This window comes from Arthrobacter sp. NPDC056493 (assembly GCF_042795115.1).
Classification (GTDB): domain Bacteria; phylum Actinomycetota; class Actinomycetes; order Actinomycetales; family Micrococcaceae; genus Arthrobacter.
This window is the reverse complement of sequence record NZ_JBHTSL010000008.1, coordinates 14,990-64,901: the sequence shown is the minus strand read 5'-3', so window position 1 is coordinate 64,901 and position 49,912 is coordinate 14,990. Positions and strand designations below refer to the sequence as shown.

42 protein-coding genes are annotated in these 49,912 nt (G+C 66.9%); 28 read left to right on the top strand and 14 right to left on the bottom strand.

What is annotated here, in order from left to right; all coding sequences use genetic code 11:
* Positions 1-103 precede the first annotated feature (103 nt).
* From ACFQ50_RS05500 to ACFQ50_RS05490, 3 genes are read left to right on the top strand one after another with little or no spacing between them, the layout of a single operon-like run.
* On the top strand, positions 104-1,237 hold the full coding sequence (locus ACFQ50_RS05500) for an ABC transporter substrate-binding protein (protein WP_377994512.1): 1,134 nt from the start codon (positions 104-106) through the stop codon (positions 1,235-1,237).
* Entirely contained in the window at positions 1,230-2,357 is a 1,128-nt protein-coding gene (locus ACFQ50_RS05495) for a FecCD family ABC transporter permease (protein WP_377994510.1), read from the top strand. The genes ACFQ50_RS05500 and ACFQ50_RS05495 overlap by 8 nt, the downstream gene beginning before the upstream one ends.
* Positions 2,350-3,162 (top strand): ABC transporter ATP-binding protein, encoded by an 813-nt coding sequence (locus ACFQ50_RS05490; protein WP_377994508.1) that lies wholly within the window; start codon positions 2,350-2,352, stop codon positions 3,160-3,162. The genes ACFQ50_RS05495 and ACFQ50_RS05490 overlap by 8 nt, the downstream gene beginning before the upstream one ends.
* A gap of 290 nt (positions 3,163-3,452) precedes the next feature.
* Here ACFQ50_RS05490 and ppc read toward each other — a convergent pair whose 3' ends face one another.
* Positions 3,453-6,263: a phosphoenolpyruvate carboxylase gene (gene ppc / locus ACFQ50_RS05485; RefSeq protein ID WP_377994507.1), complete on the bottom strand. Its 2,811-nt coding sequence runs from the start codon at positions 6,261-6,263 to the stop codon at positions 3,453-3,455.
* A 382-nt stretch (positions 6,264-6,645) separates the two neighbouring features.
* On the opposite strand from ppc, the gene ACFQ50_RS05480 reads away from it, so the two are divergent.
* A complete protein-coding gene (locus ACFQ50_RS05480; RefSeq protein WP_377994506.1) occupies positions 6,646-7,464 on the top strand; it encodes a DUF1684 domain-containing protein in 819 nt (272 codons plus the stop codon).
* Positions 7,465-7,564: 100 nt separating this feature from the next.
* Here the strand turns inward: ACFQ50_RS05480 and ACFQ50_RS05475 are convergent, their stop codons facing one another.
* Together ACFQ50_RS05475 and ACFQ50_RS05470 are read right to left on the bottom strand one after the other, a co-directional pair.
* Positions 7,565-8,773 (bottom strand): acyl-CoA dehydrogenase family protein, encoded by a 1,209-nt coding sequence (locus tag ACFQ50_RS05475; protein WP_377994576.1) that lies wholly within the window; start codon positions 8,771-8,773, stop codon positions 7,565-7,567.
* 110 nt (positions 8,774-8,883) lie between these two features.
* Entirely contained in the window at positions 8,884-9,702 is an 819-nt protein-coding gene (locus tag ACFQ50_RS05470) for an SDR family NAD(P)-dependent oxidoreductase (RefSeq protein ID WP_377994505.1), read from the bottom strand.
* Positions 9,703-9,843: 141 nt separating this feature from the next.
* Here ACFQ50_RS05470 and ACFQ50_RS05465 point away from each other — a divergent pair, with 141 nt between their 5' ends.
* From ACFQ50_RS05465 to ACFQ50_RS05450, 4 genes are all read left to right on the top strand, one after another.
* A complete protein-coding gene (locus tag ACFQ50_RS05465) occupies positions 9,844-11,091 on the top strand; it encodes a glycoside hydrolase family 76 protein (protein WP_377994504.1) in 1,248 nt (415 codons plus the stop codon).
* Positions 11,092-11,254: 163 nt separating this feature from the next.
* Positions 11,255-12,301 carry an iron ABC transporter substrate-binding protein gene (locus ACFQ50_RS05460; protein WP_377994503.1) on the top strand — a complete coding sequence of 349 codons (1,047 nt, stop codon included), beginning with the start codon at positions 11,255-11,257 and terminating at the stop codon, positions 12,299-12,301.
* A gap of 4 nt (positions 12,302-12,305) precedes the next feature.
* Entirely contained in the window at positions 12,306-13,898 is a 1,593-nt protein-coding gene (locus tag ACFQ50_RS05455) for an ABC transporter permease (RefSeq protein WP_377994501.1), read from the top strand.
* A complete protein-coding gene (locus tag ACFQ50_RS05450; RefSeq protein WP_377994499.1) occupies positions 13,895-15,058 on the top strand; it encodes an ABC transporter ATP-binding protein in 1,164 nt (387 codons plus the stop codon). Before ACFQ50_RS05455 ends, ACFQ50_RS05450 begins: the two co-directional genes overlap by 4 nt.
* 19 nt (positions 15,059-15,077) lie before the next feature.
* Here ACFQ50_RS05450 and ACFQ50_RS05445 read toward each other — a convergent pair whose 3' ends face one another.
* Entirely contained in the window at positions 15,078-16,787 is a 1,710-nt protein-coding gene (locus tag ACFQ50_RS05445) for a glycoside hydrolase family 32 protein (protein WP_377994497.1), read from the bottom strand.
* A 79-nt stretch (positions 16,788-16,866) separates the two neighbouring features.
* A complete protein-coding gene (locus ACFQ50_RS05440) occupies positions 16,867-17,475 on the bottom strand; it encodes a YdeI family protein (protein WP_377994495.1) in 609 nt (202 codons plus the stop codon).
* Between the two features lie 120 nt (positions 17,476-17,595).
* Between ACFQ50_RS05440 and ACFQ50_RS05435 the strand changes: the two genes are divergently transcribed.
* The 6 genes from ACFQ50_RS05435 (at position 17,596) to ACFQ50_RS05410 (ending at position 23,442) form a co-directional block, all read left to right on the top strand.
* Entirely contained in the window at positions 17,596-18,324 is a 729-nt protein-coding gene (locus ACFQ50_RS05435; RefSeq protein ID WP_377994494.1) for a VOC family protein, read from the top strand.
* A 100-nt stretch (positions 18,325-18,424) separates the two neighbouring features.
* Positions 18,425-18,964 carry an NUDIX hydrolase family protein gene (locus tag ACFQ50_RS05430; RefSeq protein ID WP_331571980.1) on the top strand — a complete coding sequence of 180 codons (540 nt, stop codon included), beginning with the start codon at positions 18,425-18,427 and terminating at the stop codon, positions 18,962-18,964.
* A gap of 85 nt (positions 18,965-19,049) precedes the next feature.
* Positions 19,050-20,168, top strand: coding sequence for a DUF6707 family protein (locus ACFQ50_RS05425; RefSeq protein WP_377994492.1), 1,119 nt, complete (start codon positions 19,050-19,052; stop codon positions 20,166-20,168).
* Positions 20,169-20,261: 93 nt separating this feature from the next.
* Positions 20,262-20,987 (top strand): SRPBCC domain-containing protein, encoded by a 726-nt coding sequence (locus ACFQ50_RS05420; RefSeq protein ID WP_377994490.1) that lies wholly within the window; start codon positions 20,262-20,264, stop codon positions 20,985-20,987.
* Positions 20,988-21,020: 33 nt separating this feature from the next.
* Positions 21,021-22,325 (top strand): tRNA guanosine(34) transglycosylase Tgt, encoded by a 1,305-nt coding sequence (gene tgt, locus ACFQ50_RS05415; protein WP_377994488.1) that lies wholly within the window; start codon positions 21,021-21,023, stop codon positions 22,323-22,325.
* Between the two features lie 151 nt (positions 22,326-22,476).
* The gene (locus tag ACFQ50_RS05410; protein WP_377994486.1) at positions 22,477-23,442 is read left to right on the top strand and encodes a type IV toxin-antitoxin system AbiEi family antitoxin domain-containing protein; all 966 of its coding nucleotides are present in this window, start codon (positions 22,477-22,479) and stop codon (positions 23,440-23,442) included.
* A gap of 233 nt (positions 23,443-23,675) precedes the next feature.
* On the opposite strand, the gene ACFQ50_RS05405 is transcribed toward ACFQ50_RS05410, so the two are convergent.
* Positions 23,676-25,082 carry an MFS transporter gene (locus ACFQ50_RS05405; RefSeq protein ID WP_377994485.1) on the bottom strand — a complete coding sequence of 469 codons (1,407 nt, stop codon included), beginning with the start codon at positions 25,080-25,082 and terminating at the stop codon, positions 23,676-23,678.
* Between the two features lie 159 nt (positions 25,083-25,241).
* On the opposite strand from ACFQ50_RS05405, the gene ACFQ50_RS05400 reads away from it, so the two are divergent.
* Positions 25,242-26,123: a hydroxymethylpyrimidine/phosphomethylpyrimidine kinase gene (locus ACFQ50_RS05400; RefSeq protein WP_377994484.1), complete on the top strand. Its 882-nt coding sequence runs from the start codon at positions 25,242-25,244 to the stop codon at positions 26,121-26,123.
* A gap of 109 nt (positions 26,124-26,232) precedes the next feature.
* Here ACFQ50_RS05400 and ACFQ50_RS05395 read toward each other — a convergent pair whose 3' ends face one another.
* Positions 26,233-27,024, bottom strand: coding sequence for a serpin family protein (locus ACFQ50_RS05395; RefSeq protein WP_377994482.1), 792 nt, complete (start codon positions 27,022-27,024; stop codon positions 26,233-26,235).
* Positions 26,975-27,541, bottom strand: a complete 567-nt coding sequence (locus tag ACFQ50_RS05390) for a serpin family protein (RefSeq protein ID WP_377994481.1) — start codon at positions 27,539-27,541, stop codon at positions 26,975-26,977. Before ACFQ50_RS05390 ends, ACFQ50_RS05395 begins: the two co-directional genes overlap by 50 nt.
* Before the next feature lie 209 nt (positions 27,542-27,750).
* Here ACFQ50_RS05390 and ACFQ50_RS05385 point away from each other — a divergent pair, with 209 nt between their 5' ends.
* Complete coding sequence (locus ACFQ50_RS05385) at positions 27,751-28,107, top strand: iron chaperone (RefSeq protein WP_377994480.1); 357 nt, start codon at positions 27,751-27,753, stop codon at positions 28,105-28,107.
* A gap of 115 nt (positions 28,108-28,222) precedes the next feature.
* Here ACFQ50_RS05385 and ACFQ50_RS05380 read toward each other — a convergent pair whose 3' ends face one another.
* The gene (locus ACFQ50_RS05380) at positions 28,223-29,971 is read right to left on the bottom strand and encodes a pyruvate dehydrogenase (protein ID WP_377994479.1); all 1,749 of its coding nucleotides are present in this window, start codon (positions 29,969-29,971) and stop codon (positions 28,223-28,225) included.
* 340 nt (positions 29,972-30,311) lie between these two features.
* Here ACFQ50_RS05380 and ACFQ50_RS05375 point away from each other — a divergent pair, with 340 nt between their 5' ends.
* A complete protein-coding gene (locus ACFQ50_RS05375; RefSeq protein WP_377994478.1) occupies positions 30,312-30,704 on the top strand; it encodes a hypothetical protein in 393 nt (130 codons plus the stop codon).
* A 41-nt stretch (positions 30,705-30,745) separates the two neighbouring features.
* Here the strand turns inward: ACFQ50_RS05375 and ACFQ50_RS05370 are convergent, their stop codons facing one another.
* Positions 30,746-32,260, bottom strand: coding sequence for a helix-turn-helix domain-containing protein (locus tag ACFQ50_RS05370; protein WP_377994477.1), 1,515 nt, complete (start codon positions 32,258-32,260; stop codon positions 30,746-30,748).
* Positions 32,261-32,423: 163 nt separating this feature from the next.
* On the opposite strand from ACFQ50_RS05370, the gene aceA reads away from it, so the two are divergent.
* The gene (gene aceA / locus ACFQ50_RS05365; protein WP_377994476.1) at positions 32,424-33,767 is read left to right on the top strand and encodes an isocitrate lyase; all 1,344 of its coding nucleotides are present in this window, start codon (positions 32,424-32,426) and stop codon (positions 33,765-33,767) included.
* 91 nt (positions 33,768-33,858) lie between these two features.
* Positions 33,859-35,538 (top strand): malate synthase A, encoded by a 1,680-nt coding sequence (gene aceB, locus ACFQ50_RS05360; RefSeq protein ID WP_377994475.1) that lies wholly within the window; start codon positions 33,859-33,861, stop codon positions 35,536-35,538.
* Positions 35,539-35,745: 207 nt separating this feature from the next.
* Here the strand turns inward: aceB and ACFQ50_RS05355 are convergent, their stop codons facing one another.
* The 4 genes from ACFQ50_RS05355 to ACFQ50_RS05340 form a co-directional block, all read right to left on the bottom strand.
* Positions 35,746-36,939: a CynX/NimT family MFS transporter gene (locus ACFQ50_RS05355; RefSeq protein ID WP_377994474.1), complete on the bottom strand. Its 1,194-nt coding sequence runs from the start codon at positions 36,937-36,939 to the stop codon at positions 35,746-35,748.
* Between the two features lie 167 nt (positions 36,940-37,106).
* Entirely contained in the window at positions 37,107-37,850 is a 744-nt protein-coding gene (locus tag ACFQ50_RS05350) for a ThuA domain-containing protein (RefSeq protein WP_377994473.1), read from the bottom strand.
* A 1-nt stretch (position 37,851) separates the two neighbouring features.
* A complete protein-coding gene (locus tag ACFQ50_RS05345) occupies positions 37,852-38,946 on the bottom strand; it encodes a Gfo/Idh/MocA family protein (protein WP_377994472.1) in 1,095 nt (364 codons plus the stop codon).
* A gap of 78 nt (positions 38,947-39,024) precedes the next feature.
* Complete coding sequence (locus ACFQ50_RS05340; protein WP_377994471.1) at positions 39,025-40,248, bottom strand: ROK family transcriptional regulator; 1,224 nt, start codon at positions 40,246-40,248, stop codon at positions 39,025-39,027.
* Between the two features lie 181 nt (positions 40,249-40,429).
* On the opposite strand from ACFQ50_RS05340, the gene ACFQ50_RS05335 reads away from it, so the two are divergent.
* The 9 genes from ACFQ50_RS05335 (at position 40,430) to ACFQ50_RS05295 (ending at position 49,804) form a co-directional block, all read left to right on the top strand.
* Positions 40,430-41,518, top strand: coding sequence for a Gfo/Idh/MocA family protein (locus tag ACFQ50_RS05335; protein WP_377994470.1), 1,089 nt, complete (start codon positions 40,430-40,432; stop codon positions 41,516-41,518).
* Positions 41,515-42,327, top strand: a complete 813-nt coding sequence (locus ACFQ50_RS05330; RefSeq protein WP_377994469.1) for a hypothetical protein — start codon at positions 41,515-41,517, stop codon at positions 42,325-42,327. Before ACFQ50_RS05335 ends, ACFQ50_RS05330 begins: the two co-directional genes overlap by 4 nt.
* Before the next feature lie 96 nt (positions 42,328-42,423).
* A complete protein-coding gene (locus tag ACFQ50_RS05325; RefSeq protein ID WP_377994468.1) occupies positions 42,424-43,743 on the top strand; it encodes an ABC transporter substrate-binding protein in 1,320 nt (439 codons plus the stop codon).
* A gap of 11 nt (positions 43,744-43,754) precedes the next feature.
* On the top strand, positions 43,755-44,735 hold the full coding sequence (locus ACFQ50_RS05320) for a carbohydrate ABC transporter permease (protein WP_377994467.1): 981 nt from the start codon (positions 43,755-43,757) through the stop codon (positions 44,733-44,735).
* A complete protein-coding gene (locus ACFQ50_RS05315; RefSeq protein ID WP_377994466.1) occupies positions 44,735-45,625 on the top strand; it encodes a carbohydrate ABC transporter permease in 891 nt (296 codons plus the stop codon). Before ACFQ50_RS05320 ends, ACFQ50_RS05315 begins: the two co-directional genes overlap by 1 nt.
* Positions 45,626-45,687: 62 nt before the next feature.
* Complete coding sequence (locus tag ACFQ50_RS05310) at positions 45,688-46,446, top strand: sugar phosphate isomerase/epimerase family protein (RefSeq protein ID WP_377994464.1); 759 nt, start codon at positions 45,688-45,690, stop codon at positions 46,444-46,446.
* Positions 46,443-47,570: a Gfo/Idh/MocA family protein gene (locus tag ACFQ50_RS05305; RefSeq protein WP_377994463.1), complete on the top strand. Its 1,128-nt coding sequence runs from the start codon at positions 46,443-46,445 to the stop codon at positions 47,568-47,570. The genes ACFQ50_RS05310 and ACFQ50_RS05305 overlap by 4 nt, the downstream gene beginning before the upstream one ends.
* Positions 47,571-47,579: 9 nt before the next feature.
* A complete protein-coding gene (locus tag ACFQ50_RS05300; RefSeq protein WP_377994462.1) occupies positions 47,580-48,800 on the top strand; it encodes a Gfo/Idh/MocA family protein in 1,221 nt (406 codons plus the stop codon).
* A gap of 2 nt (positions 48,801-48,802) precedes the next feature.
* Positions 48,803-49,804, top strand: coding sequence for a sugar phosphate isomerase/epimerase family protein (locus tag ACFQ50_RS05295; protein ID WP_377994461.1), 1,002 nt, complete (start codon positions 48,803-48,805; stop codon positions 49,802-49,804).
* Positions 49,805-49,912: the final 108 nt, after the last annotated feature.

The following is a 49,912-nucleotide window of genomic DNA, read 5'->3' as shown; positions in this document are numbered from 1 at the left end:
TAGGGACGGCCCGCCGTCGGCAATTCCCGGAACGCCGGCGAAGGCGTTGACAGCCCTGCCCGTGAAGCGGATGCTGTGAAGACCCACTCGCAGGGAGTCAACGATGACAGCTGCAGACCTAAACCGCCGCGCCGCCCTACAGGTGCTCATGGCAGGCGGCTCCGCCGCCCTGCTGGCCGGATGCGGCGCATCCGGCACCGCCCCGCCGTCGTCCTCTCCGGGCGGCACCAACAGCATCAGCCTCACAGACCAGCGCGGCAGGACCCTGACCTTCGCCCGGCCGGTGGCCCGGGTGGTGACCATTCCAATGCCGTCGGCGTCCCTGCTGGTGGCCGTCGACCGCAGCGCCGACCACCTCGCGGCCATGCACAACGCCTCCTGGGTGGCCATGCGCGACGGCATCATGGGCACCATGTTTCCCGCCGCCCTGGACCTGCCGCACGACATCGCCACCCAGGACTTCACCGCAAACGTTGAAAGCATCCGGGCCCTCAACCCGGATGTGGTGGTCCAATGGTCGGACGCGCAGCTCATCGAGCCCCTGGAGAAGGCGGGACTCCAGGTCCTGGGGTTGAAGAACTCCGGCACACAGGAGGACGTGGACGCGTGGGTGGCCATGTTCGCCGCCATGCTCGGCAAGCCAGAACGTGCCACCGAACTCAAAACCCGCAGCGACCGCGAGCTTGCCGAGGTCAAATCCCTGGCGGCCGGGCGCGCGTCCAAAGGGCCGAGCATCCTGTACTTCAACCGCTTCACCGGCGGACTCAAGGTTGCCGGCGCCAAGAGCTACAACGACTTCTACATCAAGCTGGTGGGCGGCTCCAACCCGCCCACCAGCAAGGATCCGCTGACCGGTACCGGCATGGTGGGCGTGGACATCGAGCAGGTCCTGCGCTGGGATCCCGAGGTGATCCTGCTGGGCAACTTCGACGCCGCAATGCCGCAGGACATCTACTCGGACCCGGTGTGGCAGAACGTGTCCGCGGTCCGCGCCAAGCGTGTCTACAAGGTCCCGCTGGGTGGCTACCGCTGGGATCCGCCCGGGCAGGAGTCGGCGCTCATGTGGCACTGGCTGGGCGACATCGCCTTTCCCCGGGAGAAGTCGGCGGTGCGGGACAAGGCTTCCGAATACTTCAGGTTCCTGTACAACCACGAGCTCACGGCCAAAGAACTGGACAAGATTCTCTGGACCGCGGAGAACGGGCAGTCCGCCAACTACCGGCAGTTCAATGCTTGATGAGGCCGGTTCCCCGCGCCTGGGCAGGCGGCTGCGGACCGCGCCGCCGGCACTGCCGCGGGCAGGCCCCGCTGCCGCCGCCGGAACGGGAGAACGACGGCGGGAACCCGCCGTCGTTCTCCCCATCGCCTTGACTGCCTGCTTCCTTGCCGCGGTGGCGGTGCTGGCCCTGGCCGTGGGCCGGTACAGCGTGCCCCTGGACCACGTGGTCCAGATCCTGGCCGGGCAACTCGCCCCGATCCCGGTCCAAGCCAGCGGGACCGAACAGAACGTGGTGCTGCTGGTCCGGCTGCCCCGGGTCCTGCTCGCCTTGCTGGTGGGCGGCGGCCTGGCAATCGGCGGCGCCGCGCTGCAGGCGATTTTCCGCAACCCCCTGGTCAGCCCAGAGATCATCGGGGTCTCCGCGGGTGCGTCGTTCGGCGGTGCCCTGGCCCTGCTGCTCGGCCTCGGTTCGTTTCTTCTGGTGGGCGGCTCCTTTGCCTGCGGGCTGCTGGCCCTCGGGACCCTGTTCCTGATCACATCCGGCCGCGCGGGGACGCCGATGCTTATGGTCGTGCTCGGCGGGGTGGTCACGGGATCCTTCTTTTCGGCTCTGGTCGCCCTCGTGACCTACATCGCGGACCCCAACACCACGCTGCCCGCCATCGTCTTCTGGCTGCTGGGCAGCGTCTCCTCAGCCACCTTCGCCAAAGTCGCGGTAGCCCTGGTCCCCGTGCTGGGCGGAGCCGCCGTCCTCGTGGCGCTGCGGTGGCGGATCAACGTGCTGTCCCTCGGCGACGAGGACGCGGCCGCCCTGGGGGTACGCCCCCGCCCGCTCCGGTGGGTGGTGCTGGTGGCCGTGGCACTGATCGTGGCCGGGGCCGTGGCGGTCAGCGGCGCCGTCAGCTGGGTGGGCCTGGTGATCCCGCACCTTGCCCGGATGTGGGTGGGACCGGACCACCGCGTCCTGCTGCCCGTTTCCTTCCTGCTCGGCGGGGCCTATATCGTCCTGGTGGACACCATCGCCCGCACCGCCACCGCCGGGGAGATCCCGCTCGGCGTCCTCACCGCCCTGATCGGCGCGCCGGTGTTCTTCCTGCTCCTGCGCCGGAACCGGGAGAAGGTCTGGGACAGTGCTTGAACTCGACGGCGTGGGCTTCGGTTACCCGTCCCGGGACTGGGTGTTCCGCGGCGTCAGCTTCCGCGTGCCGCCGGGAACGGCCACCGCCGTGCTGGGTCCCAACGGGAGCGGCAAGACCACGCTGGTGCGTTGCGCCGCCGGGTTGCTGGAACCGCAGGAGGGAACCGTCCGGCGGAGTGAAAGCGCGGGCTACGTGCCGCAGGCCCACGGCAGCGCCTTTGCCTACCGGGCGCTGGACATGGTCCTGATGGGGCGGGCACGGCACGTTGGCGTGTTCCGGACGCCCGGGCCCTCCGACCATGACGCAGCGCTCGAGGCGATGGAGCGGGTGGGCGCGGCCGGGCTGCGGGACCGGCGTTTTCCCACCCTCAGCGGCGGCGAGCAGCAGCTGATCCTGATCGCCCGGGCGATAGCCGCTGGCTCGCCCATCCTGGTGCTGGACGAGCCCGCCACCGGCCTGGACCTCAAGAACCAGGCCCGCGTCCTGACGCTGCTGCGTGAACTGATGGCCGGCGGCATGGCCCTGCTCCTGAGCACCCACCATCCCGACCACGCCCTGCACCTTGCCGACCGCGTGGTCCTGCTGGGCCGCTCGGGCGTGCGGACAGGCCCGGCCGCGGAGCTCCTGACCGACGCCCAGCTGTCAGCCCTCTACGGGGTGCGGGTGAGCACCGTGGCCTACTCCGACGGCGGCCCCGGCTCGCCCGTTCCCCCAGGCTCCGCTAAGTCCCCCGTCTCGGCCAATTCCCCCGACACCGCTAACAGGACGACCCGCCGGACCATCGTGGTGCACTACGGCAGTTGACGCTTCCTCACCTTTCGCACCCATTCCACCAACGATTCCTCACGTCCTGCAGGCTTTTCACCGATGCCCCCGCAGATCCTGCCGCCTCGAACCAGACGCTTCCGAAGATCCCGCCGCCCGAACCAGACGCTTCCGCAGATCCTGCCGCCCGAATCCACAAGCACTCCCGCACGGCGTCAGGAAGCGTCCGGGACGACCCAACCAAACGTGAGGAAGCGTCCGGAACAACCCAACCAAACGTGAGGAAGCGTCCGGGAAAAACCTGCGGGACATGAGGGAGCGTTGAGTGGTTACCCCGTGTTGCGGAGGCCGGCTGCCACACCGTTGACGGTGATGAGCATGGCACGCTGCAGGCGCTCGTCGATCTCGCCACCGGAAATGCTGGCACCTTCTGCCCGCACGCGGCGAAGCAATTCCACCTGGAGGTAGCTGATCGGGTCGAGGTACTGGTCGCGGATTTCCAGGGACCGTTTGAGCGTGGGCTGGGCGTCCAGGAGCACGATCTCGCCGGTGAGGTTCTGAATCTCGGCCACGGTAAGTTCGTATTCGTCCCGGATCGCACGGAAGAGGTGGTGCAGCTCCTCCGGGACCAGGGTGTCAACGTAGTATCCGGCAATCTCCATATCCGTCTTGGCGAGGGTCATCTCCACGTTGGACAGCACCGAGCGGAAGAAGTGCCAGCCGTGCATCATCTCCACGAGCTGGGCAGAGTTGCCTGCTTCCCGTGCCGCCTTCAGCCCGGAGCCGACGCCGAACCAGCCCGGCACGATCTGCCGCGACTGGGTCCAGCCGAACACCCACGGGATGGCGCGCAGGCCACCCAGCCCCGCACCGGAGTCCGGTCGCTTGGACGGGCGGGAGCCGATGTTCAGCGAACCAAGCTGCTCCACCGGCGTCGAGGCCAGGAAGTACGCCGGCAGGTCCGGGTGGTCGATGAGGCCGCGGTAGCGGGCAAACGCGGCGTCGGAGATGGTCTCCATGACGTGGCCGAACCGCTCGCGCTGGTCGTCCGAGGTGCGCGGCGTGCGGTGCAGCGCGGACCCCTGCAGCACGGCGGCGAGGGACAGCTCAAGGTTTTCGCGGGCCAGCTCCGGCAGGGAGTACTTGTCGGAGATGACCTCGCCCTGTTCGGTGAACTTGATTTCACCTTCGAGGACACCGTTCGGCTGCGCCATGATGGCGTCGTAGGTGGGTCCGCCGCCGCGGCCCACGGAACCGCCGCGGCCGTGGAACAGGCGCACTCGGACCCCGTGCTTGGTGGCGATATCGCGCAGCTTGCGCTGGGTTTTGTGGATTTCCCACTGGCTGGTCATCACGCCGGATTCCTTGTTGGAGTCTGAGTAGCCGAGCATGACTTCTTGGACGTCCCCGCGCAGCCGGACCAGCTCGCGGTAGGACGGATCGGACAGCAACTGGTCGACGATCTCCGCCGAGGCGCGCAGCTCCTCGACGGTTTCCAGCAGCGGCGCGAAGCCGATCTTGGCGTAGGGGGCATCTCCGAAAAGGCTGACCAGTCCGGCCTCGCGCGCCAGGACGGCGGCGGCCAGGACGTCGTCGGCGCCGCGGGTCATGGAGATGATGTAGGTTTCGATGACGTCCGGGCCGTAGGTGCGCAGGGCGCGGCGGATCTCCCGGAAGACGTCGTACGTGCCGTCAGCGGCGCCGTCGAGCCTGATCGGGTGTCCGGACAGCGGACGGCGGGAGGCGAGTTCGGCGCTCAGCACCTCGAGCCGCTCTTCCCGGGTCAGTTCGGCATACCGGATGCCAGGACCGCCGAGACGGTCCATGAGCTGTCCGACCGCGTCGTGGTGGTGGTCTGCGTGCTCGCGGATGTCGAGGGTGGCCAGGTGGAGGCCGAAGGACGCGATGGCGCGGCGGACCCGGGCCAGCGCGCCGTCGGCCACGAGGGACGCCGAGTGGTTGCGCAGGGACAGTTCCAGCAGCTCGAGTTCGCCGATGAGCTCCTCGGTGGAGGTGTAGTCGCGGCCCGGCTGGTGCTTGGATTCGGAGGCGACCCGCTTGCCGGTGTTGATGAGCTTGGCCTTGATGCAGGTCAGCTTCAGCCGGTAGGGCTCCTGGGCGTTAAGTTCCAGGATGCGGCGGTCCAGGCCGGGCAGTTTCGCGAGGTCGGCGTCGATCGAGTCGAGCAGTGCTTGGTCCGCGCCGGCGAGGGCCGTGGAGTTGGACAGGATCGAGATGAGCTCGTCGAGCATGGCGATGCTGATCCGCACCGCGTTCTGGTTCTGGAGCTGGAGGATCTCATGGGTCACGGCCGCGGTGACGTTGGGGTTGCCGTCGCGGTCACCGCCGATCCAGGAACCAAACCGGATCGGGGCGTTCTGGGCCGGCAGCGCAACGCCGTGCTCGCCGAGGAGTTCCGAGAATTCCGTGAGCATCTCCGGCAGTGCGTCCGTCAGGATGCTGTTGAGGTAGTAGATGGCGTTGCGGGCCTCGTCCACCGGAGTGGGCCGGACCTGGCGCAGTTCGTCCGTCTGCCACATCTGGTCGATCATTTCGGACAGCTGGCGGTCCTGCCGGCGCCGGGCGCTGGTGCCCTCCTCGGTGGGCTGGGCCAGCACGTCCGAGAGCTTGCGGATCTTGTCCAGCACGGAACGGCGGGAGGCCTCGGTGGGGTGCGCGGTGAAGATCGGGCGCACATCCAGTTCGTTGACGACCTCCTGCAGCACCGCCGGGCCGGCCTGCCCCGCGATGTCCTCGACAGCCTTGGCCAGCCAGCCGTCTTTCTCCTGCCGGGTGCGCAGCCGGCGGACCCGGTGGACCTGCTCGGCGGCGTTGGCGAGGTGGAAGTAGAAGGCGAAGGCGCGGACCAGGTCGGTCGCCTGCTCGAGCGGCAGGGAGGCGAGCAGTTCGCGGACCTGGGCGACGACGTCGTGCGCGCTCCACGGGCCGGTGGCATCCGCGCCGCCCCGGGCGGCTTCCTTGGATTCCTTCGTCAGCAGGCGCACCTGCTCCACGAGGTCAAGGAGTTCGGGGCCGTGCTGGCGGACCAGGGATTCGCCCAGCAGGGTGGAGACCCGGCGTACGTCGGCGCGGAGTTCGGCGGCGAGATCTGTTTCGGAATTCATTGCAGTGTCAGCCATGGAAACTATCTTTCGAGTGTTTGACTTTGGCTCGTACACTGCGCTGGATACTGTGAGCCGGGTTACTGTTCCTATGGGATGTTACCCGCAGCCGGCCGAACCCCGGGAATATGTCTCAGATACCGTCGGGCCCTTGAACCGGAGCGGCCGGTCGCTGTATTTAGGACGCTCCATCTGCGACATGGCCCCGGATCCGGCGGGAATAGGGCCCTTCACCTAGGCTACGCCGGCCGCGCGTCCGGCGGCAGTGCGCGGGTTCCGGCAACCTCCCGGCAACGCACTGGCGCCGGAATCCGGCGTCCGGAATGAAGCAGCACAGCCCGCAGTTGACCCCATGGCCGGCCACGCACCGGTTGCAACACACAGCACCGTTGGAGGACACATGAGCACCACTGCAGACGCCCAGCTCGAGCGCTGGCTCCGCTTCCGCAAAGGCCGCACCACCGCCCTCGCGGCCGAACATGGCTGGCTCACCCTCACATCGTTCCAGTGGCTGGAAACCGGGCCGGCCGCCGTCGACCTCGTCCCCGGACTCTGGTCAGCGGACGGTACGACGGCGGCAATCACCGCGTCAGCGTCCGACGGACTGACGCTCGTGGAGACCGGGGAACCGGTGGACGGGACTGTCACCGCACGGCTCGCGGACGAAGAGTCGCTGATGTGGGTGCAGTTCGGCGGCGCGGACGGCCGGCAGGTGGTGGTGGAACTGGCGATGCGCGCGGACAGGTATGCGGTCCGCACCCGGGATTCCCAGTCGCCGGTGTTCACCGAGTTCGACGGCGTGCCCACCTTCGATTTCCGGCCCGACCTCGCGGTGGAGGCCAGGTTCGAGGCCTACCGTGAGCCCGTGAATGTGCCCATTTCCACGGCAAACCCGCTGGTGGACGGGGTGCACCGCAGCGTCGGCGAACTGGTGTTCCGGCTGCCCGGCAAGGACCACGAGTACCGGCTCCAGGCCGAAGAGGAGAAGCTCGGCGCCCTGACCGTCACGTTCCACGACGAGACGAACGGCGACTCGACCGACGAGTGGCGCAAGGTGTCCACCGCACGCCCGCGGCCGGACGGCTCCGTGGTCCTGGACTTCAACCGTGCCATTAACTACCCCAGCGCCTTCACGCCATACGGCACCTGCCCCATGCCGGTGCGGAACAACAGCCTCGACGCCAGGATCGAGGCCGGGGAAAAACAGCCCGCCTCCTGAGCGCGAACGGTCAAGCGCGAACTGGCAGGTAATACCCTCAAAACGGAGATTTGCGGGTATTACCTGCCAGTTCGCGCTTCCCTCTGGCCGGGCAGGAGCGTCAGGCGATCGCGGACACGCCCGTGACCGCGCGGCCAACGATCAGCGTGTTGATCTCATACGAGCCCTCGTAGGTGTAGATGGCCTCGGCGTCGGCGAAAATCTTGGCCATGCGGTAGTCCGTGACGATGCCGTTGCCGCCCAGGATGGACCGGCCCATGGCCACGGTTTCGCGCATCCGCGCCGACGTGTAGGACTTGGCCAGTGCCACCTGCGCCATCCCGGCACCGTCCGCCGCAGCACCGTCCATCCCGGCACCATGCTCCTGCAGCTGCGCGATCCGGACCATCATGCCCATGCTCGCCACGGCGTTTCCCAGCATGGACACCAGCTGCTGCTGGATGAGCTGGAACCTCGCCAGCGGACGGCCGAACTGCCGGCGTTCGACGGCGTACTGCCGGGCGACGTCGAACGCCGCCAGCTGCTGCCCCACCGCCTGCCACGCCACCATGATGCGCGAACCGAGGAGCAGTTCATTGGTGTCCTCGAAACTGCCAATGCCGGCGAAGCGGTCGGCCTCGGCAACCCGGACGTCCTCGAAAACGATGTCGGCGTTCTGCACGGTGCGCAGGGCGATCTTGTTCTCGATCCGGCTGCGGCTCACCCCGGTCAGGCCGGCGTCCACGATGAAGCCGCGCACCGCGCCGTCGGCCTCGTCCCGCGCCCACACCAGCATGTAGTCGCAGAACGTCCCGTTGCCGATCCACCGCTTGGCGCCGTTCAGCACCCAGCAGTCCCCGGCGTCGTCGGCCTCTCCCGTAACGCCCGATATCCGGCGCGCCCGCGTCTCCATGCCGCCTGCCACGTCCGAACCGTGGTCCGGTTCGGTCAGGGCAAACGCGCCCGTCGTCGTGAGATCCGCGGCGTCGGCGAGATACCGGCGGCGCTGGTCCTCGGAGCCGAACCGGTAGAGCGACTCGACGAAGAGGTCGTGATGGACCAGGAAGAACGTGGCAATCGATGTGTCCACCCGCGTCATCTCCGCGATCACCAGCCCGGCGAACAGGTGGCTGTAGCCGCGCTGGGCCGGCGTGCTCAGCTCCAGGGCGGCCAGCTTGGGGAGGATGTGTGCCGGAAATTCGGCCTTGTTCCACCAGTCCCCCGCGAACGGCGCGATCTCCGCAGCCAGGAAATCCCGCAGCTCGCTCAGCTTGCGCTGCTCGGAGGTGCTGAGCAAGGACTCGTAGCCGAAAAAGTCGGCGGTGGGCAGGGTGTCGACGGCGGGCGTCGCCTGCGCTGTCCCCCCTGGTTCAGCCCTGCCCGACTTGGTGCCGCCCGCCGCCGCGCTGCCCAGGCCAGTGGCGCGAAGTCCGGTGCCGCTCACTTCGGGCCCATCCGGATGGCGCCATCGAGGCGGATGGTTTCGCCGTTGAGCATGGCGTTCTCCACGATGTGCGCAGCGAGGTTGGCGTACTCGGCGGGCCGGCCCAGGCGGGACGGGTGCGGCACCTGCCGGCCCAGTGACTCCTGCGCCTCCTGCGGCAGCCCGGCCATCATCGGGGTCTCGAAAATCCCGGGGGCGATGGTGACCACGCGGATCAGTGACCGGGCCAGTTCACGGGCCAGCGGCAGGGTCATCGCGGCCACTCCGCCCTTGGAGGCGGCGTAGGCAGGCTGGCCGATCTGCCCGTCGAACGCGGCCACCGAGGCGGTGTTGATGATGACGCCGCGCTCCTCCCCGCCGAGCTCGGTGTCTGCAGGTTCGGTGGCGGCCATCGCAGCGGCGGCCAGCCGGACCACGTTGAACGTCCCCACCAGGTTGATCTGGATGACGCGCTGGAAGTTCTCCAGCGGCAGCACGCCGTCGCGCCCCATAACCTTGCCCGGCGTGGCGATCCCGGCGCAGTTCACCACGATGCGCAGCGGGCCCAGCCCCACGGCGGCGTCGACGGCGGCCTGCACCTGATCCTCGCTGGTCACATCCGCGGGAACGAAAACCGCCTTGGGGGCTGCCGACTGCTGGTCCGCGAGGTTCTGCGGGCCGGCCGCATTCAGCTCATCGGCATACGCGGCACCCGCCGAGGAGGCGAGATCGGCGAGAACCACGGAAGCGCCGGCGTCGAACAGCCGGCGGGCCGTGGCGGCGCCCAGGCCGGATGCACCACCCGTGATGAGCGCGACGGAACCCTCGATTTCCATACATCCTCCTTGATGCGGAACCGGTCGATGCGGATCCGGATCCCGGCCGCGAACGTTAGTTAGTGAATGTTAACTGAAATGGGTGGCGGATGCACCCCCGGCCGGCGGCTCACCAGGCAGACCGTTCGGTAGGCTGGCCAGATGACCAAGCCGCATGCCGACGTCACCCCGGACGCCGCCGAGCCCGCCACCGCCTGGGCGGAACGGGCCGATGAGGCAGCACGGTCGGTCACGCACCTGTTCGGCCGGCGGCTGTTTTTCCTGCCCGGGACGCATATCGCGGCCACCGCGCGCCCCTCCGGCCGGATCGGGAACCTCCGCCGCCCGTGGCACTACTGGTGGCAGGCGCACTACCTGGACTGCCTCGTGGACGCGGGTTTTCGAGAACTCGGACGAGCCGGGCGCGGTCCGGAAAAGTTCGACGGCGCCTCCCGCCCCAGCGCCGGCCAGCTCGCTTCGCGGCTGGTCACCGGCATCCGGCTGCGGAATTTCCTGACGTACGTCAACCATTACTACGACGACATGGCCTGGCTGGCCCTGTCCACACTCCGGCTGGAGCGGCTGGCCGAAGAGAGCCGGCGGCCCAGCCCCCGGCGGCAGGAGAGAATCCGCAAGAGCCTGACGCTGCAGTTCGACTCGGCGTCCACCGACGACCTGGGCGGCGGCACTTTTTGGAGCACCCGGCGGGACTTCAAGAACACCCCCGCAACGGCCCCGGTGGCGCTTTACTATGCACGCACGGGCAACACCGCCAAGGCGCAGGCCCTGCTCGACTGGCTGGATTCGCGGCTGTTCGACCCCGCCCGAGGGCTCTACCTGGACGGGATCCGGGTCCGCAACACCGGGGAGACCGTGCTGGAGGATGCAATCTACACCTACAACCAGGGGCCAGTCCTGGGCGCCCTGCTGGAACTCGGCGGCACCGCCAACCTGGAACGCGCCGCAACCGTGGTGCGCGCAGTGGCGGAGCACCTCACCCTGCCGGCCGCCGTCACCAACGGGACAGTACCCCCGGAAAGCAAGGTTCTCCGCTGCGACGGAACGGGCGACGGCGGGCTCTTCACCGGCATCCTCACCAGATACCTGGCGCTGGCCGCCAACGACCGGCGGCTGCCGGCGGACGTCCGGACCACCGCCGCCGGCCTCGTTGCCGGCACGGCCGGCGCCCTCTGGGCCGGCCACCGACTGATCGCGGGGGGCGAACCGCTGGCCCGGCACGGACGGGCCGGGGAGCCGGTTTTCTCGTCAGACCCCCAGCGGCCGGCGAGCGACACATATCCGGCGGGCGCCGCCGTCGAACTTTCCACCCAGCTTCAGGCGTGGATGGCCCTGGAGGCAGCAGCGTCGGTGTCAGCAGCGTCAGCGGCAGCCGGCAAAGACGGCAATTAGGACACGCAACAGTTTCGTAATTGATGTGATCCTCATCACTTAATGCCCCTGTCGCTTGGTGCTTAGGTTTGGCTAACCTACAGTTTTTCGAGTGAGCTTTGCCTAACTTCCCCAGCTCACTAAGGGCCTCGCCCACGAGACTTTTGCAGAAAGAAGCACCCCGATGAAGATCCGCACCAACGCGCTGGCCGGCATCGCGATCGCCGCCACCGCAGCCCTTGGCCTCTCGGCCTGCGGCTCCAGCACCTCCCCCGCTGCCTCGTCCTCCGCTGACGCCTCCAAGGGCGAGATCACGGTCTACAACGCCCAGCATGAAAGCCTCACCAAGGAATGGGTGGACGCGTTCACCGCGGAAACCGGCATCAAGGTGACGCTCCGCCAGGGTGATGACACCGAGATGTCCAACCAGATTGTCCAGGAAGGCGCGGCTTCACCGGCGGACGTCTTCCTCACCGAAAACTCCCCCGCAATGGCGCAGGTGGAGAACGCCGGCCTGTTCGCCGACGTCAACAAGGACACGGTGGCCCAGGTTCCGGCGGAGTTCCGCCCCAGCACCAACAAGTGGACCGGCATCGCCGCGCGCTCCACCGTCCTGGTGTACGACAAGAACAAGATCTCCGAGGACAAGCTGCCCAAGTCCATGCTGGACCTGGCCAAGCCGGAGTGGAAGGGCAAGTGGGCCGCCTCCCCGAGCGGCGCCGACTTCCAGGCCATCGTCTCCGCCCTCGTTGAGCTCAAGGGCGAAGCCGCGGCCGAGGCGTGGCTGAAGGGCATGAAGGAAAACTTCACGGCCTACAAGGGCAACAGCACCGCCATGAAGGCAGTGAACGCCGGCGAGGTCGACGCCGCGCTGATCTACCACTACTACTACTACGGCGACCAGGCGAAGACGGGCGAGAACTCCAAGAACGTCACGCCCTACTACTTCAAGAACCAGGACCCGGGCGCGTTCCTGTCCGTCTCCGGCGGCGGCGTGCTGAAGTCCTCGAAGAACGCCGAGAACGCCCAGGCCTTCCTGAAGTTCATCACCGGCAAGAAGGGCCAGGAAGTCCTGCAGAAGGGCACGTCCTTCGAATACGCCATCGCTTCCGGCGTCCCCGCCAACGACAAGCTGGTTCCCATCAAGGAACTCGACGCTCCCACCGTGGACCCCGCCAAGCTGAACTCCGCGAAGGTCACCGAGCTGATGACCAAGGCAGGACTGCTCTAATTCTGTGACCACCCAAGTATCGGCGCCGGAAATATCCGGAAGCACGACGACGGCGGGCCGGGGCAAGCGCCCCCGCCCGCCTTTCGGCGTTTCCGCAGTAGGCGTCATGGCGGTGCTGATCGCCCTGTTTTCCCTCGTTCCCCTCGGCTACGTCGCGGTGATGACCGCGGCCACGGGCTGGGACACCGCCCTTGCACTGATCGTGCGCCCGCGCGTCGGTGAGCTGCTGCTCAACACCGTGCTCCTGATTCTGCTCACGGTGCCGCTCTGCCTCGTCCTGGGTGTGGGCGGCGCATGGCTCGTGGAACGGACCACGCTCCGCGGGAAGAAGGTCTGGGCCGTGCTGCTTGCGGCGCCGCTGGCCATCCCCGCGTTCGTCAACAGCTATGCGTGGGTTTCCGCGGTGCCCTCGCTGCACGGCCTGTTTTCGGGCGTGCTGATCGCCACGCTCTCCTACTTCCCGCTGGTCTACATTCCCGCCGCCGCGACGCTGAGCCGCCTGGATCCCGCCGTCGAGCAGTCTGCCGCGTCCCTGGGCCTCGGGGCCTGGCGGGCGTTTTTCCGGGTGGTACTGCCCCAGCTGCGGATCGCGATGACCGGCGGCGCGCTGCTGGTGGCGCTGCACCTGCTGGCCGAGTACGGCGCCTTCGCGATGATCCGGTTCGACACGTTCACCACCGCCATCATGGTGCAGTACCAGTCCACCTTCAACGGCACCGCAGGCACCATGCTGGCCAGTGTGCTGGTGTTCTTCTGCCTCCTGCTGCTGCTGGTCGAGGTGCGCAGCCGCGGCACGGCCCGGTACGCCCGCGTGGGATCCGGCGCGCAGGCCAGGGCCCTGCGCCTGCCCCTGCACGCCTACCAGGTGCCGGCCCAGCTGGCACTGCTCGGCCTGACCCTGCTGGCCTTCGGGCTGCCGCTGCTGTTCGTGCTCCGCTGGATCTTTGCCGGCGGAGCGGAAATCTGGGCAGCAGACGAATTCGTTCCGGCCCTGTGGCAGACCCTGCTGTACGGGCTGGCGGGCGCCGCGGCCACCACCGTTGTCGCTTTCCCGATGGCGTACCTTGCCGTCCGGCATGCCGGCTGGTTCAGCAAGGCACTGGAACTCTCCAACTACGTCACCAGCTCCATGCCGGGCATTGTGGTGGCCCTGGCCTTCGTCACCGTCAGCATCCGGCTGCTCCCGAATGTTTATCAGACGGCGGGCGTCCTGGTGGCCGCCTACATCCTCCTCTTCCTGCCGCGCGCGCTGGTGAACATCCGTGCTGGCCTGGCGCAGGCGCCCAAGGAACTGGACGAGGCAGCCCAGGCCCTGGGGACGCCCCCGCTGCTGTCCTTCATCCGCGTGACGCTCCGGCTCACCGCCCCCGCTGCCGCCGGCGGCGCGGCGCTGGTGTTCCTCGGCATCGCCAACGAACTGACGGCCACGCTGCTGCTCTCCCCCAACGGAACCCGGACCCTGGCCACCGAGTTCTGGAGCAAGAGCAGCGAAATCGACTACGCCGGGGCTGCGCCGTACGCCCTGCTCATGATCGTGATCTCGGCGCCCATGACCTATTTGCTCTTCCAGCAGTCCAAGAAAGTAGCGGGACAGTGACCGAACAATCCCCGTCCAGGCTTCCGGAACCACGGATTTCACGGTCCGTGGCGCCAAGCACCAACAGCCACCTGGAGATCGACGCCGTCACCAAGAACTTCGGCTCGCAGGCCGTCCTCAAGGGCGTCAACCTGTCCGTGGCTAAGGGCGGAACCACCGCGATCGTGGGCCCCTCGGGTTCTGGCAAGACCACCCTGCTCCGGCTGATCGCCGGCTTTGAACACCCGGGCACCGGCAGCATCTCGCTGAACGGTTCCCCGGTGGCGGGCGACGGCGTGTGGAAACCGGCGCACAAGCGCCACGTCGGCTACGTGGCGCAGGACGGTGCCCTGTTCCCGCACCTGACGGTGGGGCAGAACATCGCGTTCGGGCTCAGCGCGTCAAAGCTCGACGGCGGCCGGCGCGCGGTTAACGCGCGGGTCAACGACCTCCTCGAGATGGTGTCGCTGGACACGGCCATGGCCAAGCGCCGGCCGCACCAGCTCTCCGGCGGGCAGCAGCAGCGCGTCGCCCTGGCCCGCGCACTGGCCCGGGAACCCGAACTCATGCTGCTGGACGAGCCGTTCTCCGCCCTCGACGCCGGGCTGCGCGTCGCCACCCGGCGCGCGGTGGCCAAGGTCCTCAACGAGGCCGGGGTGACCACCATCCTCGTGACGCACGACCAGGCCGAGGCGCTCTCCTTCGCGGACCAGGTGGCTGTCATGCGGGGCGGCAAGCTGGCACAGATCGGCAACCCGTTCGTGGTGTACACCCGGCCGGCGGACCGCGCCACGGCCGAGTTCCTGGGCGACGCCGTGATCCTCGATGCCTGGATGGAAGGCTCTCTGGCCACCTGCTCGCTGGGCGGGATCCCCGTCCGGCGTCCGCCCGCGCAGGGCCGCGTCCAGCTCATGCTGCGTCCGGAGCAGATCCGGATCGCCGAGGACGGACCCATCCGCGGCGTGGTGGTGGACACCGACTACTTCGGCCCCGAAACCACCGTGCGGCTCAAGCTGGCCGTGCCGCCGAAACTGGCGGGCGCCATGCCCGACCACCGCTATCCCGGCGGCGGTGAAGTGATCACCATCCGGCACTGGAACGCGTCCATCGCCCAGCCCGGCACGGAGCTGTGCCTGCGCGTGGTGGGGGAAGCCGTGGCGTTCCCGCTCGAGTCCGACTGACCTTCGCCTGCGCCGGCCTTTAGCGTGCCGTCAGCACAGTGGCCAGCGGGGTGTACTTGAACGACTTCAGCGTCAGCGTCCCGCCGGCCGTGGCGGCGCTGACCGCCGGCTGCCCGGACTTCGGCAGCACCACCGACGTCAGGGTCTGCTCGCCGCCGTTCACGAAGACCTCCACCGAGGAATAGTCCACGAACACGGTCAGGTCCACGCTGCCCCTTTCCGGTGAGCTGCCCGGCGCGCTGCCGCCGCGGGGCGGGGCCTGCGCGCTCCTGCGGTCCGTGAAGAGCGGTCCGAGGGCTTCCGCGCCCGGGACCATGGCCGCACGGTCCACCCACGCGGTACCAGCCTCGAAGTTGTAACCCACCGTGGCATAGTCCGAACCGCCGTTGCCTAGCTTCAGCACGGCTTCCGTGCCGTCGTCGCCCGCTGCCCGTTCCAGCGTCACATCCAGCCGGTACGCTCCGCTTGAGGGCGCGGGAAGCTCGCCGGCGCCCGCCGGGGTGAGCGCCCTGGTGGCCGCGGTCCTGGCTTCACCGTCCAGCGCGGACAGGGCCGGCGTCGGAGTGGAGACGAGCGTTGGCCTGCCCTGCACGGTCTTCAGCCGGATGTCCCGGACGATCGAGTCGGCGCCGCCCTGCCAGTCGGTGGTGGGCAGTTGCCGGGCGTACGTCCAGTTGTTCATCCAGCCGATCGCGTGGCGGGACGCCATCCGTTCGTTTTCCGGGAGCCGGGGATCGTCCCAGGTGACGGCGGCATAGAAGTCGGAGCCGGCGTCGAGCCATTGGTGTTTGTCGTCTGCGGGGGTGAACGTGGTCCCGTCAAAGGTCCCGGTCCAGTAGGCAACCCCGGTGGTCCGGCCTTCCGCGGTGCCGTTCGCGCTGGCTGCCAGGACCCACGTGCGTTTGGCGGAGTCGCCGTCGACATCCAGCTGGAAGAGGTCAGGGCATTCGAGGATCCCCAGGCCCTTCCGTTCGAAGCCGGACACATAGCGCCAGTCCTTGAGGTTCTTCGAGGTGTACAGGCCGATCTTCTCCCCCTCGGCCAACGCCATGACCCACTGTCCGCGGGCCTCGTCACGGATGATTTTGGGATCTCGCCAGTGCTGCGCGCCGGGGTTGTCCATGACCGGATTCCCGTCGGCGGCCTTGAACGTGTAGCCCTTGTCCGTGGAGTAGAACAGCGACTGCCGCTGCACGCCCTTGTCCTGCTGGGTCATGACGGCGACGACGGCACCCTTGCCGAAGCCGGCGGAGTTGTCCTGGTCCACCACGGCGCTGCCGGTCTCAATGTCCCCGAGGCCGTTCTTGAACTTCTCGATGGCTACGCCTTCGTCCTTCCAGTGCACCAGATCCGTGCTGGTCACGTGGAACCATTCGGTGCCGTTCCCCTCGGGGTGGTCCGCGTTGTAGAGGTAGTAGTAGTGCCACACCCCGTCCAGCAGAAAGGGCCGCTGCGGATCGTTCATCCACTCCTTGGCAGGGGTGAGGTGGTAGGAGGGCCGGAACTGTGAGGCGCCCTCGGGCCTGCTGAACGATTTCGGGGCTGCACTCTGGGTGCCGCTGCCTTGCGTTCCGTCGCCCTGGGGTCCGGCGCCGCCCGGTGTTCCGCCGTCGTTTGAACGGCTGGCCAGGCCGATTATCGTAGCCGTGGACAGCACCAGAGCCAGGATCACCGCCAGCGCAATCCACCGCCCACGGGGGCCGAGCGTGCGTAGGGAATACCGCTGCATGTTCGCCGTTCGTATTGGAGAGTTGGCATCAATTTTAGCGCGGACGGCCTTTTGCCTACCGGCACCGTGTTCGGCAGGCTCAACCCGCGGAATTCGGCCCGGGGCGCTTCTTCTGCGGATACGGCGTCTCGCCGCGCGCCAGCATCCCGACAAATCCGGCGATCTTCCGCTCCCGGGTGGCTGCCTGCTTGACCGAGTTGGTGCGGTAGATCAGCGCGTACCGGTTCACCGAGGTCAGCACATCGAACATGGCCTGCGCCTCGGGCACGGCGGCGATGGCGGCGGCCAGATCAGCCGGGACCTCCGCCGTCGCCTGTCCCGAATAGGCGGCCTCCCAGCGGCCGTCGGCCTTGGCGGCGTCGACGGCGGCACGCCCCGGGACTGTCATTTTCCCTTCCGCTTCAAGGCGGGCCACGTGGCCCACGTTCCTTTCGGACCAGGGGCTCTTGGCGCCCCGGCGGGTCATGCGCTGGAGGTAGCTGTCGCCGTCGCGCTTCTTGACCTGGCCGTCGATCCAGCCGTAGCACAGCGCCTCGTCCAGGGCGGCGTCGTAATCGAGTTCGGTAACGTTGCCGCCTTTCTTGTGCAGGACGAGCCACACGCCGGGGCTGTCGCTGTGGTGGGATTCCAGCCACGTCCGCCAGGCGGCGGCATCGGGCACCAACAGTTCCTCGAGTTCAACGGCCATGCGCCCATTCTGCCCCGGCCGCCCCGTGATTCACCCCGGTGCCACGCGATTCAAGACGTGGCATCATGGCCATGTCGGCGCCTTTTCGGGATCCAGGTGTTTCGAGTTCGAGGAGAGAGCATGCTTCGTGTCCGCCCCATCCATTTCACGTCCCGGGTTGAACCCTGGGAGCGGCTCCTCACTGACCTGGGGATGATCAAGTCCACCGACGAGGGCTCCTGGCGGGAGTACGACGCCGGAGCGGGCCGGCTGGCGCTGCACCAGGCCGAGCCGGGCGCGGCGGAGGACGGCGTCACGCACTTTGGCGTGGAGGTCGGCGATCTCGAGGAGTTTGCCCGGCGCACCAACCAGTCCGGCGCGGAATCGGACACCTCCTCCGCCGAGCTCGTCCGGGCGGACCATGGCGACTCGTGCCGGATCACGGGCGCGGACGGCTTCAGCTTCTTCGCCGACAAGGCCGGCCACGGGGCCAACTGTGCGGATGCGGATCCGGCGCTGGCCGTGGTGGAGGTCTGGTTCAGCGAGGACGTGACAGCCGCCGCCCAGGCACTGCGGGACATCGGCGCCCGGTTCCGGCCGGTCCCGGACGACGACGAAACCGCCGATTTCACGGCCAAGAACGGCGGTGTGCTGATGGCGCGTCCAGGCACGGGCACCGCGCATGCGGGCCTGGGATTCGAGTACAGCGGGGATCTTGAGGCACTGCGGGACCGCCTCACGGTCGCGGGACACGACGTGACGCTGACCGAGGAGGCCTTCGGACGCACCCTGCATGTTGCGCACCCGGACAATGGCGGTGCGGCGGGACAGCGGGCACCCCTCTGGATCTCGGCCAGGCGCCCTTCGTAGCCCAAATCGAGTGGCGAGATCCCGTCGCTTTGACGGCCGCAAAGCGTCGGGATCTCACGCCTCGGCGGCCGGACCTGTGGCGATGGGGTAAAAATGATTCATGAACGTGCGCACCCCTGACCCCAACCCCGGCTGGCTCTCGGACGAAGATCTCTTCGAAGCCAGAGGCAGGCTCCCCATGGTCTACGTGGAGGCGGTGCCGGTCCGGCTGGATCCGCTCGGGTTCGTCAACGAGGTGGGCACGCTGCTGCAGGCGGACGAGGACGGCACTATGGTCCGGTCCCTCGTCTCCGGCCGGGTGCTCTACCGCGAGACCATCCGCGCCGCCCTCCTTCGCCACATGGAAAAGGACCTCGGCCCGCTGGCATTCCCCCAGCTCCCCATCAGCCCCGTGCCGTTCACCGTGGCCGAATACTTCCCGGCACCGTCCCACACCGGCTTCACCGACGACCGCCAGCACGCCGTCTCACTGGCGTACATCATCCCCGTGACCGGCGAATGCGACCCCCGCCAGGACGCGCTGGAGCTGACCTGGATGACTCCCCAGGAAGTGCTCAGCGACGGTGTGCAGCTGGAGTTCACCGGCGGCCGCGGCGCCCTGGTGCGGCAGGCTTTGGCCTACGCCGGGGTGGGCGCCTGACGCCCGGGAGCCCGCGCCTCCCCGACTTCGCACCCTCTCCTTTGTAGACTGTTGGGCGGACCGCAAGAGAACTTAAGGACTCCCGATGAACCACCCTGCAGCTGCCAAGACCTACCTCGAACAGCAGGCGGGCTCTCTGCGGGCGGGGGATCACCTTCTGCTGCCGGACGGTGAGCGGTCCGCGGAAATCCACTCCGTGGAGGTGGAAACCGATGATTTCGGCAGCCCCGCGATCGTCCTTGCGACCCTCACCGGCGGCGGCACGCTGCGCATCGCGGCAGGCTCGTCCGTCCGGATCCCTTCCCCGGAGACTGACGGCTTCCCCTCCCCGGAGGCCGCAGACACCGTAGCGCCCAAGACCGCTGCCGTCGTCGAAGATGGCGCAGTCGCAAACAGCGCAGCCGCAGACGGCGCCGGGACGGCGGACGGTGCCACCCAAACAGCGGACGCCCAGGCGGCCGACGCCGGCACTCCCCTTTCGGCTGTGGGGAACGAAGCAGCCGGGGGGCCCGCGCGGACGGCGCCTACCGCCGTCGTCGTACCTCCGCTGCCGTCCACCACCCCGGTGGTGATCGGTCCCGGCGCCGAAGACCTCGCACTGATCCCGGAGCCCGCCGGAACGCCCGAGTCGGTGGTGGAGGCCGTGGCGGAGGCCCATCCGGACTCCGTGGGGGTGCAACTGCTGGCCGACAAGCTGGTCAAGGGCATCAACACCAAGTCGGGCAGCTGCCTGAAGGACCTGAGCGACCTCGCGCATGAGCTGTTCATCATGCTCAAGGATGCCGAGGCGTCGCTGACGGTGGCCGACCTGCTGAATGTGCTGCCCTTCGACGGCAATCCGGGCCGCTGGGCGTCGGTGGAGGCGTCGCTCGCGCTGTCCAGCTACGTGTGCCGGCAGACGGGGCACAAGGACCGCGCCGCCGTATACGAGAAGCTGCTCCGGGCTCCGGAGAACCAGGAGACCGACCCGTTCAAGGCGCGGATGCAGGCCCGGGTCCGCCAGCGCTCACTGAACGAGCCGAACCTGTACGACAAAGAGATTTTCCGCTCCATCGACAACTCCAACCACGAGGCCGAGCGCGAGTGGCGGCAGCTGCGCCTGGAATCGCTGCTGTTCCTGCGCGCCCACGGCGGATCGCAGACCATCAGCGGGTCGGAGCTGGAGCGTCGGATTGCGAACGAGCTGGAATCTGTGCGGGGCTAAGCGGCTCTGCGTTTTTCCCCGGGGACGGCTGGCGCCGTTTTCCACCGGAAATTCCTCTAGCCCGGGTTGCGCCCCAAGTTGTAGATTCAGCCCATGACGAACAATCTCAGCGTTGTGATCAATTCGGACGCGCCACAGGTTTGGACGATGCTGCGTGAACCCTCAAAGGTCGCGCAATGGCATGGCTGGGAAGCCGACGAGCTGGCTGCGGAGATTAATGAGATCTACTTCAGCAAGAACGTGGTTGAAGGGCCGGACCACACCACGCTGACGGTCAACGGCGGCGACATCTTCGCGCTGAAGCCGGTGCCCACCGGGACCGAGGTCAGCGTCACGCGCGCCGCGATGGACCACAACTCCGAATGGGCTGCCTGGGATGAGGACATCACGCAGGGCTGGCTCACGTTCCTGCAACAGCTGAGGTTTGCGCTTGAACGGCACCCGCACGGAAAGCGCCGGACCTGCTATTTTTCCGTCCCGGGCACGGGTGGCTCCGCGATCGAGAAACTCGGGCTGAAGGATATCCCTGCCCCTGGTGAACAGTACTCGCTGACCTTGGGCACCGGCGAGGAGATCTCGGGCAGGGTCTGGTACAAAACCAACCACCAGGCGGGGCTCACCGTGGACAGCTACGCGGAGCACGGCGACGGCCTGCTGGTCGTGGCGGACCAGCCCGTGGTTCCCGAGCACAGGCCCGACGGCGGGTCGATAGTGATCCTGTCACTGTACGATCTGGGCGCCGGCAGCATGGAAACGATCCGCTCGCTGTGGGACGACTGGCGCTCTGAGAACTACCCCACATCAGAACCCATCCAGTGAAGGATCGCTACTGTTAGCTGGCACACTTGAACCGTGCCAGCCAATCCTGAACCGCCCTCCCCCTCGGCGCCGGCGCCTGCCGCCCGCCAGTCCGAGTTTTCCTTCCGCGTGGGCAAGCGGCTCCCGGAAACGTGCAGCCCCACTCCCGAACAGGAGGCCGCCAACGGAGGCGGGTTCCTCGGCCGGACGGGCACCATCACCACCCCGCACGGCGAGATCCAGACGCCGGCCTTCATCGCCGTCGGGACCAAAGCCACGGTGAAGTCCGTTCTCCCCGAGTCCATGGCCGAGCTCGGCGCCCAGGCCCTGCTGGCCAACGCCTACCATCTGTACCTGCAGCCCGGCCCGGAGATCCTCGACGAAGCGGGCGGCCTCGGCGCGTTCATGAACTGGCAGGGACCCACCTTCACCGATTCCGGCGGCTTCCAGGTGATGAGCCTCGGCTCGGGGTTCAAAAAGGTCATCGACATGAAATCGGTTGACTCCTCCGGCCCGGACGATGCGGTGGCGCCGGGCAAGGAACGCCTGGCGCACGTGGATGACGACGGCGTGTGGTTCAAGAGCCACCTCAACGGCGACCGCCACCGCTTCTCGCCCGAGATCTCCATGCAGGTCCAGCACCAGATCGGCGCGGACATCATGTTCGCGTTCGACGAGCTCACCACGCTGCAGAACTCGCGCGGCTACCAGGAGGAATCGCTCGAGCGCACGCGGCTCTGGGCTTTGCGGTGCCTGGACGAGCACTTCCGGCTCACCTCTTCCCGGGTGGGAAAGCCCTACCAGGCCCTGTTCGGAGTGATCCAGGGCGCCCAGTACGAGGACCTGCGCCGGAAGGCCTGCCGGGACCTTGGCGCCATGGACTTCGACGGCTACGGGATTGGCGGTGCCCTCGAGAAGGAGAACCTTGGCACCATCGTGCGCTGGTGCAACGAGGAGCTGCCCGAGAACAAGCCGCGGCACCTGCTGGGCATCTCGGAGCCGGACGACATCTTCACGGCCATCGAGAACGGCGCCGACACCTTCGACTGCGTCTCCCCCACGCGGGTGGCCCGGAACTCGGCGTTCTACACGCCCGATGGCCGCTTCAACCTCTCCGGCGCCACGTACAAGCGCGACTTCGGTCCGCTGCAGGACGGCTGCGACTGCTATGCGTGCCTGAACTATTCGCGGGCCTACATCCACCACCTGTTCAAAGCCAAGGAGATGCTCTCCGCCACGCTCATCTCCATCCACAACGAGCGCTTCGTAGTGAAGCTGGTGGACGACGCCCGGCTGGCGATCGACTCCGGCGACTTCTTCGAGTTCAAGGCCGAAACGCTGGGGCGGTACTACTCCTAGGGTCCCGCGCCGCGCCGCCGCCGTTTCGCCGGTTCCCTGCCCACTAGACGTCGCGGAACGTCTTGCGGGCACGGAATCGTCTAAACGGGCTGTTTCCACATAGCGGGGATAGTCTCTGGGCCTCCGATTCCAGAACGGCCATGGTGGAAACATGAACCAATCCTTAGCCGGGCTGCCCGCAGGCAAGAACCTCTGGCGCACCGAGCAACTCCTGCAGCGCGGGCTGAACTCGCGGGCGATCGCCAAACGGGTTCAGGACGGAACGCTGGTCCGGGTTCGCCGTGGCTGCTACGCACGCGGCGAATGGTGGACTGACCTGAGCTCCTCTGCCCGCCGCCGACAGCTGATCTACGCCCATGCCCATGGGACACGCACGACGTCGGCGGGAGGCTTCGTTTACAGCCACACCTCAGGTGCCAGTCTGCAGAGCCTCCACCTGTGGGGAGTCGACGATATGGTCCATCTGACCCAGGCTGGCTGCCCGTCGGGAGTTTCGCACGGGCGCGGCGTGGTGGCCCATACCCGGCGTCTGAGCAGCCGTGAGGTGACCTTTGTGAATAACCTGCCTTGCACCTCGTTGGAGCGGACTGTAGCGGACTGCTGCCTGATGTTTAACGTGCGCCAATCCGTGATTCTGATGGACCACGCCGCGCGTCTGGGGGCTGACCTACACCTGCTGCGGGACTACTGCACCGCGTCGGCGGGCCGTAACGGCGTCATGGCGTTGCGCCGGGCTCTGGAGTTGGTGGACGCCCGCTCCGAATCTGCCGGAGAGAGCCTGACCCGGGAACTCATTCACAGACTTAGGATCCCCGCGCCGGAGCTGCAATACGTGGTGCGGACGCCTTTGGGCGAACATCGGCTGGACTTTGCCTGGCCTGTACAAAGGGTGGCACTAGAGTTCGACGGTAAGACAAAGTACTTCGATTACCAGCCCACAAGCGAGGTCGTATACCAGGAGCGCCGACGAGAAAAAGCGCTCATGGAGCAGGGGTGGATTTTCGTCCGCGTCGAGTGGAAGGACCTGTTCCGGGAACAGGAGTTCAAGTACCGGCTGCTTCGGGCGTTGGATACCCCGCCCCGTTTCGACGGATCCCTGCCGGCTAGACGTTGCTGAACGTCGAACGTGCACGGTTCCGTCGAAATGGCGGCCGCCCCGCTGCAGGGACTACGCGTAGCTCGGTTAGCACCATCACCGGCCCCCGAAGTGCCGGACTCACCTGCGCGCAACTCTGGTAATGGACGACGGCGGGCTGCCGCCCCGGGGACCCAAAGGTCACCGCGGTGCCGGCCACCCGCCGTCGTGCGTTACCGCATTCATACGTAACTGAGGCAGTGCGTAACTGGAGGTCAGGCGTTGACGAAGTCGTCGTCGTCATCCTTGCGCGCGGCGCCCGTCGGGGCGCCGGACGGAGCCGTACTGGACCAGGCGTGGCCCTGCTCGCGGTCAAGGTGGCTGGTCTTCTTGTTCTTGAGCGCGAAGATGTACACCAGCAGGGACACACCGATCGCGATGGTGACGTACGTGAAGAACAGGTCCACCTGGTTCGACTTCTGCAGCGCGGCGCCGATCAGCGGAACCGTGCCGCCGAACAGCGAGTTGGCAATGGCGTAGCCAAGGCCCACGCCGAGCGCACGGATGGAGGCCGGGAAGAGCTCGGCCTTCACGAGGGCGTTGATGGAGGTGTAGCCGCCCACGATCAGGAGGCCGCCCATCATCAGCAGGAACGCGGTGAAGGGATCCTTGGTGCCGGCCAGGGAGGAGAGCAGCGGCCAGGTGAAGAGCACGCCGGTGATGCCGAACCAGAGGAGCAGCGGCTTGCGGCCCACCTTGTCGGAAATGATGCCGTAGACGGGCTGGAGCAGCATGAAGATGAACAGCGCCCAGAAGTTGATCACCGACGTGTCCGTCTTCGCGATGCCGGACGTATCGTTCATGAACTTCAGGATGAAGTTGGTGTAGGTGTAGAAGGCCACGGTGCCGCCCAGGGTCACACCGATGCAGGTCAGCAGCGGCTTCCAGTGCCGGGTAAAGAGCAGCCGCAGGGTACCGGGCTGGGCCTCGCCGGACACGGCAGGAGCCTTGGCGGCCCGGACCTGCTCCTCGGAAACGGTCTCCTCCATCGAGCGCCGCAGCCACAGCACCACCAGCGCCGCCACGCCGCCGATGGCGAACGGGATGCGCCAGCCCCACTCCTTCAGCAGGCCGTCGCCCAAGGAGTTCTGGAGGACCACCAGGACCAGAAGGGCCAGCATCTGTCCGCCCACCAGTGTCACGTACTGGAAACTGGAGAAGAAGCCGCGGCGCTTGGAGGTGGCGGCCTCGGACATGTAGGTGGCACTGGTGCCGTATTCGCCGCCCACGGAGAAGCCCTGCAGCACGCGGATGAGAATCAGCAGGACCAGGGCCCAGATCCCGATGACGTCCTGGGTGGGGAGGATGGCGATCGCGAACGAGCCCGCCGACATAAGGGTCACGCTCAGGGTCAGGGCGGCCTTGCGTCCGTTGCGGTCGGCGTAGCGTCCGAAGAACCAGCTGCCGATGGGGCGCATGAGGAACGACGTCGAGAAGACGGCCATCGCCTCAAGGCCGGCCTGCAGCTCGTCCTTTGAACTGAAGAAGTGCGACTGGAAGTACGCCGCGAAGACTGTGTAGACGTAGAGGTCGTACCACTCCACGAGGTTGCCGGCGGAGCCTTTGAGGATGTTGCCGACCGCCCGGCGGGTTTGTGCTGCTTCTGACAGTTGGGTGCTCATCAGTGAACCTTCCTGGATTCGGCGCGGCAAGTAAGCAACGCCGCCCGCCACCCTAGTGCCTGCGACCGGGGCCACCACCTGTTTTGGTCATACTGTTCATGGGCACGTCTGTTCATGGGCACAATGCGGGCGCCTCGTGGCCGGTGGCAGGATGGGGGCATGACTTCCACCGCGTTTGACTCTTCTGCCCTGGCGTCCGACGCCGCTTCCGGCACCACCGCCGCTCCCGCCGTCGTCCTGACCATCGCCGGTTCGGAGGCGACCGGCGGCGCCGGGGCCCAGGCCGACCTGAAAACGTTCCAGGAACTGGGGGTTTTCGGCATCGCCAACCTGACCTGCATCGTCTCGTTCGACCCGAAGGACAGCTGGAACCACCGGTTTGTCCCGGTGGACCAGCAGGTCATCGCGGACCAGTTGGAGGCGACGACGGCGGCGTACGGTGCCGCTTCCGGCGCACCTTCTGTGCTGGACACCGTGAAGATCGGCATGCTGGGCAGTCCGGCCACCATTTCGACGGTTGCGTCCGCGCTGGACTCGGGCTCATTCAGCAACGTTGTCCTGGACCCGGTCCTCATCTGCAAGGGCCAGGAGCCGGGCCACGCGCTGGACACGGACAAGGCACTCAAGTCGCAGATCCTGCCGCTGGCCACGTTCGTCACGCCCAACCACTTTGAGGCCGAGTCCCTGTCCGGGCTGGAGATCACCGACGTCGAATCCCTCAAGGCTGCGGCTGTCCGCATCCACGAGCTGAGCGGAGCCGCGGTCCTGGCCAAGGGCGGCGTGCGGCTGTCCGGGCCCGATGCCGTCGACGTCTTCTACGACGGCGAAACCCTTGAGGTCCTGAGCGCGCCGAAGGTCGGCGAGGTGGCCGTCTCCGGAGCCGGTTGCTCGCTCGCCGCGGCCGTGACGGCCGAGCTGGCCAAGGGTGCCTCGCCGCTGGAGGCTGCGCGGACTGCGAAGGACTTCGTGACCGCGGGCATCCGCAACCGGGTGGCCTCCGGCGCGCCGTTCGATGCCCTCTGGCAGGGCGGCCCGCGCTAAACCCGGTAGGAAACCCTTCCTCACCTTCCACACCAAAAACCGGAACCCTTCCTCAACGCGTGAGGAAGGGTTCCGGTTCTTGCTGCAGGACCTGAGGAAGGGTTGGGGGTCAGGAGCGGGGGTCGGCCACTGTTCCCATGAAGAGCGGCAGGCCGGTGTCAACGTGCACCACCTGGTAGTGGAACGGCCGGTCGAAATTGATGGCGTGGGCAGGCATCGGCGCGCCCGAAACCGCCCCGTTGAATTGCGTGGCGGCTGCCGCCACGGTTCCCTTTTCGGCCACCGTGATGTTTGCGGCCTGGGCAAGCTGGGTCAGTTGGAGTCCCGGTTGTATGGCGTTGAAGTCCTGGCTGGTGATCAGCATCTTGTCCAGTCCCAATGAGGCCAGGACCTCGCGGAGGTCGAAGCGGCTTTTGTGGTCCCAGCGCGGCAGCTGGATCTGCACCGTCTGCGGGCGAGCGCCGTCAAGGCCTTCGGCGATGTCGGCCAGTTCCGCTGCGGAGAAAGCCGGGACGCCGGGCTGCAGGTTGGAGTCCGGATTGGGTTCCGCGCCAGTTCCGGCGTCCGGCAGAACCAGGCGCATCACGAATCCTTCCGCGTACGGTAAATCGACGCCGCGCCAGCCTTTCCCCTCTGCGTAAGGCATCAAGAGCACGTTGTTCATCGTGGGCACCATGACCTGCTCGCCGCCGGCCTTGGTGAACAGGGTGTCCGACGTGTCGACGGGGTCGAACGGCTCCTGCCAGGCCGCGGCGAAGTACAGGACGTTGAGCAGGCTGAACGTGTTGCGGACGTCGTAGTCCGCCGGCGCCTGCGTGATCCGCCCACCCGTGTTCTTGCTCACCCAGGTGTCAATGGCGGGCTTCGTGGCCGCAGCGTTCGCGAAGTCCACGGGATACACACCCGTTCCGTAGTGCCTGGCCAGCGTGCTGAGAAACCCGGCCGGTGGGCACGTCCTTGTCCACGAACATTCCGTTGACGGCATGCATCACAGGCTTCCGCGGCGGGTTCTCCTCGTCCACGGTGCCGGGGTCTCCGTCGAACGTCGCGAGGGACGCGAGCAGCGCATTCATGGCCTCGTCGCGCCCGTTTTGCGGAAGACCGAGCACGCGGTCCATCTCGGCAGCCGTTTCCCCCGTTGCGCCGGCCCGAAGCATCGCCAGGGCAACCAGCACGCTTCCGGGCGAGGACACCACGTTCCCACCTGAACCGTTACCACCGTCGGCCAGCAGCGCCTCACCCAGGCCAAAAGCGGACTCCCGGAAAGCACGGAATTCAGACGCGTAAGCCCTTCCGTCCACCGAAACGCGCTCCACGCCGTCGGCCTTCAACATTTCCGGCACCGGCGCCGAACATGCCGTGGCAAGCGCCACAGCGGCCGAGGCCGCCACCATTTTGGCCATGCGAATCCTGTTCATTGCAGTCCTCGGCTCGTCCGGAGAACACCGTATGTCCACAGTCAAGCACCGGGCGCTGACAGTATCGATGCCTGCACGGTCACGGCTTGTTGACGTTTTGGTCTCACATTTCCGATGCTCTCTCACATTCCGCAACGTTTTCGGCAACGCTCTCTCACCCAGAGCGGCGTATTCTCGAGGCATTCCGATGGATCGTGGAGGAGCGCGGCGTGGCCCAGCATTTCGACAGCGTTGACGAGTACATCGGGCAGTTTCCCGCCGAAGTGCAGGATGTCCTACAGGAGATCCGGCGCAGATGCCGCCAGGCAGTGCCGGGTTCCGCCGAAATGATCAGTTACGGCATCCCCACTGTCACGCTCGGCGGCAAGTATGTGGTGTACTTCGCGGGCTGGGCGCACCATATTTCGGTGTACCCCGTGCCGTCCGGCGACGAGGCCTACCGTGCGGACATTGCGCCCTTCCGCGCGGCCAAGGGCACGCTCAAGTTCCCCCTCGGCAAGCCGATCCCCTACGCCCTCATCGAACGGACGGCGGCGCTTCTCGCCGCTGAGCGCCGGGGGCAGTAACCGCCGTTGGTACCTGCCGCCGTCGAACGCGTACGACGACGGATCTGACGACGGCGGGAGGGCCCGCCGTCGTCTTCGGTCACCTTCCGCCGGCGCATCTGCGGGTGAACGGCCGCTAACGCCGCGGAATGTTCCGGAGGTTGCTGCGCGCCATGCTCACTGCCTCGCCGGTGCCACGGTTCAGGACCACCTTCGACATGGCGGTGGCGAACCCGAGGACCTGAGAGCCTGTGCTTTTCGGCGGTATCGACAGGGCCTTCGGATCGGTGATGAGCTCCACCAGCGACGGCCCCGGATGGGCGAAAGCCTCGCGGTATGCCACTTCGATCCGTGCCGGATCCGTGACCCGGACGGCGTGGAAGCCGAGGGCCCTCGCAACGTCCGCATAATTGGCGTCCGGCACGTCGACGCCAAAATCGGGGAGCCCGTCCACCAGCATTTCCAGCTTGACCATGCCCAGGGTGGAGTTGTTGAAGACCACCACGTTGACCGGCAGCCGGTGTGCGGCAACGGTGATGAGCTCGCCCAGCAGCATGGACAGCCCGCCGTCGCCCGACACCGAAATAACCTGGCGTCCGGGGTACGCCAGTTGCGCGCCGATCGCGTGTGGCAGCGCGTTGGCCATGGAGCCGTGCAGGTACGATCCGATCAGCCGGCGGGTGCCCAGCGGGTTGATGTAGCGGGCGGTCCACACGTTGCACATGCCGGTGTCCGCAGTGAACACGGCATCCTCGGCCGCCACCTGGTCCAGAAGGGACGCGGCGTATTCCGGGTGGATCGGCTGTTTCTTTTCCACCTTGCGGGTGTAGGCGCCCACGGCCTTGTTCATGAGCCGGTCATGCTTCTTGAGCATCTGGTTTAGGAAGCGGCGGCTCTTCTTCGGAGCCAGCAGGGGCATCAGCGCCGCGAGTGTGGGCAGCAAGTCGCCGTGAACGGCTATGTCGACGTCGGTCCGCCGGCCCAACTTGTGGGCGGCGCGGTCCACCTGGGCGGTGCGGGTGCCGGGCAGGAACTGGTCATAGGGAAAATCGGTCCCGAGCAGGAGCAGCAGGTCCGCGTCCTCGATCCCCTCAGCCGCGGCGCCGTAGCCGAGCAGGCCGGTCATGCCGATGTCGTACGGGTTGTCGTATTGCAGGAAGTCCTTGCCCCGCAGAGTGTGGCCGATAGGGGCGCCGATCAGGTCCGCGAGCGCAATCACCTCGTCATGGGCTCCCTGCGTGCCCGCCCCGGCGAAGATGGCCACCTTGTCCGCCGCGTTGATGGCATCGGCGAGCTCCCGGACGCTTTCCGGTGCCGGTGTGAGCGTGGCCGGGCGGAACTTTGCGGGCAGCGGCGTTTCGCCTGTCGCCTCCAGACCGGCAATGTCGCCGGGCAGGGTGACGACGGCGACCCCGCCCAAAGCGACGGCGTGTTGAATGGCGCTGTGCATCACCCGCGGCGCCTGTTCCGCCGTGCTGATGAGCTCAGAATAGACAGAGCACTCGTTAAAGATCCGGTCCGGGTGGGTTTCCTGGAAGAAGCCACTGCCGATCTGCTTGCTCGGGATGTGCGAGGCGATGGCCAGGACGGGCGCGCCGGAACGGTTGGCGTCGTAGAGTCCGTTGATCAGGTGCAGGTTGCCGGGGCCACAGGAGCCGGCGCACACGGCAAGCTGTCCGGTCAGCTGGGCTTCGGCCGCGGCGGCGAAGGCTGCGGCCTCTTCGTGCCGGACGTGGATCCAGTCGATTCCGCCCTGCTGCGAGCCGCCGGTCTGGCGGACGGCGTCGACAATCGGATTGAGGCTGTCCCCGACGATTCCGTAGATCCGCCGGACGCCGGCAGCCTGGAGTTGTTCGATGAGTTGGGTGGCAAGTTCCTTGGCCATGGGTGCACGCTCCCGCAATCAGATGGGTGGGCTGACAAGGGCCAATATAGTCCGGTCACCTTGGGGCGAGGTTCAGGGTTCCCGGCTGTGGGGCGATCCGAGGTGGACCGAGGCTGGCCGTTTTCCACATACGGATTCGACCCCATGGAGTCGCAGTGTCCCAGCTCGTAGCGTTGCTGGAAAGGTAATTCACCTGTCTCGATATCCACAGTGAGGATCGATTTTGGCCAATAAATGACGCCGTCGCCGGCTGAGAAAACGGAACTCCCGCAGCACGCACGCAGCAGGGAAACGCGCCCCCAGGCCAGTTTCTTGTGCGTGGCACCAGCGCGATCAGGAAATGGGTTCCCTGCTCGCATTCATGGCTTGGCACAAGGAGCACGGGACAACTTCAGACCCCGTTCCGGTCCTGGCGGACATGATGGCGTTCTTTCCGGTTTACGCCGACATTTCTGGCGGCACCGCACTAACCGCAATGGACCCCGTACTCATCGCTCAAAAGCTGGATTCGCTCGAAGAGCGTGATCCCGAATTCTCAGCCTCTTTCAGTAGCTCACTACACGAGTACGTGCATTTTCTAGGGCAAACCGGCCGCTGGTCCGGCACTCTGGAAAGCCTTGGAGTTTTGCACGGTGTCCTTTATCACGGGATGTTCAACGAAAAATTTTCCTCCGCTGGGTGGCCTCGCACGCGAGCCGGAAGCAGTCAGGCGGCGTCCGGAAAGAGTGCGTGAGCGTCCAGGGAAAGCCTGCAGGATCTGCAGGCGCGTCCGGGTCAGCTCCCCGAGTGGGCCTGCAGGAACGTGTACACCTCGGTCTCGTCCACGCCGGGGAAGGCACCCGGGGGCATGGCCGCGAGCAGGTGGGAGTGGGCGCGGGCCGAGGGCCATGCGTTGCCGGCCCACTCGGATGTCAGCGCGGCCGGCGGGCGCTTGCAGCAGTTGGGATCCGGGCAGTTGGACGTTGCCCGGGCCGTCGTCTCGCGTCCACGGAACCACTTCACGTGCTGGTACGGGACCCCGATGCTCAGCGAGAACTGCCCCGTGGCCGACCTGTCCGTGCGTGCCGTGCACCAGTACGTGCCGGACGGAGTGTCCGTGTACTGGCTGTAGGCGCTGAACTTGTCCGGCACATCGAACACGGCGCGGGACGTCCACGCCTTGCAGGACGGCTGCCCCTCGATCGCCCCCGTATGGTCCTGCGGGAAGTTCACGCCGTCGTTCTCGTAAGCCTTGTAGATGATCCCGCTCTGGTGGGTCTTCTGAAAATGGGTGGTGATGCCCAGGTGCCTGGTGGCCAGGTTGGTGAAGCGGTGGGCCGCGGTTTCGTAGGACACAGCGAACGCGTCCCGGATGTCCTCCACCGCGATCTCCTTCGCTGCCTTGGCTTTTTGCAGAAATTCCACGGTGGCCTGCTCCGGCAGCAGGAGCGCCGCCGCAAAATAGTTCGTGGCCACCCGCTGGGCCAGGAAATCGCCGTAGTTGCGGGGCGTTTCATGCCCCAGGACGTAGTGGCCCAGTGCCTGCAGCAGCACGGAGCGGGGGTCGTGGTCCTGCCGCTCGCTCTGCGTCAGATAAATTTTGCGGTTCTTCAAATCGGTCACCGAACGCGTGGAATGCGGCAGGTCGCCCACGTGATGGAGGGTGAATCCGAGGTGCTCTGCGATGTCTGCGATCACGTGCTGGCTCAACGGCCCGGCGGTGTAACCCACCTCCTTGAGAACCTTCTGCGCCTCGGCCTCGTACTCCGGAAAATAGTTGCCGCGTTCACGCATCATGGCCCGCAGTTCACCGTTCGCGCGGCGGGCTTCCTCCGGCGTTGCCACCTGCTCGTTCATCTTCCGTTCGAGCTCCTGCAGCAGCCCCACCTGGGCCTCCAGCACATCTATCGGCAACCGCGAGCTGATGCGGATTTTGGGCAGGTTCAGTGACTCATAGAGTGGTCCGCGCTGGTAGCGTTCGAGCTCGATTTCCAGGCCCGCCCGGCGGCTGGGCGGCTCGGCCCCCAGCAGCTGGTCAAGGCCGACGCCGAGCACCCCGGCAAGGTGCTGCAGCAGCCCGAGTTTTGGTTCCCGCTTGCCGTTCTCAATGAGGCTCAGCTGGCTCGGTGCGGTCCCGACGGCGGCGCTCAGGTCATCGAGCGTCAGGCCGGCCTGCTTGCGCAGGTGGCGCACCCGGCGGCCCAGCGCAATCACGTCCAGTTCCGCCGACGGCGAGGACGACGGCGGCTGCGAAACTTCCCTGTTCCAGCTTGAAGGCGACATTTCTGAAGAATACGTGAAGAAATGCATTTCTTTCCAGCTTTTTCCTCTAGAAAGCGCTTTGGAAGTGCAGAAAAGTAGGTGTCACGAAGGAAAACCCCTCCGGAAACTGGCCGGACCTGCAAAGGCGCAGGAACGGCCGGCCCGGAACCAGAACCCCCGGAATGGCCCGGGAGCTAACAAGGAGACAATGATGACTGCAGCATTTGAGCCCACCCAGCAGCCGTCCGGCCAGGACACAACAGCGCAGGCCGCCGCACTGGAGCTCGAGTGGGCTGCCAACCCGCGCTGGGAAGGCGTCACTCGGGACTACTCAGCCGCCGACGTCGTCCGCCTCCGCGGCCGTGTCTCCGAAGAGCACACCTTGGCCAAGCGCGGCTCCGAGAAGCTGTGGAAGCAGCTCACCGAGGAGCACAAGACCGGCAAGTACACCAACGCCCTGGGCGCGCTGACCGGCAACCAGGCCGTGCAGCAGGTCAAGGCGGGCCTGCGCGCCATCTACCTTTCCGGCTGGCAGGTCGCCGCGGACGCCAACAACTCCGGCCACACCTACCCGGACCAGTCGCTGTACCCGGCCAACTCGGTTCCCACCGTGGTCCGCCGCATCAACAACGCACTGCTCCGCGCGGACCAGATCGAGTTCTCCGAGGGCATCCAGACTGTTGAGGACTGGCTGGTCCCGATCGTCGCCGACGCCGAGGCCGGCTTCGGCGGTCCGCTGAACGCGTACGAGCTCATGAAGTCCATGATCCAGGCCGGCGCCTCAGGTGTTCACTGGGAGGACCAGCTCGCCTCCGAGAAGAAGTGCGGCCACCTCGGCGGCAAGGTCCTGATCCCCACCCAGCAGCATGTCCGGACCCTGAACGCGGCCCGCCTGGCCGCCGACGTCGCCGGCACCCCGTCCGTCGTCATCGCCCGCACCGACGCCGAGGCAGCCACCCTGATTACCTCCGACGTCGACGAACGCGACCAGGAATTCATCCTCCGCGAAGGCGGACAGCCGGTCCGCACCCCGGAGGGCTTCTACAAGGTCCGCAACGGCATCGAACCCTGCATCGCCCGCGCCAAGGCCTACGCCCCGTACTCCGACCTCATCTGGATGGAGACCGGAACTCCGGACCTGGAACTGGCACGCAAGTTCGCCGAAGCCGTCAAGGCCGAGTTCCCGGACCAGATGCTCTCCTACAACTGCTCGCCGTCGTTCAACTGGCGCAAGCACCTGGACGACGCCACCATCGCCAAGTTCCAGCGCGAACTCGGCGCCATGGGCTTCACGTTCCAGTTCATCACCCTGGCCGGCTTCCACGCCCTGAACTACTCGATGTTCGACCTCGCCCACGGCTACGCCCGTGAAGGCATGAGCGCCTACGTCGAGCTCCAGGAGAGGGAATTCGCCTCCGAGTCCCGCGGCTACACCGCAACCAAGCACCAGCGCGAAGTCGGCACCGGCTACTTCGACGACATCGCAACTGCGCTCAACCCGAACGCATCCACATTGGCTCTCGTGGGATCCACAGAAGAAGGCCAGTTCCACTAATACTTTCCCAACTAGATCGCAGTAGATGTCGTTTTGAGCCCTCAAAACGACATCTACTGCCAGTCAGTTGGGGCTTCCAAGGAGATCTGACATGAACAGCTTCACTGACAACTTCACTATCAACGGGATCACGTTGACCGCTCAGCCCATCTGCCGGCAGGGCGAGGTCCTGACCCCCGACGCACTCGCCTTCGTTGCAAAGCTGCACAAGGCAACCGCCGGGCGGCGCGAGGAACTGCTGCGGGCCCGGCGGGCGCGGCGGGAGGACATCGCCAGGGGCCAGGATCCGCGCTTCCTGCGGGAGACCGAGTCCGTGCGCAATGATCCGCACTGGCGCGTCGCTCCCCCGGCACCGGGCCTGGAGGACCGCCGGGTCGAGATCACCGGGCCGGTGGATAAGAAGATGACCATCAACGCCCTGAACTCCGGCGCCAAGGTGTGGCTCGCGGACATGGAGGACTCCTCCACGCCGTCGTGGCGCAACGTCATCCAGGGCCAGCTGAACCTCACGGACGCGCTGGAGCGCCGGATCGACTTCACTTCAACCGACGGACATAACAGCAAGGCCTACAAGCTCCGCCCGGCAGAGGAGCTGCCCACCATCGTGGTGCGGCCCCGTGGCTGGCACCTGCCGGAGAAGCACATGCTGATCAACGGCGAACCAATCGCCGGCGGCATCGTGGACTTCGGCCTGTACTTCTTCCACAACGCCCGCCGCCTCCTGGCGCAGGGCAAGGGCCCGTACTTCTACCTGCCCAAGATCGAGAACCACCTCGAAGCCCGCCTCTGGAACGACATCTTCATCCTGGCCCAGGACCTGCTCGGCATCTCGCAGGGCACCATCCGCGCCACGGTTCTGATCGAAACCATCACGGCCTCGTTCGAGATGGAGGAGATCCTGTTTGAGCTGCGGGACCACGCCGCCGGCCTGAACGCCGGCCGCTGGGACTACATCTTCTCCCTCATCAAGAACTTCCGCACCCGCGGCCCGCGTTTCGTCCTGCCGGACCGCGGCCAGGTGACCATGACCGCTCCGTTCATGCGGGCCTACACCGAACAGCTGGTGCGCGCCTGCCACAAGCGCGGCGCCATGGCCATCGGCGGCATGGCCGCCGCCGTTCCCAACCGCAAGGACGAGGCCGCCAACGCCAACGCCTTCGAAAAGGTCCGCGCGGACAAGACCCGCGAGGCAGCCGACGGCTTCGACGGTTCCTGGGTGGCACACCCGGACCTGGTCCCCGTGTGCCGCGAGGTGTTCGACGGCGTCCTCGGTGACCGTCCCAACCAGCTGGACCGACTGCGGGAAGACGTTACCCCGGACGACCGCGCCCTCATCAACGTGGCTGCCACACAGGGAACCATCACCGAGCAGGGCATCCGGAACAACATCGAGGTGGGCATCCGCTACATCGAGTCCTGGCTGCGCGGCAACGGCGCAGTCGCCATCCACAACCTGATGGAGGACGCCGCCACCGCGGAAATCTCCCGCTCACAGTTGTGGCAGTGGATCTACTCCCGCGCCATCACGGACCACGGCGAAATCATCAGCCGGGAATGGGTGGAGGAGATGCTGGACGAGGAGTTCGCCCGGCTGGAGCGCTTCGACGGCGACCGCTTTGCCGATGCGCGTGACATCTTCGAGGAGGTCACGCTGAGCGACAAGTTCCCCAGCTTCCTGACGGTTCCCGCCTACGCCCGGTACCTGCACGAAGCCCGGGAGGGCATCGACGCCACGGCCGAGGCCATCGAGGACGAGCTCGTCGCCGCCTAGGCGCCGCAGCCAGAGCCAGCACAAATTTCCGCCCGCCGGGCTGTCACGCCTTCGCAACAGCACCCCCGAAATCCGGGGAGGCAGCCCGGCAGCGGAACCCACCTTGAAGCGCGAACTGGCAGATAATGACCCGAAAATGCAGGTTTGAGGGCGTTAGCTGCCAGTTCGCGCTTGGGGTTTAGGGAATGTACGACGGCGGGACCGCGCCTAGCGCTGGCGGGGCACCTTCCGCACGGAGAGAGTCGTTGAGATGGAGAACGCCAGCACCGAGCCGAGGATCACCAGGAGGGGGACGGACCAGGTGCCCGAGGCGCTGTGGACGTAGCCCACCACGGTCGGAGCCAGCGCCGCGACGCCGTAGCCCACGCCCTGGACGACCCCCGACATCCGGCCCGCGGAGGCCTGGTCCCGGGCGAGCTTGATGATGGCGATGAAGATGAGCGTGATGCCGCCGCCCTGCGCCACTCCCCCGAGCGAAGACCACAGCCACCACAGCTGGGGAACGAACAGCAGCCCCAGCGGAACGGTCAGCCACAGGGCACCCAGGGTGACCGCCACCGCCGTCGTACTCATGAAACGGGCCACAAGCGGCACCCCCAGGCCACCGGCGATGGCCATGATCTGGAACAGGGAGGAGCCCGCCCCTGCGGCTGCCGGCGTCATGCCGAGCTCATCGGAAAGCAAGGTGGGCAGCCAGGCGGTCACGCCGTAATAGGAAATGGCCTGGCCGGCGAAACCGACCGTCAGCCCCACAGTGATCCAGCGCGACGCCGGGCGGCCGGCTGCCGGCGGGCCGCCCGCACCGTCTTCGGCCGCGGGAAGGAAGGCCCGGCGGCCGGACGCGAAAACCCAGAAGCCGACGGCTGCGATGGCGAAGGCGGCAGAGGCCGCAATGGCAGCCCGCCAGCCGGCCAGCTCGGCCAGCGGCGCCGTGACCACGGACGTAACGAACGAGCCGACGTTCAGGGCAGCAGTGTAGATGCCCATGGCCGTTCCCTGGCGCCGCGGCGAGAAGTCCCGGCGGATGATCAGCGGCACCGCGATGTTGCCCACGGTGATGGCCAGGCCCAGGATGACCGTCCCCGCCATCACCATCGCGCCGCCGCCGGCCGAACGGACCGCCACGCCGGCCAGGACGCCCGCGAGCGTGAGGGTGATGGCCAGTTCCGCGCCGAGCCGGCGCCCGGCAAGCGAGGCAAGGGGCGCCGCGAGCGAGAAGCAAAGCACCGGAATCCCGGTCAGCAGGCCCAGCTCAACGGGCGAGAACCCCAGTTCCTGCTGCATCGGGCCCAGTACCGGTGCCACCGCCACAAAGGGGCCCCGCATGTTCAGCGCAATGAGGCCGATGCACGCGAGCAGGATCCAGCTGCGGGGAACCCTCGTTCCGATCGTGTCCCTCATAGGGCGCGGACTTCAGGCTGCTGGAAGCGGGCAAGGGGTTTCATCACCTTCATTGCTATCACGCGGGGCCTAAAACGTTGGAAAAACGGCGCCCGCAGGGCCCCAAGTGTCCGTTCGCGCTCAGTGAAGGGGCCGCAAGTGTACGTTCGCGCTGAGGGAAGGGCCGGTCAGCTCACGAACCAGTCGCGGGGAGCGTTGCTGACGCCCGGTGCCTCGCGGAACCGGCCCGGCTGCGCCACCCAGCCCACACCGTTGGCGATCACCTGCTGGATCTGCGGCTGGTGGTACACGGGGTATTCCTGGTCGCCCGGGCTGAAGTAGAAGATCCGGCCCTTCCCGCGCGTGAAGGTCACGCCGGAGCGGAACACCTCGCCGCCCTCGAAGGAGCTGATGAAGATGAGGTCGTCCGGCTCGGGGATGTCGAAGAGCTCGCCGTACATCTCCTGCTTCGGGATCACGATGGGGCTTTCGACGCCGGCCGCAATCGGGTGCGAGGGCTTCACAGTCCACACGAGTTCCCGTTCGCCCTCGTTCCGCCACTTCAGCGAGCACGTCGTGCCCAGCAGTTTGGTGAAGATCTTGGCGAAGTGCCCGGAGTGCAGGACGATCAGGCCCATCCCGCCCAGGACGTGGCGCTGTACCCTCTCCACCACCTCGTCGCTGACATCGCCGTGGGCCACGTGCCCCCACCAGAGGAGCACGTCGGTGGCGGCGAGGGTTTCCTCGGAGAGCCCGTGTTCCGGATCCGCCAGCGTGGCCGTGGTGATGCCGGACTCCGGGTAGAAGCCCCTCAGTCCGTCCGCGACGGCGCCGTGAATGCCGGTGGGGTACATTCCGGCCATGGTCTCCGGCTGGTTGTTCGCCTCATGGACGCCTTCGTTCCAGACCAGGATGTTGAGTTTTTCGGTCATGTCAGAGCCTCACTTCGCGCTGTTCGAGGGCGGATTTGTAGCAGGCGTCGAGCACCAGGGCACGGGTCAGGGCGAGCGAGCCGTCATGGGCTCCCCACACTGTTTCGCCGCCGCGGACGGCGTCCACGAAGTCCTCCACCACGGCCTGGTGCGCCCGGCCCGGCTCCGCCACCACCACGTAGTCGGCGTTCTCGCCGTCCTTCTCCTTGAAGATCCGGACATCGGCCACGGGGACGTTGGAGGCGCCGACGGCGCGGAGTTCCGCTCCGCCGTCGGTGCCGTAGACGGTGAAGTCCATCAGGTCCTCCTCGTCGCGGTAGGCTGCCCAGCCGGCTTCGAGGATCAGCGTGCCGCCGCCTTCAAGCCGGATGAACGCCGAGGCGAAGTCCTCCACCTCAAATTTGTGGGAGGACTTCATGGCGGTGTAACGGGCGTTGCCGCCCAGGCCACGGGGGCCCAGCTCGGAATGGGTCGACGCCGAGACGGAGAGGACCCGGGGTTCTCCCAGCAGGTGCAGGGCATAGTCCAGGACGTGAACGCCGATGTCGGCTAGCGGTCCACCGCCTGCCAGCGCGGGGTTGGTGAACCAGCTGCCCAGCATGGGGATCCCCTGCCGGCGGAGCCAGGACGCCTTGGCGTAGTACGGCCGGCCAAGTTCGCCGGCGTCGATGATGCCTTTCAGCTTTTGGATGTCGCCGCGGCGGCGGTGGTTGAAGGCCACGTCCAGGACGCGGCCGGCCTTCCGCGCGGCCTCCACCATCTGGAGGCCTTCCTCGCCGTTGCGCGCCAGCGGCTTTTCGCTAAGGACGTGCAGGCCGCGGTCCAGGGCGGCGACGGCGATGGGGGCGTGCAGGAAGGTCGGCACGGCAACGCTGACGGCGTCGAGCCCGTCCAATTCGATCAGGTCCTCCCAGCGGGCAAACGTGTGGGGGACGCTGTACTCAGCCTTGATTTTCCCAAGCAGGTCCTCTTCCATCGCGGCGACCGCGACGAGTTCCACGCCGTCGATCTTCTTGTAGGCCTCGATGTGCTGCTGGCCGGCCCAGCCGATCCCCGCGACGCCAACCCTCAGGGGCGTATTTTTCTGCGTGCTCAATGTTCAAGACTCCGTTTTCGCTTGGATGTGAAAGCTGGTCTTCCGTGGGCGGCGCGGCTCCCCCGTGGCCGGCGGCGGCTAGCCCGTAGCCTGCAGCGTGGCTTCGAGGACCGTCGGGGACAGCACGTGCTGGGTGACCATTTGGCTCGCTCCCAGCACGGCCGCCTTGTCACCGGCCATGGACAGGCCAATGCGCAGGTGGGTGGTGGCGAGCGGCAGCGACCTGCGGTAGACCACTTCGCGCACGCCCGCCATGAGGTGCTCGCCGGCCTGGCCCAGGCTTCCGCCAATGACAATGACGGAGGGATTGAGGAGGTTCACCACCGTGGCGAGCACATCGCCCACATCACGGCCGGCCTGGCGGAGCGCCTGGATGGCTTGCAGGTTGCCCCCGGCCACCAGTCGAAGGACGTCCGTCCCGCTCTCTGCCTCAACACCCTGCACCGCCAGTGCCCGCGCCACGGCAGGACCGGACGCGAGCGCTTCAAGGCAGCCGTAGTTGCCGCACCTGCAAAGGACGTCGTCGCCCCTGGGCACGCGGACGTGGCCCAGGTCGCCGGCGGTGCCGTTGGCGCCGCGCTGCAGTTCCCCGTTGCTGATGATGCCGGCACCGATGCCCGTGGCCACCTTGATGAACAGGAAGTTGTCGTGCTCCGGCCAGTGCGCCGTGCGTTCACCCAGCGCCATGATGTTCACGTCGTTGTCCACCAGCACCGGGACGGGGAACGAGCGCTGGACGTAGCTGACCACGTCGAAGCCGTCCCAGCCCGGCATGATGGGCGGCTTCACCGGCATGCCGGTGGCATGCTCCACGGGGCCCGGCAGGCCGATTCCGACGCCGGCCAGGTCTTCCGTGGTCCGTCCGGTCTCCGCCAGCAGAGACGTCGCCTCGGTGGCGATCCGCCCCAGCACTGCCTCTGGCCCCTCGGCAACATCCTGGGCCAGTCGCCGCTCGCTGAGGATGTTTCCGCCCAGGTCAGTGACTGCGATGATCACGTGGGTGGCTCCGACGTCCACGGCCAGCACTGCCCGGGCGGCCGGCTTGAAGGCAAAGCGCGACGGCGGCCTGCCGCCGCTCGATGTCGCCTCACCTGCGGGGCCCACCAGTCCGGAGGCAATCAGCGCATCAATGCGGGACGCCACCGTGGAGCGGGCGAGTCCCGTGGTCAGCGCCAGTTCAGCCCGGGTGCGTGCCTTGCCGTCGCGGAGCAGCTGAAAGAGGTCGCCGGCGCGGGACAGGCTGCCTGCACCCTCGGCGGAAACCGGCTCCGCCGTCTGGCCATTATCCGTTCGTGGACTCATGGCTTCAGTGATAGCACGAATGCTTCTGAGTGTCACAGGACAAAAAGAATGTCGATAACTTTCTAACTTTTGCTTGACGGTCGGCAAAAGTGGTTCTAGGTTGGGCTGTGAGACGCATCACGTGCTAGCACCGGGTGCGGCGGGCAGAGCTTTTTCCGGCGATTACAAAGAGGTAAAGACCTTGTCGAGCCAGTACCAATCAGGGGCGCCCCTTGGCGTCGGCATCCTGGGCGCGGGGCCTGTCACCCAGGCGATCCATCTTCCGTCCCTGGCCAGACTCACCGACATCCTGGAGGTGCGCCACATCATGGACGTGGATCCGGCCGTTGCCGAATCCGTGGCGGGCAGGGTCGGCGCACGCTTCAGCACCAGCATGGAGGAACTGCTGGCCGATCCCGGCGTGGACATTGTCGCCATCTGCAGCCCGCACCAGTTCCATGCCGCCCAGGTCATCGCATGCTGCCGCGCGGGCAAGAAGGCGGTGCTGTGCGAGAAACCCTTCGCGATGACCGGCGAGGAGGCAGCCGGCATCTCCGCCGTCTCGGCCGAAACCGGCGTTCCCATCATCGTTGGCGCGATGCACACCTTCGACCCGGGCTGGCTCGCGGCCGAGGCGGCCTGGGAGGATCTGCCGGAGCAGGTGCACACCATCCGTTCCTCCATCGTCCTGCCGCCCAACCCCCGCTTTGAGGACTTCGCCACCGAGATCGTGGGCCGGGTTCCCATGCCGGAGCGGGACGCCACGGACCCCGAGGTCATCAAGGCCATGCTCCAGGGCGGTGTGATGGGCCTGGCCATCCATGATCTTCCCCTCGTCCGGCGCTTCACCCCCGACTTTGCGTCCGTGGAGGTTCTGCACGCCGAAATCGCGCAACCTTTCGGCTATGTCATCTCGCTGCGTGCGGGGGCCGTGAGCATCGAGCTGCGCGCGGCCATGAATGGCACATGGGAGCCGTCCTGGGTGTTCGAAGCCATCGGCAACGACGCCGCCCTGAAGATCGACTTCACGCCGTCGTATGTGCACGCGGGCTCCGCGGCAGCGCAGATCCGAAGGGGCGGGCAGACCCTGGTCCTTGGCCCTTACGGCCACAACGGCTACGAAGGCGAATGGCGCAAACTCGCCGAGCTGGCCCGCGGAACGGGACAGCCGCCGTCGGCCGAAACACTGATCCACGACCTGGAATTCGCCCTGTCAATTGCCGACGCTGCCGTCAGCCTCGTTGACGACGGCGACGGCAGGGTCGCCGCAGGCAAGGAGGTCAACGCATGAGCACCCAACTGTCCCTGTACGCCGACCCGGAGGCCCAAACGGCAGGGTCCGTGGCCGGCGTCGCCGCCTCCCTTCCCCTGTCCTTCGCTCCTGCCCAGGCCGGTTCCTCCGACGTCGTCGCCGTCGCCGGCCATTCAGGCTGGACCGGACGGGCAGCCAACGCGATCCGCAGCGGCGCCAGGGGCGTCGTCGTCTCCTCGCCGGTGCCCGAGGATGTGGACCTGCTGGCCGGCGTCGCGTCCGATTCAGGCGCGGCAGTGGTGCTCGACCAGCGCTGGGCCGGAAATGCAGTGCTCACCGGACCCCGCGCAAACGTGCAGGGCGTCATTGCCGATGCACTGGCCAACGCCGTGCTGATGGACTCGGTTGCCGTGGCACCGCCCGGCACGGACCCCCTGCAACTGCTGGCAGAACAGCTCTCCGCCGTCCTGCAGTCCGGAATCGAACTGCGCAACGCGCGGATGATCCAGCGCAGCGGCAACGGCTACACCGTGGCCGCCGTCCTTCCCGGAGGAGCCCCCGCGGCGCTGCAGGGCATCATCACGTCGTCGTTGCCGGCCACCGCAAGCATCACCGTTCTCACCTCCACTGGCCGTGCCGACGTCGTGCTGCCGGACCCGGCAGCCGCGTGGCCGGCCGAGGTCCGCGCTGTCATGGCAGAAGGGGCGACGACGCTCCCCACCATCTACGAATCGGCCCACCGGACCAGCTGGTCCAGGATCCACACGCACATCACCTCGGGGGACCCCGCCTACGACCTGGAACGGTTCACCGCGGTTACCTCACTCATCAGCCAGCTCACCAGTTAGACAACAGCCTCACCGCATTTCCGCTACACCTGCACAATCCACTCATCGTCGAGAAGGGACCGGGCGTTCAGCAGCCCGGGCCTGAAAGGAAACACCGTGTCTGCTAAATCCTCCGTCGCTTCTTCCGCCTTTTCCCGCCGGGGATTCCTCGGCTTCGCCGCAGCCGCAGCCTCCGTCCCGCTTCTGGCCGCGTGCGGCGGCGGCTCGGCCTCCCAGGGCGGCGGCGCCGGCGGCGCGATCAAGTTCTGGGACATGCCGTGGGCAACGCCGGCCTACAACGACGCCGCCAAGAAGATCACCGAGGGGTTCTCCGGAGCCAACAGCAAGGCCAGCTACCAGCTCATCCAGTGGAACAACTTCTACCAGACGTTCTCCTCCGCCGTAGCGTCCAAGACCGGGCCGGCGGTCTCCACCGGCGGCGGCTTCCAGGCATTCCAGTTCGAGCAGCAGGGCCAGATCGCCTACGCGGACAAGGTGGTTGACGCGCTGAAGAAGAACGGCCAGTTCGATGATTTCCTGCCGGGAGTGCTCGAACCGTTCAAGACTGACAAGGGCTACGTGGCAGTTCCGTGGCAGCTGGACATCCGCCCGCTCTGGTACCGCAAGTCCCTGTTCGAGAAGGCCGGCGTGGATGTGCCGAAGGACTGGGCTTCGCTCCTTGAGGCCGGCAAGGCGATGAAGAACATCGGTGCCGTGGGATTCGCTACCGGCTCCGGCGCCGGCAACAACATCGGCAACCACCTGATGATCATGATGATGCTCAACAACGGCGGCGGCGTCTTCACCAAGGACGGCCAGCTGGATGTCATGAACGACCGCAACGTCGAGGCCATCGAATTCCTGCTGGAGCTCGTCTCCAACGGCGTCATCGACCCCGCTGCCGTCAGCTACACCACGGACAACCTCAACGCCCAGTGGAAGGACAAGAAGGCCGCGTTCGGCATGCTGACGCTGGGTGTTCCCGAGCGAGTGGGCGACACGTCCGGCGATATCGTGGTGGCCAGCCCCATGGCCGGACCGCACGGCGACAAGGCCGCGCTGATCTTCCCCAACAACATCATGATGTACACCAACACCCCGTCGCAGGAGGCCTCGGAGGCGTTCCTGGTGTACTACCTGGGCCAGATCAAGGAACTGTGGCAGAAGAAGCTGATGAACGCACTTCCGGTGTTCAAGTCCATCACCGAACTGCCGGAGTTCACGCAGGACCCGAACAACGTCAAGATTGTCAAGGAATACCAGCCCATCGGAAAGACCTTCGCGGCGCAGGGCAGCACGCTCAGCGCCGATCTGGCGGTCCTTGACGGCGGCCAGGCCCTGAACCAGCTCACGCAGACCATCCTCACGGGCAAGACCGACGCCAAGACAGCACTGCAGGCGTTCGAGTCCGGGCTTAAGTCCACCATCAAGAAGTAGGCCCTGCCGCCATGACTTCCACTACTGCACAGTCCGGCCTGGCCCGGGCCCGCCGGGGCCTTGCGCCCGGCGGGTCCGGGGGCGGGTCCCGCAGCACCGGCGCCAACCGCAACCGCAAGAGCAAGCTTTCGGCTCAAACCACCAGGACGTTCTTCTGGCTCCTGATCCCCTCCGTGGTCCTGCTCGTCCTGATCCACGGCTACCCGCTGGTCTACGCCGGCGTCCAGGCCACCCACGACGGCAACCTCATCCAGACCGGCAACTTCGTCGGCGCCGACAACTTCGCCACCGTCCTGTCCTCCCCCGCGTTCTGGAAGGCCGCGCAGTTCACCCTGTGGTTCACCATCGTCGGCGTCTTCGGCTCCTGGCTCGTCGGCCTCGGCCTGGCCCTGCTGCTGCGCACCAAGATTCCGGCCGGCGGCACCTTCAAGGTCCTCCTGCTCCTGCCCTGGGTGGTCCCTATCGTGGTGTCCTCCACCGCCTGGAACTGGCTGGTCGCCACCCCGGACAGCCTCATCCCGTCCCTGTTCCGCAACCTCGGCCTGGGCACCCCGCTCTTCCTCGCCGACCCCAACCTGGCCGCCGTCATGGTCATGATCTTCAAGGTTTGGGTGTCCTTCCCCTTCATGATGATGATGATCTCCGCCGCCCTGGCTTCCGTGGACGGCACTGTCTACGAAGCGGCCAGCATGGACGGCGCCACCCCCTTCCAGCAGTTCACCCAGATCACCCTGCCGCTGATCGCCCGCTCCACCTACATCAGCTGGATCCTGATGACGATCTTCTGCGTCAACGACTTCCCCACCATCTATCTGCTGACCGGCGGCGGCCCCGTGGACGCCACCACCTCCCTCGTCGTCCTCGCCTACCGCACCGTCTTCCAGGACTTCGCCACCGGCCCCGGCGTCGCCATCGCCTTCCTCATGACCCTCACCCTCGTGGTCGTCTCCGTTCTCCTCTACCGCCAGATCCGAAAGTCGAGCGTCGAATAATGAGCGCAGTACTCCACGCCCACCCCGAAACCGGCCCTGCCCTCGGCGTCGACGCCGGCAAACCCCGCCGCGCTCTCTCCGAAGCCGGCATGCGCGGACGCTGGTGGCGCTTCACCGCGATCCTGGCCATCACCGCCGTCGTCCTCGTGCCCATCCTGGTCACGGTGCTCCTGGCCTTCACCCCGGGACCCAACAGCACCGCCACGGGACTGACGTTTGAGAACCTCGCCAACGTCTTCTCCAAGACCCTGGCGGCAACGTGGCTGCAAAACAGCCTGATCACCACACTCTCCACCGTGGTGGTCTCCGTCGCCGTCGCAGCCCCGGCCGGGTACGTCCTTTCCCGCGGGCGCAGCAAGGCCGTCTCCGGTTACTCCCTGCTGCTGTTCGTCATGCAGTCCCTGCCGATCATCACCTCGGTGGTGCCGCTGTTCATCCTGTTCGCCGGCATGGGACTCGTGGACAACCTCATGGGCCTGACCATCATCTACGTCGGCTCCACCATGACCGTGGCCACCTGGATGATGGCCGCCTACTTCGATTCCATCCCCATCAGCCTCGAGGAAGCCTCCTGGATCGACGGCTGCTCCGTCTTCGGCTCCTTCACCAAAGTGGTGCTCCGCAACTCCCTGCCGGGCGTGCTCTCCACCGCGATCTTCGCCTTCCTGCTGGCCTGGAACGACTACCTCGTCGCGATCGTGTTCCTGCGCTCCAACGAGATCTTCACCCTGCCCATGGGCGTGCAGTCCTTCTTCCAGCAAAACAACACCGACTGGTCCGGCGTCATGGCCCTCGCCGTCGTCATGATGCTCCCGCCCGTCATCGTCTTCGCCGCCCTGAACAAATACTTCAGCGTCGGCGGCATCGGCGGATCCCTCGCCGGCCGCTAGCCGCCTCCGTTCACCGAACCCAACCGTTTTTCGAACCCATACAGAACCCGCAAAGGAACGAAATGTCTTACTCACTCCAGCTGTACACCCTGCGCAACGCCATCCAGGAGGACCTGCCCGGCACCATCAAGAAGGTGGCGGAGATCGGGTTCACGCAGGTGGAGCCCTACAACTTCGTGGCCACGGCCAAGGAGCTGGGTGCCGCGCTGAAGGAGAACGGCCTCACTGCCCCGTCCGGCCACGCACCGCTGCTCAGCCAGGACCAGGACGAAATCTTCGCCGCCGCGAAGGAACTCGGCATCAGCACCGTCATCGATCCGTACCTCCCCGCCGAGCACTGGCAGAAGGCCGAGGACATCCAGGCCACCGCGGCCAAGCTCAACGCGGCCGCCAAGAAGGGCGCCGAGTACGGGATCCGCGTCGGCTACCACAACCACGCCTGGGAGCTGGAGTCCACCGTCGAGGGCCAGACGGCGCTGGAGTACTTCGAAGGGCTGCTTGACCCGGAACTGGTCCTGGAAGTGGACACCTACTGGGTTGCCGTGGGCGGCCAGGATCCGGTGGAGATCCTGACCAAACTGGGTGACCGGGTGAAGTTCATCCACATCAAGGACGGCCCGCTGAACACCGATACCAAGGCCCAGCAGCCGGCCGGCCAGGGCAAGATCGCGGTGTGGGACGTCATCGGTGCGGCAAAGTCGCTGGAAGTCGGCGTGGTCGAATTCGACGACTACTCCGGGGACATCTTCGAGGGCATCACCCAGTCGCTCAGCTTCCTGAACTCCGACTCCGCCCAGGCCACCGAAGGGGCAAAGGCATGAGCGCTGTCCAGACTCCGGCAAGCGGCCGCGGGCCCGTCGGCGTCGGCGTCATCGGCGCCGGCAACATCAGCAAGCAGTACCTGGACAACCTGACCATCTTCCCGGACCTGAAGGTCCTCGTCATCGCTGACCTCTTCGAAGAGGCCGCCGAGGCACGCGCGAAGGAATACGGCATCCCGGAGTGGGGCGGCGTGGACGCCGCGCTGAACCATCCCGACGTCGAAATCATCGTCAATCTGACCATCCCGGCCGCGCACGTGGAGGTGGCCACCGCCGCCGTCAACGCCGGCAAGCACGTCTGGACCGAGAAGCCGTTCTCGCTGGACCGCGAATCAGGCCTGGGGCTGCTGAAGACGGCCGACGCCGCGGGCATCCGCCTCGGCACCGCCCCGGACACGTTCCTCGGCGCCGGGCTCCAAACCGCACGCCGGCTCATCGAACGCGGCGACATCGGCACGCCGCTCACCGCCATGACCACGTTCCAGACCCCCGGACCGGAGTCCTGGCACCCGAACCCGGCGTTCCTGTTCCAGTACGGTGCCGGCCCGCTGTTCGACATGGGCCCGTACTACCTCACCGCCCTGGTCCAGACGTTCGGGTCGGTCCGGAAGGTGGCCGCCGTCGGGTCCAAGGCCAAGGAGGTCCGCGTCATCGGCTCCGGGCCCAAGGCCGGCGAGGAATTCACCGTGGACGTACCCACCCATGTCTCGGCGATGGCCCAGTTCGAGGGCGGCCAGTCCTCGCACAGCGTGTTCTCGTTCGAGTCGCCGCGCCTGCGGATGGGATTCGTGGAGATCACCGGCACCGAGGCCACCCTCTCCCTGCCGGACCCGAACTTTTTCGACGGCGACATCAGGCTCTGGCGCGCCGGCGACGAGGAATGGACCACCGTTCCTGCCACCGGCCCGGCCAACGGCCGCGGCATGGGCGTGCTGGACATGGCCCGCTCCATCCGCGCCGGCGTTCCGCACCGCGCCACCGGCAACCTCGCCTACCACGTCCTGGACACCATGGTCTCGATCTCCGAGTCCATGGAATCGGGAACGTTCGTCGACGTCGAAAGCTCCGCTCCCGCGTCCGCAGCCCTCCCCGAGGACTGGAACCCCACCGCCCCCACCCTCTAGGAACAACCAATGACTTCCTCCGAATCCCCCGGCACCCCGCCGGGAGCCAAGCGCCCTTTGGGTGTGGCAATGATCGGCTATGCCTTCATGGGCAAGGCCCACTCGAACGCGTGGCGGAACGTCGCGTCCTACTTCGACGTCCCGGTCTTCGAGCAGAAAGTGCTCGTGGGCCGGGACGCTGGCCAGGTCGCCGCCGCCGCGGCCAAGTATGGCTGGGCCGAGTCCGCGACGGACTGGCGTTCGGTCCTGGAGCGGGAGGACATCGACATCGTGGACATCTGCGCCCCGGGCTGGATGCACGCCGAGATCGCCATCGCCGCCCTCGAAGCGGGCAAGCACGTGCTCGTGGAGAAGCCATTGGCCAACACCCTCGCCGAGGCCGAGGCCATGACTGCCGCGGCCCAGGCCGCCCGTGCACGCGGGGTGCAATCCATGGTCGGGTTCAACTACCGCCGCGTGCCCGCCCTGGCCCTGGCCCGGGAACTCATCGCCGAAGGCAGGCTCGGCACCGTGCGGCACGTCCGGGCGGCTTACCTGCAGGACTGGCTCGCCGACGCGGAATCACCCATGACCTGGCGGCTGAACAAGGAAACCGCCGGGTCCGGCGCCCTCGGGGACATCGCCTCGCACGCGATCGACCAGGTGCTCTTCCTCCTCGGAGACGCCGTCACCGAAGTCTCCGGCCGGCTGCACACCTTCACCCCGGTCCGGCCCGGAAAGCACGGGCCAGAGGATGTAACGGTCGACGACGCCGCCTGGGCCACGCTGTCCCTCGCCTCCGGGGCCATCGCCTCCGTCGAAGTCTCCCGGGTGGCCACCGGCCAGAAGAACTCCCTGAAGCTGGAGATCTACGGCGAGAAGGGCACCATCCTCTTTGACCTCGAGGACCTGAACGAACTCGGCTTCCTGGACGCCACAGTTCCCGTGCGGGAGCAGGGCTTCCGCCGGATCCTGGTCAACGAACCCGTTCACCCGTACCTGGAGGCGTGGTGGCCGCAGGGCCACATCATCGGCTGGGAACACACATTCACGCACGAGATCCGCGACTTCCTGGCCGCGATCGGCACCGGCGACGCGCCGTCGCCGTCGTTCGAGGAGGGCCTCGCCGTGCAGCGCGTCCTGGCCGCCGTCGAGGAATCAGCGGCAGCGAAGAGCGCCACCATCCAACTCGTCCAGCCCGCCGGCGCAGCCGCCGCACCCCTGACCAACCCCGCAACCGAAGGAGCCTGACCATGCCCCGCCCGTACACCCTGTTCACCGGCCAGTGGGCCGACCTCCCCTTCGAGGAAGTCGCCAAGCTCGCCTCAGGCTGGGGCTACGACGGCCTGGAAATCGCCGTCTCCGGAGACCACCTGGACGCCTGGCGCTGGGACGAACCCGGCTACGTCGACTCCAAACTCGCCATCCTGGACAAATACAACCTCAAGGTCTGGGCCATCTCCAACCACCTCAAGGGCCAGGCCGTCTGCGATGACCCCATCGACTTCCGCCACGAAGCCATAGTGGGATCCAAGGTCTGGGGCGACGGTGAGCCCGAAGGCGTCCGCCAACGCGCAGCCGAGGAAATGAAACACACCGCCCGGCTCGCCAAAGCCCTCGGCGTGGACACTGTCGTCGGCTTCACCGGCTCCTCCATCTGGCAGTACGTCGCCATGTTCCCGCCCGTCCCCGAAAAAGTCATCGAGGCCGGCTACCAGGACTTCGCCGACCGCTGGAACCCCATCCTGGACGTCTTCGACGAAAACGGCGTGAAGTTCGCCCACGAAGTCCACCCGTCCGAGATCGCCTACGACTACTGGACCACCGTCCGCACCCTCGAAGCGATCGGCCACCGCGAAGCGTTCGGCCTGAACTGGGACCCATCCCACTTCATGTGGCAGGGCATCGACCCCGTCTCCTTCATCTGGGACTTCAAGGACCGGATCTACCACGTCGACTGCAAGGACACCAAGCTCCGACCCACCGGCCGGAACACCGTGATGGGCTCGCACCTGCCCTGGGGCGACCCGCGCCGCGGCTGGGACTTCGTCTCCGCCGGCCGCGGCGACGTCCCGTGGGAATCCTCCTTCCGCGCCCTGACCGCGATCGGCTACGACGGCCCCATCTCCATCGAGTGGGAGGACGCCGGCATGGACCGCCTCCACGGCGCCCCCGAAGCCCTCGCCGCGCTCAAGAAGTACGACTTCCCCGCCTCCCAGACCAGCTTCGACGCCGCCTTCAGCGCGAAAGACTAACCCCTTCCCAGTGGAGTTTTTGTCCAGATATCGCGAGCAAAAGTGCCTTTTTCGGCCGATACCTGGACAAAAAAACCACCGACCGCCCAAGGAAATGCACCCCAGCAC

What these genes read in the sequence shown, in the direction of transcription:
- ACFQ50_RS05445 (WP_377994497.1), bottom strand. Translation starts at nt 16,787, where the DNA reads ATGCAGCGGTATTCCCTACGCACGCTCGGCCCCCGTGGGCGGTGGATT.
- ACFQ50_RS05465 (WP_377994504.1), top strand. Translation starts at nt 9,844, where the DNA reads ATGACCAAGCCGCATGCCGACGTCACCCCGGACGCCGCCGAGCCCGCC.
- ACFQ50_RS05480 (WP_377994506.1), top strand. Translation starts at nt 6,646, where the DNA reads ATGAGCACCACTGCAGACGCCCAGCTCGAGCGCTGGCTCCGCTTCCGC.
- ACFQ50_RS05305 (WP_377994463.1), top strand. Translation starts at nt 46,443, where the DNA reads ATGAGCGCTGTCCAGACTCCGGCAAGCGGCCGCGGGCCCGTCGGCGTC.
- ACFQ50_RS05430 (WP_331571980.1), top strand. Translation starts at nt 18,425, where the DNA reads ATGAACGTGCGCACCCCTGACCCCAACCCCGGCTGGCTCTCGGACGAA.
- ACFQ50_RS05405 (WP_377994485.1), bottom strand. Translation starts at nt 25,082, where the DNA reads ATGAGCACCCAACTGTCAGAAGCAGCACAAACCCGCCGGGCGGTCGGC.
- ACFQ50_RS05420 (WP_377994490.1), top strand. Translation starts at nt 20,262, where the DNA reads ATGACGAACAATCTCAGCGTTGTGATCAATTCGGACGCGCCACAGGTT.
- ACFQ50_RS05380 (WP_377994479.1), bottom strand. Translation starts at nt 29,971, where the DNA reads ATGGCCAAGGAACTTGCCACCCAACTCATCGAACAACTCCAGGCTGCC.
- ACFQ50_RS05355 (WP_377994474.1), bottom strand. Translation starts at nt 36,939, where the DNA reads ATGAGGGACACGATCGGAACGAGGGTTCCCCGCAGCTGGATCCTGCTC.
- aceA (WP_377994476.1), top strand. Translation starts at nt 32,424, where the DNA reads ATGACTGCAGCATTTGAGCCCACCCAGCAGCCGTCCGGCCAGGACACA.
- ACFQ50_RS05435 (WP_377994494.1), top strand. Translation starts at nt 17,596, where the DNA reads ATGCTTCGTGTCCGCCCCATCCATTTCACGTCCCGGGTTGAACCCTGG.
- ACFQ50_RS05440 (WP_377994495.1), bottom strand. Translation starts at nt 17,475, where the DNA reads ATGGCCGTTGAACTCGAGGAACTGTTGGTGCCCGATGCCGCCGCCTGG.
- ACFQ50_RS05300 (WP_377994462.1), top strand. Translation starts at nt 47,580, where the DNA reads ATGACTTCCTCCGAATCCCCCGGCACCCCGCCGGGAGCCAAGCGCCCT.
- ACFQ50_RS05375 (WP_377994478.1), top strand. Translation starts at nt 30,312, where the DNA reads ATGGGTTCCCTGCTCGCATTCATGGCTTGGCACAAGGAGCACGGGACA.
- ACFQ50_RS05330 (WP_377994469.1), top strand. Translation starts at nt 41,515, where the DNA reads ATGAGCACCCAACTGTCCCTGTACGCCGACCCGGAGGCCCAAACGGCA.
- ACFQ50_RS05315 (WP_377994466.1), top strand. Translation starts at nt 44,735, where the DNA reads ATGAGCGCAGTACTCCACGCCCACCCCGAAACCGGCCCTGCCCTCGGC.
- ppc (WP_377994507.1), bottom strand. Translation starts at nt 6,263, where the DNA reads ATGGCTGACACTGCAATGAATTCCGAAACAGATCTCGCCGCCGAACTC.
- ACFQ50_RS05310 (WP_377994464.1), top strand. Translation starts at nt 45,688, where the DNA reads ATGTCTTACTCACTCCAGCTGTACACCCTGCGCAACGCCATCCAGGAG.
- ACFQ50_RS05340 (WP_377994471.1), bottom strand. Translation starts at nt 40,248, where the DNA reads ATGAGTCCACGAACGGATAATGGCCAGACGGCGGAGCCGGTTTCCGCC.
- ACFQ50_RS05370 (WP_377994477.1), bottom strand. Translation starts at nt 32,260, where the DNA reads ATGCATTTCTTCACGTATTCTTCAGAAATGTCGCCTTCAAGCTGGAAC.
- ACFQ50_RS05350 (WP_377994473.1), bottom strand. Translation starts at nt 37,850, where the DNA reads ATGACCGAAAAACTCAACATCCTGGTCTGGAACGAAGGCGTCCATGAG.
- ACFQ50_RS05320 (WP_377994467.1), top strand. Translation starts at nt 43,755, where the DNA reads ATGACTTCCACTACTGCACAGTCCGGCCTGGCCCGGGCCCGCCGGGGC.
- ACFQ50_RS05495 (WP_377994510.1), top strand. Translation starts at nt 1,230, where the DNA reads ATGCTTGATGAGGCCGGTTCCCCGCGCCTGGGCAGGCGGCTGCGGACC.
- ACFQ50_RS05390 (WP_377994481.1), bottom strand. Translation starts at nt 27,541, where the DNA reads ATGAACAGGATTCGCATGGCCAAAATGGTGGCGGCCTCGGCCGCTGTG.
- aceB (WP_377994475.1), top strand. Translation starts at nt 33,859, where the DNA reads ATGAACAGCTTCACTGACAACTTCACTATCAACGGGATCACGTTGACC.
- ACFQ50_RS05500 (WP_377994512.1), top strand. Translation starts at nt 104, where the DNA reads ATGACAGCTGCAGACCTAAACCGCCGCGCCGCCCTACAGGTGCTCATG.
- ACFQ50_RS05425 (WP_377994492.1), top strand. Translation starts at nt 19,050, where the DNA reads ATGAACCACCCTGCAGCTGCCAAGACCTACCTCGAACAGCAGGCGGGC.
- ACFQ50_RS05400 (WP_377994484.1), top strand. Translation starts at nt 25,242, where the DNA reads ATGACTTCCACCGCGTTTGACTCTTCTGCCCTGGCGTCCGACGCCGCT.
- ACFQ50_RS05295 (WP_377994461.1), top strand. Translation starts at nt 48,803, where the DNA reads ATGCCCCGCCCGTACACCCTGTTCACCGGCCAGTGGGCCGACCTCCCC.
- ACFQ50_RS05410 (WP_377994486.1), top strand. Translation starts at nt 22,477, where the DNA reads ATGAACCAATCCTTAGCCGGGCTGCCCGCAGGCAAGAACCTCTGGCGC.
- ACFQ50_RS05470 (WP_377994505.1), bottom strand. Translation starts at nt 9,702, where the DNA reads ATGGAAATCGAGGGTTCCGTCGCGCTCATCACGGGTGGTGCATCCGGC.
- ACFQ50_RS05460 (WP_377994503.1), top strand. Translation starts at nt 11,255, where the DNA reads ATGAAGATCCGCACCAACGCGCTGGCCGGCATCGCGATCGCCGCCACC.